The organism is Caballeronia sp. LZ034LL, from assembly GCF_031451215.1.
GTDB lineage: Bacteria > Pseudomonadota > Gammaproteobacteria > Burkholderiales > Burkholderiaceae > Caballeronia.
In genome coordinates, this window is record NZ_JARUXR010000001.1 from 456,963 (window position 1) to 514,633 (window position 57,671).

Annotated in this window: 45 protein-coding genes (1 of these 45 only partly in view); 28 read left to right on the forward strand and 17 right to left on the reverse strand. The window is 65.4% G+C overall.

All coding sequences use genetic code 11. The annotated features are described in order from the left end of the window. Positions 1-63: 63 nt before the first annotated feature. The 7 genes from QCE83_RS02165 (at position 64) to QCE83_RS02195 (ending at position 8,264) form a co-directional block, all read left to right on the forward strand. Positions 64-1,260: a phosphoglycerate kinase gene (locus tag QCE83_RS02165; protein ID WP_309807351.1), complete on the forward strand. Its 1,197-nt coding sequence runs from the start codon at positions 64-66 to the stop codon at positions 1,258-1,260. A gap of 355 nt (positions 1,261-1,615) precedes the next feature. Then, positions 1,616-3,052, forward strand: a complete 1,437-nt coding sequence (gene pyk / locus QCE83_RS02170) for a pyruvate kinase (protein WP_309811396.1) — start codon at positions 1,616-1,618, stop codon at positions 3,050-3,052. A gap of 138 nt (positions 3,053-3,190) precedes the next feature. Further along, positions 3,191-4,279: a class II fructose-bisphosphate aldolase gene (gene fba / locus QCE83_RS02175; RefSeq protein ID WP_309807353.1), complete on the forward strand. Its 1,089-nt coding sequence runs from the start codon at positions 3,191-3,193 to the stop codon at positions 4,277-4,279. A gap of 147 nt (positions 4,280-4,426) precedes the next feature. Beyond that, the gene (locus tag QCE83_RS02180; RefSeq protein ID WP_309807355.1) at positions 4,427-5,317 is read left to right on the forward strand and encodes a phosphoribosylaminoimidazolesuccinocarboxamide synthase; all 891 of its coding nucleotides are present in this window, start codon (positions 4,427-4,429) and stop codon (positions 5,315-5,317) included. 83 nt (positions 5,318-5,400) lie between these two features. Then, entirely contained in the window at positions 5,401-5,922 is a 522-nt protein-coding gene (gene purE / locus QCE83_RS02185; protein ID WP_309807356.1) for a 5-(carboxyamino)imidazole ribonucleotide mutase, read from the forward strand. A gap of 101 nt (positions 5,923-6,023) precedes the next feature. After that, entirely contained in the window at positions 6,024-7,211 is a 1,188-nt protein-coding gene (locus QCE83_RS02190; RefSeq protein ID WP_309807357.1) for a 5-(carboxyamino)imidazole ribonucleotide synthase, read from the forward strand. A gap of 21 nt (positions 7,212-7,232) precedes the next feature. Further along, positions 7,233-8,264, forward strand: coding sequence for an L-threonylcarbamoyladenylate synthase (locus tag QCE83_RS02195; RefSeq protein WP_309807358.1), 1,032 nt, complete (start codon positions 7,233-7,235; stop codon positions 8,262-8,264). An 81-nt stretch (positions 8,265-8,345) separates the two neighbouring features. On the opposite strand, the gene QCE83_RS02200 is transcribed toward QCE83_RS02195, so the two are convergent. Together QCE83_RS02200 and dacB are read right to left on the reverse strand one after the other, a co-directional pair. Then, positions 8,346-9,449, reverse strand: a complete 1,104-nt coding sequence (locus tag QCE83_RS02200; RefSeq protein ID WP_309807359.1) for an SGNH/GDSL hydrolase family protein — start codon at positions 9,447-9,449, stop codon at positions 8,346-8,348. A gap of 241 nt (positions 9,450-9,690) precedes the next feature. Further along, positions 9,691-11,304 (reverse strand): D-alanyl-D-alanine carboxypeptidase/D-alanyl-D-alanine-endopeptidase, encoded by a 1,614-nt coding sequence (gene dacB / locus QCE83_RS02205; protein WP_309807360.1) that lies wholly within the window; start codon positions 11,302-11,304, stop codon positions 9,691-9,693. 247 nt (positions 11,305-11,551) lie between these two features. Between dacB and QCE83_RS02210 the strand changes: the two genes are divergently transcribed. From QCE83_RS02210 to QCE83_RS02245, 8 genes are all read left to right on the forward strand, one after another. After that, the gene (locus QCE83_RS02210; RefSeq protein ID WP_309807361.1) at positions 11,552-12,214 is read left to right on the forward strand and encodes a response regulator; all 663 of its coding nucleotides are present in this window, start codon (positions 11,552-11,554) and stop codon (positions 12,212-12,214) included. Next, on the forward strand, positions 12,214-13,515 hold the full coding sequence (locus tag QCE83_RS02215) for an ATP-binding protein (RefSeq protein ID WP_309807362.1): 1,302 nt from the start codon (positions 12,214-12,216) through the stop codon (positions 13,513-13,515). Before QCE83_RS02210 ends, QCE83_RS02215 begins: the two co-directional genes overlap by 1 nt. Positions 13,516-13,972: 457 nt before the next feature. Further along, positions 13,973-19,207: a YadA-like family protein gene (locus QCE83_RS02220; RefSeq protein WP_309807363.1), complete on the forward strand. Its 5,235-nt coding sequence runs from the start codon at positions 13,973-13,975 to the stop codon at positions 19,205-19,207. A gap of 245 nt (positions 19,208-19,452) precedes the next feature. Then, positions 19,453-20,955 carry a DegQ family serine endoprotease gene (locus tag QCE83_RS02225; protein WP_309807364.1) on the forward strand — a complete coding sequence of 501 codons (1,503 nt, stop codon included), beginning with the start codon at positions 19,453-19,455 and terminating at the stop codon, positions 20,953-20,955. Between the two features lie 177 nt (positions 20,956-21,132). Beyond that, a complete protein-coding gene (locus QCE83_RS02230) occupies positions 21,133-21,627 on the forward strand; it encodes a carboxypeptidase regulatory-like domain-containing protein (RefSeq protein ID WP_309807366.1) in 495 nt (164 codons plus the stop codon). A gap of 167 nt (positions 21,628-21,794) precedes the next feature. After that, a complete protein-coding gene (locus tag QCE83_RS02235; protein ID WP_309807367.1) occupies positions 21,795-22,172 on the forward strand; it encodes a DUF427 domain-containing protein in 378 nt (125 codons plus the stop codon). Positions 22,173-22,247: 75 nt separating this feature from the next. After that, positions 22,248-23,048, forward strand: a complete 801-nt coding sequence (locus QCE83_RS02240) for an SRPBCC domain-containing protein (protein ID WP_309807368.1) — start codon at positions 22,248-22,250, stop codon at positions 23,046-23,048. Between the two features lie 81 nt (positions 23,049-23,129). Then, positions 23,130-23,747, forward strand: a complete 618-nt coding sequence (locus QCE83_RS02245; protein ID WP_309807369.1) for a cysteine hydrolase family protein — start codon at positions 23,130-23,132, stop codon at positions 23,745-23,747. Between the two features lie 22 nt (positions 23,748-23,769). On the opposite strand, the gene QCE83_RS02250 is transcribed toward QCE83_RS02245, so the two are convergent. Then, positions 23,770-24,414, reverse strand: a complete 645-nt coding sequence (locus QCE83_RS02250) for a TetR family transcriptional regulator (RefSeq protein ID WP_309807370.1) — start codon at positions 24,412-24,414, stop codon at positions 23,770-23,772. Positions 24,415-24,862: 448 nt separating this feature from the next. Here QCE83_RS02250 and QCE83_RS02255 point away from each other — a divergent pair, with 448 nt between their 5' ends. The 6 genes from QCE83_RS02255 (at position 24,863) to QCE83_RS02280 (ending at position 37,282) form a co-directional block, all read left to right on the forward strand. Further along, positions 24,863-26,152, forward strand: coding sequence for an efflux RND transporter periplasmic adaptor subunit (locus QCE83_RS02255; protein WP_309807371.1), 1,290 nt, complete (start codon positions 24,863-24,865; stop codon positions 26,150-26,152). A gap of 15 nt (positions 26,153-26,167) precedes the next feature. Continuing rightward, positions 26,168-29,359, forward strand: a complete 3,192-nt coding sequence (locus tag QCE83_RS02260; protein ID WP_309807372.1) for an efflux RND transporter permease subunit — start codon at positions 26,168-26,170, stop codon at positions 29,357-29,359. 1 nt (position 29,360) lies between these two features. Next, positions 29,361-30,884, forward strand: a complete 1,524-nt coding sequence (locus QCE83_RS02265; protein WP_309807373.1) for an efflux transporter outer membrane subunit — start codon at positions 29,361-29,363, stop codon at positions 30,882-30,884. Between the two features lie 550 nt (positions 30,885-31,434). Then, the gene (locus QCE83_RS02270) at positions 31,435-32,631 is read left to right on the forward strand and encodes an efflux RND transporter periplasmic adaptor subunit (protein ID WP_309807374.1); all 1,197 of its coding nucleotides are present in this window, start codon (positions 31,435-31,437) and stop codon (positions 32,629-32,631) included. Between the two features lie 18 nt (positions 32,632-32,649). After that, positions 32,650-35,829: an efflux RND transporter permease subunit gene (locus QCE83_RS02275; protein WP_309807375.1), complete on the forward strand. Its 3,180-nt coding sequence runs from the start codon at positions 32,650-32,652 to the stop codon at positions 35,827-35,829. A 1-nt stretch (position 35,830) separates the two neighbouring features. Next, positions 35,831-37,282 carry an efflux transporter outer membrane subunit gene (locus QCE83_RS02280; RefSeq protein WP_309807376.1) on the forward strand — a complete coding sequence of 484 codons (1,452 nt, stop codon included), beginning with the start codon at positions 35,831-35,833 and terminating at the stop codon, positions 37,280-37,282. 121 nt (positions 37,283-37,403) lie between these two features. Here QCE83_RS02280 and QCE83_RS02285 read toward each other — a convergent pair whose 3' ends face one another. After that, the gene (locus QCE83_RS02285; RefSeq protein ID WP_309807377.1) at positions 37,404-38,795 is read right to left on the reverse strand and encodes a nucleobase:cation symporter-2 family protein; all 1,392 of its coding nucleotides are present in this window, start codon (positions 38,793-38,795) and stop codon (positions 37,404-37,406) included. Between the two features lie 571 nt (positions 38,796-39,366). On the opposite strand from QCE83_RS02285, the gene QCE83_RS02290 reads away from it, so the two are divergent. Genes QCE83_RS02290 through fghA form a run of 3 tightly spaced genes read left to right on the forward strand, consistent with a single transcriptional unit; the run spans position 39,367 to position 42,585 of the window. After that, positions 39,367-40,581, forward strand: coding sequence for an AGE family epimerase/isomerase (locus QCE83_RS02290; RefSeq protein ID WP_309807378.1), 1,215 nt, complete (start codon positions 39,367-39,369; stop codon positions 40,579-40,581). A 34-nt stretch (positions 40,582-40,615) separates the two neighbouring features. Next, entirely contained in the window at positions 40,616-41,722 is a 1,107-nt protein-coding gene (locus tag QCE83_RS02295; RefSeq protein WP_309807379.1) for an S-(hydroxymethyl)glutathione dehydrogenase/class III alcohol dehydrogenase, read from the forward strand. 14 nt (positions 41,723-41,736) lie between these two features. Then, on the forward strand, positions 41,737-42,585 hold the full coding sequence (gene fghA / locus QCE83_RS02300) for an S-formylglutathione hydrolase (protein WP_309807381.1): 849 nt from the start codon (positions 41,737-41,739) through the stop codon (positions 42,583-42,585). Between the two features lie 28 nt (positions 42,586-42,613). Here fghA and QCE83_RS02305 read toward each other — a convergent pair whose 3' ends face one another. The 13 genes from QCE83_RS02305 to QCE83_RS02365 form a co-directional block, all read right to left on the reverse strand. Beyond that, complete coding sequence (locus tag QCE83_RS02305; RefSeq protein WP_309807383.1) at positions 42,614-43,402, reverse strand: metal ABC transporter permease; 789 nt, start codon at positions 43,400-43,402, stop codon at positions 42,614-42,616. Beyond that, positions 43,395-44,309, reverse strand: a complete 915-nt coding sequence (locus QCE83_RS02310) for an ABC transporter ATP-binding protein (RefSeq protein ID WP_309807386.1) — start codon at positions 44,307-44,309, stop codon at positions 43,395-43,397. The genes QCE83_RS02305 and QCE83_RS02310 overlap by 8 nt, the downstream gene beginning before the upstream one ends. Beyond that, positions 44,306-45,187, reverse strand: coding sequence for a metal ABC transporter solute-binding protein (locus QCE83_RS02315; protein ID WP_309807387.1), 882 nt, complete (start codon positions 45,185-45,187; stop codon positions 44,306-44,308). Before QCE83_RS02315 ends, QCE83_RS02310 begins: the two co-directional genes overlap by 4 nt. A gap of 58 nt (positions 45,188-45,245) precedes the next feature. Continuing rightward, positions 45,246-45,722 carry a Fur family transcriptional regulator gene (locus QCE83_RS02320; protein ID WP_309807388.1) on the reverse strand — a complete coding sequence of 159 codons (477 nt, stop codon included), beginning with the start codon at positions 45,720-45,722 and terminating at the stop codon, positions 45,246-45,248. A 148-nt stretch (positions 45,723-45,870) separates the two neighbouring features. Continuing rightward, complete coding sequence (locus tag QCE83_RS02325) at positions 45,871-46,269, reverse strand: hypothetical protein (protein ID WP_309807389.1); 399 nt, start codon at positions 46,267-46,269, stop codon at positions 45,871-45,873. Between the two features lie 21 nt (positions 46,270-46,290). Beyond that, a complete protein-coding gene (locus QCE83_RS02330) occupies positions 46,291-47,091 on the reverse strand; it encodes a hypothetical protein (RefSeq protein ID WP_309807390.1) in 801 nt (266 codons plus the stop codon). 57 nt (positions 47,092-47,148) lie between these two features. After that, on the reverse strand, positions 47,149-47,610 hold the full coding sequence (locus QCE83_RS02335) for a hypothetical protein (protein WP_309807391.1): 462 nt from the start codon (positions 47,608-47,610) through the stop codon (positions 47,149-47,151). Then, complete coding sequence (locus QCE83_RS02340) at positions 47,601-48,356, reverse strand: enoyl-CoA hydratase-related protein (protein WP_309807392.1); 756 nt, start codon at positions 48,354-48,356, stop codon at positions 47,601-47,603. Before QCE83_RS02340 ends, QCE83_RS02335 begins: the two co-directional genes overlap by 10 nt. Positions 48,357-48,462: 106 nt before the next feature. Further along, positions 48,463-49,329 (reverse strand): TauD/TfdA family dioxygenase, encoded by an 867-nt coding sequence (locus QCE83_RS02345; protein ID WP_309807393.1) that lies wholly within the window; start codon positions 49,327-49,329, stop codon positions 48,463-48,465. A 66-nt stretch (positions 49,330-49,395) separates the two neighbouring features. After that, complete coding sequence (argJ, locus tag QCE83_RS02350) at positions 49,396-50,604, reverse strand: bifunctional glutamate N-acetyltransferase/amino-acid acetyltransferase ArgJ (RefSeq protein ID WP_309807394.1); 1,209 nt, start codon at positions 50,602-50,604, stop codon at positions 49,396-49,398. Then, positions 50,601-51,377 (reverse strand): enoyl-CoA hydratase/isomerase family protein, encoded by a 777-nt coding sequence (locus QCE83_RS02355; protein ID WP_309807396.1) that lies wholly within the window; start codon positions 51,375-51,377, stop codon positions 50,601-50,603. The genes argJ and QCE83_RS02355 overlap by 4 nt, the downstream gene beginning before the upstream one ends. A gap of 69 nt (positions 51,378-51,446) precedes the next feature. Continuing rightward, positions 51,447-52,928 carry an asparagine synthetase B family protein gene (locus QCE83_RS02360; RefSeq protein WP_309807398.1) on the reverse strand — a complete coding sequence of 494 codons (1,482 nt, stop codon included), beginning with the start codon at positions 52,926-52,928 and terminating at the stop codon, positions 51,447-51,449. A gap of 271 nt (positions 52,929-53,199) precedes the next feature. Further along, entirely contained in the window at positions 53,200-53,703 is a 504-nt protein-coding gene (locus tag QCE83_RS02365) for a DUF1566 domain-containing protein (RefSeq protein ID WP_309807399.1), read from the reverse strand. A 443-nt stretch (positions 53,704-54,146) separates the two neighbouring features. Here QCE83_RS02365 and QCE83_RS02370 point away from each other — a divergent pair, with 443 nt between their 5' ends. The 4 genes from QCE83_RS02370 to QCE83_RS02385 form a co-directional block, all read left to right on the forward strand. Continuing rightward, positions 54,147-54,920 carry an L-iditol 2-dehydrogenase gene (locus tag QCE83_RS02370; protein WP_309807400.1) on the forward strand — a complete coding sequence of 258 codons (774 nt, stop codon included), beginning with the start codon at positions 54,147-54,149 and terminating at the stop codon, positions 54,918-54,920. 263 nt (positions 54,921-55,183) lie between these two features. Continuing rightward, positions 55,184-56,548 (forward strand): sugar ABC transporter substrate-binding protein, encoded by a 1,365-nt coding sequence (locus QCE83_RS02375; protein ID WP_309807401.1) that lies wholly within the window; start codon positions 55,184-55,186, stop codon positions 56,546-56,548. 101 nt (positions 56,549-56,649) lie between these two features. Further along, positions 56,650-57,588, forward strand: a complete 939-nt coding sequence (locus QCE83_RS02380; protein WP_309807402.1) for a sugar ABC transporter permease — start codon at positions 56,650-56,652, stop codon at positions 57,586-57,588. Continuing rightward, positions 57,585-57,671 carry the beginning of a carbohydrate ABC transporter permease gene (locus QCE83_RS02385; protein WP_404984110.1) on the forward strand. Its footprint extends 777 nt past the window's final position, so only the first 87 of its 864 coding nucleotides appear in the window; it begins with the start codon at positions 57,585-57,587; its stop codon lies off the right edge, out of view. Before QCE83_RS02380 ends, QCE83_RS02385 begins: the two co-directional genes overlap by 4 nt.

Genomic DNA, 57,671 nt, shown 5'->3' on the forward strand with positions numbered 1-57,671 from the left:
GAACCGGCCGGTTTCCCCACCGGTCTTCTCGCCCGAACCGCTTCTCTACCTACGTTGACTCCCATGACGAAAGTACTGCGTTTCACCGATCTGATCGCCGAAGGCAAAGTCTCCGGCAAGCGTGTCTTTATCCGCGCGGATCTCAACGTGCCGCAAGACGATGCCGGCAACATCACCGAAGATACGCGCGTGCGTGCGTCGGTCCCGGCGATCCGCGCGGCGCTCGACGCCGGCGCGGCCGTGATGGTCACCTCGCACCTCGGCCGTCCGACGGAAGGCCAGTTCAAGCCTGAAGATTCGCTGGCGCCGGTCGCGCAGCGCCTGTCGGAACTGCTGGGCGCGGACGTGCCGCTCGTCGCCGACTGGGTCGACGGCGTGCAGGTGCAACCCGGCCAGGTCGTGCTGCTGGAAAACTGCCGCTGCAACAAGGGCGAGAAAAAGAACGACGACGGCCTCGCGCAGAAGATGGCGAAGCTCTGCGACGTCTACGTCAACGACGCCTTCGGCACCGCGCACCGCGCCGAAGCCACCACGCACGGCATCGCGAAGTACGCGGCCGTGGCGTGCGCCGGTCCGCTGCTGGCCGCAGAACTCGACGCGCTCGGCCGCGCGCTCGGCAACCCGAAGCGCCCGCTCGTGGCGATCGTCGCCGGCTCGAAGGTCTCGACCAAGCTCACCATCCTGAAGTCGCTGGCGGAGAAGGTGGACCAGCTGATCGTCGGCGGCGGCATCGCCAACACGTTCATGGTCGCGTCCGGCCTCAACATCGGCAAGTCGCTCGCGGAGAAGGATCTCGTCGGCGAGGCGAAGGACATCATCGAGCAGGCGCGCACGCGCGGCGCCTCGGTGCCGATTCCGAGCGACGTCGTCACCGCGAAGGAATTCGCGCCCACCGCGAAGGCGGAAACCAAGCCGGTCGCCGCCGTCACCGACGATGACATGATCCTCGACATCGGTCCGGACACGGCCAAGGCGCTCGCGGCCCAGCTGGAAACGGCAGGCACGATCGTCTGGAACGGCCCGGTCGGCGTGTTCGAGTTCGACCAGTTCGGCAACGGCACGAAGACGCTCGCGCAGGCGATCGCCAGTTCGTCGGCGTTCTCGATCGCGGGCGGCGGCGACACGCTCGCGGCCATCGCGAAGTACGACATCGCCGACAAGGTGAGCTACATCTCGACGGGCGGCGGCGCCTTCCTTGAATTCCTGGAAGGCAAGACGCTGCCGGCGGTCGAAGTGCTCGAATCGCGCGCCGGAGCCTGAGGCGTTGGCGGCCCGCAATAGTCCGGCGAAGGCAGCAAAGAAGGGCGCGCAGGAAGCCGGCGGCGCGCAGGCAGAGGTACATGAAGCGGGCGGCGCCATCGACGCCGCCGCGGAGGCCGCCCAGGTCATCGCCGAAGCGGCCCGGCCGGAGCAGGCGGAAGCCGGCGGGGAGGGCGTCATTCCCGCGACACCGCCGGTCATCATCGGCGGCATGCCCGCCCATGCATTGAAGGACATCGACAAAGCGACGCCGGCACGAACCGGCGCGCGCGCGCAACCGGTGAGCAACACCTCATCGCAAGCGCAACGTGCTCGCAGCCTCAACACAGGCGTTCCTACAGAGACGAGGAAAGACATGCATCGCGCCACCAAGATTGTTGCCACCATCGGTCCGGCCTCGACGAGCCCGGACATCCTCCTGCAAATGCTGCAGGCCGGCCTCGACGTCGTTCGTTTCAACTTCTCCCACGGCACCGCCGACGACCATCGCCAGCGCGCCGAGATCGTGCGCGAAGCGGCGCGCCAGGTCGGCCGCGAAGTCGCGATCATGGCGGACCTGCAAGGCCCGAAGATCCGCGTCGGCAAGTTCGAGAACGGCAAGACCATGCTCGTCGCGGGCGAGCCGTTCATCCTCGACGCCAATTGCCCGCTCGGCAGCAATGAGCGCGTGGGCCTCGACTACAAGGACCTGCCGCGCGACCTGCGCGCCGGCGACACGCTGCTGCTCAACGACGGCCTGATCGTGCTCGACGTGACGCGCGTGATCGGCGAGGAAGTGCACACGGTCGTGAAAGTAGGCGGCGAGCTGTCCAACAACAAGGGCATCAACCGCCAGGGCGGCGGCCTCACGGCGCCCGCGTTGACCGAGAAGGACATGGAGGACATCAAGACGGCGATGTCGCTCGGCGCGGACTTCGTCGCGGTGTCGTTCCCGAAGAACGCGACCGACATGGAAATGGCCCGCCAGCTCGCGAACATCGCGGGCGCGCCCTACGGCATCAAGCCGAAGATGATCGCGAAGATCGAGCGCGCCGAGGCCATCCCGGCGCTGCAGGGCATTCTCGACGCGTCCGACGGCATCATGGTCGCGCGCGGCGATCTGGCGGTGGAAGTCGGCAACGCGGCCGTGCCGGCGCTGCAGAAGCGCATGATCCGCATGGCGCGCGAGTCGAACAAGCTCGTGATCACCGCCACGCAGATGATGGAGTCGATGATCCACGCGCCCGTGCCGACGCGCGCCGAAGTGTCCGACGTGGCGAACGCCGTGCTCGACGGCACCGACGCCGTGATGCTGTCCGCCGAAACCGCGGCGGGCAAGTATCCGGTGACGACCATCGAGACGATGGCGGCCGTGTGTATCGAGGCGGAGAAGTCGGAGGAGTCGCAGCTGGACCGCGATTTCCTGGACCGCACGTTCACGCGCATCGACCAGTCCATCGCGATGGGCGCGCTGTTCACCGCGTTCCACCTGGGCGCGAAGGCGGTCGTGGCGCTGACCGAATCCGGCTCCACAGCGCTGTGGATGTCGCGTCACTGGACCCATGTGCCGATCTTCGCGCTGACGCCGCGCGTGTCCAGCGAACGCACGATGGCGCTGTACCGCAACGTGACCTCGCTGCACATCGACACCAACATGGACCGCGACGCTGCGCTCAATCAGGCGCTGGAAGTGGTGGTGTCGAAGGGCTATGCGGCGCGCGGCGACATGGTCGTGCTGACGGTGGGCGAGCCGATGGGTGCGGCGGGCGGCACCAACACGCTGAAGATCGTGCGCGTGGGCGATCACATCTAGGCAACAAACGCAGGTATCAAGCGCAGGACGACGGAGGCGAAGGTTGCCTCCGTCAGTCGTTCAAAAAACCGAAAAACCGCCTGGAGAGCGGAATCGTGCGCGCTAAAGAATTCGTTTCACCTTTGGAGTCTCACCACAATGCCTCTCGTATCAATGCGTCAACTGCTGGATCACGCAGCCGAAAACGGCTACGGACTCCCGGCGTTCAACGTCAACAATCTGGAGCAGGTCCAGGCCATCATGGCGGCCGCCAGCGAAGTGAATGCGCCCGTCATCATGCAGGCGTCGGCCGGCGCGCGGAAGTATGCGGGCGAAGCCTTCCTGCGCCATCTGATCGAAGCGGCCGTCGAGTCGTATCCGCAGATTCCGGTCGTGATGCACCAGGATCACGGCCAGTCGCCGGCGGTGTGCATGGCCGCGATCCGCTCCGGCTTCACCAGCGTCATGATGGACGGCTCGCTCGAAGCCGACGGCAAGAGCGTCGCGTCCTATGAGTACAACGTCGCGGTGTCGAAGCAGGTCGTGGACTTCTCGCACGCGATCGGCGTCACCGTCGAAGCCGAGCTGGGCGTGCTGGGCTCGCTCGAAACCATGAAGGGCGACAAGGAAGACGGCCACGGCGCCGAAGGCACGATGACGCGCGAGCAGCTGCTCACCGACGTCGAGCAGGCCGCCGACTTCGTCAAGCAGACCCAGTGCGATGCGCTGGCGATCGCCATCGGCACGTCGCACGGCGCGTACAAGTTCTCCAAGAAGCCGACGGGCGACATTCTGGCCATCGACCGCATCAAGGAAATCCATCAGCGCATCCCGAACACGCACCTGGTGATGCACGGTTCGTCGTCGGTGCCGCAGGAACTGCTCGCGCAGATCCGCGAATTCGGCGGCGACATGAAGGAAACCTATGGCGTGCCGGTCGAGGAAATCCAGGAAGGCATCAAGCACGGCGTGCGCAAGGTGAACATCGACACCGACCTGCGTCTCGCGATCACCGGCGCGATCCGCCGCTTCCTGATCGAGAATCCGTCGAAATTCGACCCGCGCGACTATCTGAAGCCGGCCCGCGAGGCGACCAAGGAGATTGTCCGCCAGCGCTACATGCAGTTCGGCTGCGAAGGCATGGCGGGCAGGATCAAGCCGGTGCCGCTCGAGAAGATCGCCGAGAAGTACAAGTCCGGCGAGCTCGCGCAGATCGTCAACGCAGATCGTCAAATGAAGGCGAATTGAGCGCCCGCTGAGCGTCGCGGTCTTTGTAAAGTAAAATCAACGGGTTCCGGCGACGGGACCCGTTCGCTTTGCCCCGCCGTCCCGGCTTCCGGCCCGCCCTGGTCCGGGGCGGCAGCCCACCTTTCCAGCACTCTTCGGTACACGACGATGTCCACGCTATACGAATCCACGATCAAATCGCTGCCGCTGCTCGGCCGCGGCAAGGTCCGCGACAACTACGCCGTCGGTCAGGACAAGCTCCTGATCGTCACGACCGACCGCCTTTCCGCATTCGACGTCGTGATGGGCGAGCCGATCCCGAACAAGGGCCGCGTGCTGAACACGATGGCCGATTTCTGGTTCGACAAGCTCGGCCATATCGTGCCGAACCACAACACGGGCATCGACCCCGCGAGCGTCGTGACGGCGGACGAAGCCGCCCAGCTCGAAGGCCGCGCGGTCGTGGTGAAGCGCCTGGAGCCGATTCTCGTCGAGGCGGTGGTGCGCGGCTATCTCGCCGGCAGCGGCTGGAAGGACTATCAGGCGACGGGCGCGGTGTGCGGCGTCGAACTGCCGCCGGGCCTGCAGAACGCGCAGAAGCTGCCCGAGCCTATCTTCACGCCGGCGGCCAAGGCCGAGATGGGGCATCACGACGAAAACATCACCTACGACGAGATGGAACGGCGCATCGGCACGGAGCTGTCGGCAACTATCCGGCGCATCTCCATCCAGCTGTACCAGGAAGCGGCGGAATACGCGGCGACGCGCGGCATCATCATCGCGGACACCAAGTTCGAGTTCGGCCTCGACAACAAGGGCGAACTGTTCCTGATGGACGAAGTGCTGACCGCCGACTCGTCGCGCTTCTGGCCCGCCGACGGCTATCAGGTCGGCACCAATCCGCCGTCCTTCGACAAGCAATTCGTGCGCGACTGGCTCGAAACCCAGCCGTGGAAGAAGGAACCGCCCGCGCCGAAGCTGCCGGACGACGTGATCGCGAAGACCTCCGAGAAGTATCAGGAAGCGTTGCAGCGCCTGACCGGCCAGACGCTCTCCTGAGGTCGGCGGGAACAGGTCGAGTTTGACTGGCGCCGCTTGCCGGAATCCTCAGGCGGCGGCGCATGCATTTCAAGGGAAACGGAATGAGCGAAGTACAGACCGGCGCGCATGTGCATGACGCGCCGCTCGTCGGTGTGTTGATGGGTTCCAGTTCCGACTGGGACGTGATGAAGCACGCCGTGGCAATCCTGCAGGAATTCGGCGTGCCCTACGAGGCGAAGGTGGTGTCCGCGCATCGCATGCCGGACGAGATGTTCGTCTACGCGGAGCAGGCGCGCGAGCGCGGCCTGCGCGCGATCATCGCGGGTGCGGGCGGCGCGGCGCATCTGCCGGGCATGCTGGCCGCCAAGACCACGCTGCCGGTGCTGGGCGTGCCGGTGGCGAGCAAGTATCTGAAGGGCGTGGACTCGCTGCACTCGATCGTGCAGATGCCCAAGGGCGTGCCGGTCGCGACCTTCGCCATCGGCGAGGCGGGCGCGGCGAACGCAGCGCTGTTCGCGGTTTCGCTCCTGAGCGCCACGGACGCGAAATTCGCCGATGCGCTTGCGGCATTCCGCGTGAAGCAGAATCAGGCGGCGCGGGACATGGCGCTGCCGCCGCTGTAAGGACTGCGCGCGCGGCCCGCGTGTCGAAAACGGGCCGCGCTCCCACTTATCATCCCGACGACGCTTTCCTGAACCGCTCGCCAGCCCCCCCAGCCCCCACGATGAACCCACATAACTCCCCGATCTCCCCCATCCTGCCGGGCGCCTGGCTCGGCATGGTGGGCGGCGGCCAGCTCGGCCGCATGTTCTGCTTCGCCGCGCAGTCGATGGGCTATCGCGTTGCCGTCCTCGATCCGGACGCGACGAGCCCCGCCGGCGCCGTCGCGGACCGTCACATCCGCGCCGCCTACGACGACCCGACCGCGCTCACCGAGCTCGGCCGCCTGTGCGCGGCGGTCTCGACGGAATTCGAGAACGTGCCGTCCGCGAGCCTCGAATTTCTCGCGTCCCGCACCTTCGTCAGCCCGGCCGCGAGCTGCGTGGCGATCGCGCAGGATCGCGTGGCGGAAAAGCGCTTCATCGCGCAGGCGGGCGTGCCGGTGGCGCCGCACGTGGTGATCGAATCGACTGAAGCACTCGCCGCGCTGGCCGACGAGCAACTCGCCGCCGTGCTGCCCGGCATCCTCAAGACGGCGCGCTTGGGCTACGACGGCAAGGGGCAGGTGAACGTGCGCAACGTGCAGGAAGTGCGCGAGGCGCATGCGTCGCTGGCGGGCGTGCCGTGCGTGCTGGAAAAGCGCATGCCGCTCAAGTACGAGGTGTCCGTGCTGATCGCGCGCGGCGGCGACGGCAAGTCGGCCGTGTTCCCGCTCGCGCAGAACGTGCACGTCAACGGCATTCTCGCGAAGACGGTCGTGCCCGCGCCCGATGCGTCCGACGCGCTGGTCGCGCAGGCGCAGGATGCGGCGCTGACCATCGCGGCGAAGCTCGGCTATGTGGGCGTGCTGTGCGTCGAGTTCTTCGTGCTGGAAGACGGCTCGCTGATCGCCAATGAAATGGCGCCGCGTCCGCACAATTCCGGGCACTACACGGTCGATGCCTGCGCGACGAGCCAGTTCGAGCAGCAGGTCCGCGCGATGACCGGCATGCCGCTCGGCGACACGCGCCAGCATTCGCCGGCCGCGATGCTGAACCTGCTCGGCGACATCTGGTTCGACGGCGACAAGTCGCGTCCGCCGGCCTGGACCGAGGTCGCGGCGATGCCGGCGGCGCGGCTGCATCTGTACGGCAAGGAAGAGGCGCGACGCGGCCGCAAGATGGGGCACATCAACTTCACGGCGGCGACCCTCGAGGAAGCGCGCACGGCGGCGCGCGACTGCGCGCGCATGCTGCACATTCCGCTCGACTGAGCTTCACCGAAGCAGCAGGCCATGACCCTCCATTTCCCGAGCGCCGCGCAGATCGACGAGGCGGCCGCCTTGCTCGATGTCGGCGAGCTCGTCGCGTTCCCGACCGAAACGGTCTATGGCCTCGGCGGCGACGCCGAGAATCCGGACGCCATCGCGCGCATCTATGCGGCGAAGGGCCGTCCGGCGAATCATCCGGTGATCGTGCATCTGGCGCCCGAGGCCGATCCCGGCTACTGGGTGCGCGAGCTTCCCGCCGATGCCCGCAAGCTCATCGATGCATTCTGGCCCGGCCCGTTGACGCTGATCCTCAAGCGCGCAGCGCATATTCCGGCTGCGGTGAGCGGCGGACAGGATTCGGTGGGCGTGCGGTGTCCGTCGCATCCGGTGGCGCAGCAGCTGCTGTCGGCGTTTCATAGGCGGCGTCTCGGCACCGGGCGGCAGGGCGGCGTGGCGGGGCCGTCGGCGAACCGCTTCGGACACGTCAGCCCGACCACCGCGCAGCACGTGCGCGACGAGTTCGGCGGCGCGGTGCATGTGGTCGACGGCGGTGCGGCGGATGTCGGCATCGAATCGACGATTCTGGATCTGTCGCGCGGCTTTGCGGCGTTGTTGCGTCCGGGGCACGTCAGTCCGCAACAGATCGCGGACGTGCTGGGCGTGGCGCCGCGCCTGCCCGACGGTTCGGACGCCACGGCGCCGCGCGCATCCGGCACGCTGAAGGCGCATTACGCGCCGCGCACGCCGCTCGCGCTGTTGCCGTTCGCGGCGCTCGCGCCCTTGCTCGCCGCGCAGGACCGGTCGAGCGGCAGGAAGATCGCACTGGTGGCGCGGGCGTCGAGCGCGGGCGAGTGGGCCCATGCGCCGAACGTGCACTTCGTCGCCGCGCCCGAGGATCCGCAAAGCTATGCGCGCGATCTGTACGGCCTGCTGCGCGCGCTCGATCGGGCGAACGTGGAACGGATCCTGATCGAGAAGCTGCCTGAATCGATGGAATGGATCGCGGTCAACGACCGGCTGGGCCGGGCGGCGGCGGCCTTCGAAGCGGACGCCTGACCTGATTCGAAACTTCAAAACAAAACCGCCCGGTCGAGATCGACCGGGCGGTTTGTATTTGAGCGTGGCCTCGCGGCGGGCTTACTTCCCGAGTCCCGATGCCGCGATCGTCTGCTCGGCCTGTTGCGCATAGAGCGCGTGCAGGTGCGTGGTCGGATGCACGGTGTCGGCGTACATATAGGTCTGGTCCGCGCCGGCCTCGGTCTGCACCTGCGGCGAGCAGAACAGCGAAGTCGCGAAGTCCTGCGGGTCGGGCTCGCCGTATTTCGCGGCGGCCGCGGCCATGGCCTGCAGGTTGCACGCCGTGCCCGTGTTCGACACCTTGAAGCCGAGTTGCTGATAGTTCGCGGTGATTTGCGCGAGCTTCGGCGGCACGTCCAGATAGATGACCTTCGACTTGATCTGCAGCCCTTGCAGCGTCAGGTCGAGCGCGTTGTTGAAGCCCTGCGATGCCGCGGTGAGCGCGCCGCGCGTGACGGCGTCGCTCAGGGCGCCCTGCGGCGTCGTACCGATATCCGGCACGTTCGATACCAGCACGTGGGTCGCACCGTGACTCAGGATCGACGCGACGATACCGCCCAGCTGCTGCGCGGCCAGTCCGATCGCGGCGAAGGCGTCGGCCTGGCTGATCGCCCCGGCCTTGAGCGCCTGCAGATTGTAGAGGATGTCGTTGGCGCCGCCGTTGACGATGACGAGCTGGTTCGCATTGAAGCTGCCATGCGCGGCCAGGTAGTTCTGCACCTGTGCCGAGACCGGCACGGTCAGCGCGCCGGCGTAGCTGTTCGGGTCGGTGGCGTGGCCGATGCCCATCGCGTTCGTGACGCGCGAGCCGCCTTGCGCGTAGCCCAGGCCGGTCTGATTCACCGGCGCGACGCCGAAGCCGCCGGTCATGGCCGGGGTCAGCGTGCCGCCGTAGTACTGCGCGACGTTCTGGACCCAGACCTGGCCCGGATTCGTCGTGAAGCGTCCGCCGCCGAAATTGGCCGCCGCGACCGGCGCGTAGGTGCCGACGTCCGACAGGCTGTCGCCGAACGACACCACCTGCAGCTTGACGCCGCCCGCGGGCGTGGAGTTGTTGTCGTCACCGCCGCCGCCGCACGCGGCGAGTACGGCAATCGCGGCGCAGGCCGTCGCGGTCTGGGTCAGGCGCGTCAGGGCGGCGCGCATCGAGCGTTGCTTCTTCATGGACCTCGTCTCCGTCTTCTGGTGTTTATAGTTCGATCGCGGCGTTCGGGCTTTCTTTCCGGCCCTTTCGCCCCGCCTCGCTACCGCGAGTTTAAGTGATGCAGCGTATCCGGCCCAGGCTGCCGAACGCCGTGCCCGACAGCGTACACGCCGCACGCATTGTTCCGGACTCGACTTCGTAGAAGAAATCTTCGGTCGTCGGTACCTTGGCCGTGCCTGCGCGCCGCGTGCCCGGCAGCCTTCAGTCCACGACGCCCGCCTTGCGCGCGCCTTCGTAGACCCATTCGAGCAGCGCATCATGCGCGGCGCGTGCGGCCTCGGCGCGCGGATCGTTGATGAAGCTCACGACCACATAGCTCTCGCCGTTCTCCGCGCCGACATAGCCCGCGATGGCGCGCACGTCGCGCAGCGTGCCGGTCTTGATGTGGGCATTGCCGAGCGCGCCCGCGTTGGTGAGGCGGTTGCGCATCGTGCCGTCGACGCCTGCAATCGGCAGCGATTCGATATACACCTGCGCCACCGGGCTCGCATTCGCGGCCAGCAGCAGGTCGGCGAGCGAGGCCGCGCTGATGTGCTCGTCGCGCGACAGACCCGAGCCGTTGTCGAGCACGAGGCCGTTCATCGGCAGGGCGCTGCGGCGCAGGAACGCCTGGATGGCCTGGGAGGATTTAGCGGTGGTCGCGGGCGGCTTGAGCTGCGCCGCGCCGATCGTCAGGAACAGGTTGCGCGCCATCACGTTGTTGCTGAACTTGTTGATGTCGCGCACCACGTCCGACAGCACCGGACTGCGATGCGTGCCGACCAGCCGCGCGCTGGACGGCGTCGGACCTTCGCGCGTCGTGCCCTGGAAGGTGCCGCCCGCCTGCTTCCACAACGCGAGGAAGCCGCCCGCGAAGAAGGTCGAGTGATCGAGCGCCGCGACGTTGACGGTGCGCGGGCCGCAGCGCAGCGGATAGTCGCCGACGAACGACGCCTGCACGAAGCCGCCCTGCACCTGCGCCACCGAAGGCGACGCCGCCTGCAGCGAACCGACGCACGCGCCGCGCGTGACGCGCAGTTCGTTGTCGATCTGCAATTGCGCGAGCTGCGGCAGCACGTCGATGGCCACCTGTCCGTCCGTGCCCGGCGTGAGCGTGAAGGACAGCGACTTGAACGCGTACAGCAGCGGATCCGGGCCGACGTTGTAGGGCGCGGAATCCTCGTTGTCGAAGGCGGGCAGGTCGCGCGTGGAGACGTCGAAGTAACGCTTGTCGAGCACCAGCGCGCCGTCGATGCCGTTAATACCGCTCTTGCGGATCTGCTCGACGAGATCGATCAGTTCCTCCGGCACGAGCTTCGGGTCGCCCGTGCCCTGGATATACAGATTGCCGTGCAGCACGCCTTGCGCATCGAGTTCGCCGTCGGCGTAGGCGGTGGTCTTCCAGCGGTAGTCGGGGCCCAGGATCGACAGGCCCGAAAAGGTCGTGACGAGCTTCATCGTGGAGGCGGGCAGCATCGGCTCGTTCGCGTTGATCGCCACGAGCGGCACCGGCGCGCCGACCCGCTGCACGACGACGCTCATCGACGACAGCGGCACATGCGCCCGTGCGAGCGCGGTCATCACCGAGGCGGGCAGCGGGCCGGCGGGCACGCTGATCTTCGCTGTGCGTCCGGCCTTTGCCTGCTTCGACGATGCGGCGCTCTTCGCGCTCCTGCCACCCTTCGCCGCCCGTTCCGGCGCATGCGCCTGGGCTTCGGCTTTGGTGCCGCCGCGTGCATAGGCGTCGGGCATCGCGCCGAGGGCCACGGCGCCGGCCATGACAGCGAGAGTGAACGGGGCAAGACGGCGGTACACGGAGCGGAAAGCGAGCGGCATGGACGAACGGTCGATTCGAAGCGGGTTGGCGGGCAGCGGCTATTGTAGACAAGCTGGCTTGCGAAAATCATACGAATGGGCTTGAGAGGCGGCGCGTTGCGGCATGCGCGCGACATGGGGCAACGCCGGGCCGCAGCGCATGCATGACGCGCCGTTAAGACCCGCTTAAGCCTGCGCCGGAGCCGCGCGGCTACAATGAACCGCGGCCGAGAGGACCGCTCCACGTAACCACCGATAGACATGTGCCATGCGAATCCTGCTTGTCGAAGATGACCGGATGATCGCCGAAGGCGTGCGCAAGGCGCTGCGCGCGGACGGCTTCGCAGTCGACTGGGTGCAGGACGGCGAGGCCGCGCTCACGGCGGTCGCGGGCGAGCCCTACGACCTGATGCTGCTCGACCTCGGCCTGCCCCGGCGCGACGGCCTCGACGTGCTGAAGACCTTGCGCGCGCGCGGCAACGGCTTGCCGGTGCTGGTCGTGACGGCGCGCGACGCCATCGCGGACCGCGTCAAGGGGCTCGACGCCGGTGCGGACGACTACCTCGTCAAGCCGTTCGATCTCGACGAACTCGGCGCCCGCATGCGCGCGCTGATCCGGCGTCACGCAGGCCGCGGCGAGTCGCTCGTGCGGCACGGCGAGCTGGCGCTCGATCCCGTCGGCCACCAGGTGACGCTTGCGGGCAATCCGGTGGCGCTGTCGGCGCGCGAGTTCGCGCTGCTCGAAGCCTTGATGGCGCGTCCGGGCGCAGTGCTCTCCAAGAGCCAGCTCGAGGAAAAGATCTACGGCTGGGGCGAGGAGATCGGCAGCAATACGGTCGAGGTGTACATCCACTCGCTGCGCAAGAAGCTCGGCGCCGATCTGATCCGCAACGTGCGCGGCCTGGGCTACATGGTCGCGAAGGACGCCTGATGCGGTCGATCCGCCGCACGCTGCTCATCTGGCTGCTCGCGCTGGTGATTTTCGGCGTCGGTTTCGCGGGCTGGCTGATCTACCGGCAGGCGCTCGCCGAAGCCAACGAACTCTTCGATTACCAGCTGCAGCAGATCGCGGCGGCATTGCCGTCGGAGCCGTTTTCGTCGGTGCTCAGTTCACGCAGCGAAAGCGACGAAGGCGTCGTGATCCAGATCTGGAATCGCAATGGCGTGCTGATGTACTACTCGCATCCGCGCGTCCCGCTCGCCCCGCATGCCGAACTCGGCTTTTCCACCGAAACCACGCCGCGCGGCGAATGGCGCGTGTACAGCGCCATCGTCGGCGACAACGTGGTGCAGCTCGCGCAGCCGCTGTCGATCCGCAACCGCGTCGCGGCCGGCGTCGCCTGGCGCACGTTGTGGCCGCTGGTGCTGCTGTTGCCGCTGCTGGGCGTCGCGATCTGGGTCATCGTCGGACGCGGGCTCGCGCCGTTGCGACGCGTGACGCACGCGCTCGACACGCGTCATCCCGAAGCGCTCGATCCGCTCTCCGACCGGCGTCTGCCACAGGAAGTGCGGCCGGTCGTGCGTGCGCTCAATGCGCTGCTGTCGCGGTTGTCAGCGGCGCTGGACACCCAGAAGGCCTTCGTCGCCGACGCCGCGCACGAGTTGCGCACGCCGCTCGCGGCGGTGCAGATCCAGGCGCAGCTGGTCGGGCGCGCCCAGGACGATGACGCGCGGCGCGAGGCGCTCGCGGACCTGAACGAAGGCATTGCGCGCGCGACGCGGCTCGCCGAGCAACTGCTCGCGCTGGCGCGGTCGGAGCCGGACGGCCAGGGCGCGGGCGTGACGGTCGACCTGTGCGCGCTGCTGGAAGGCTGCGTGCGCGGTTATGTGCTGGTGGCGCAGGAGCGCGGCGTCGATCTGGGCATCGAGGCGAGCGAACCGGCGAGCGTCGAGGGCAACCCGGACGCGCTGCGCGTGATGTTCAACAATCTCATCGACAACGCGACCAAGTACACGCCGCGCGGCGGCCGCGTGGATGTCTGCCTGAAGGTGCGGGATGGGCGGCCGCTGGTCGAGATCTCGGATACCGGACCAGGCATCCCTCAAGAAGAACGAGAACGGGTGTTCGACCGCTTTTATCGCGTCGGCGAAGGCGCGGACCGGGCGCGCACCGATGTGGCGGGCAGCGGGCTGGGCCTGGCGATCGTTCGCAGGATCGCCGCGCAGCACGGCACGCGCGTGGAACTCGGGGAATCGCAGGCCGGCGGGTTGAAGGTATCGATCCGGTTCTGAGTTTCGGCTTGACCGGGTCTGCTGGACGGCGATTCTCATTGCTGACCAGCAGTGGGCGTGCTTTATCTTCTGACCGTCAGCGCTTGAATGGTTTCTTTTGGCAGCATTTGTGAATGCTGCTTCCATCAGAGAAAGACGAATTTCATATCTCACCGGCGATTTTGAGACTTTACTCATACGCCGCCGGCATCCCGATTCTTAGAATTTCATAAGCGGCAATCGACGGATTCCTAAAGATCTATCCGAGATCCACCGGAATTCCTGACACCACTCCCGTCTGTTCCAGAGAAGGTCGTCCGACGAGTGATCGGCGTGGGCGAGCGCGCGCTCGTCTGACTGCCCGGCTTCATTTCGAATCTTCCCTCTGTTTCGACATTGCGCGTGTCGCCGATTCATGCCGTCGAGGCGCCCCGGGAAAAACCGGGGTGTAAATACAAAAAAGAACCTGGGAAAAGAAATGAATTCGAAGTTTGGAGCGTGGTGGGACGGCATCTTCCGGGATGCCGTGCGGGCATGTGTGGATACGCGTGGCGAGGACAAACCGGGGCGCGTCAGGCGGGTCACGTGTGGAGCGGGGGCGGTGACGTTCCTGCTGTCTGGAAGCGCGTGGGCGGATATCTGTGCAAACAACGGACTGGCCAACTTCAACTACACGCCTGGAGGTGTTCTGTCGAACTGCTTGCTCTGGGGAAGTGGGGATATTCTCGGCGACCAGCCTGCCGTCGGCACGTGGACCGCGATCGGGAGCGGCGGCACGCAGATCGTCGTCTCGACGACGCAGAACAAGCTGGCGTTCTCGCCGACCTCGAGATATATGGCCACGATGAGCGAGAGCGCGAACGGCGGGGTCCTGCTGTCGGGTATCGGGGCGGGTGTGAGCGCGCGGGATGCCGTCAACGTCGGTCAGGTCAGTCCGGTAGTGGCCGTGCTCGGAGGCGGGGCTTCACTCAGTGCGACGACAGGCGCCATCACGCTGCCTTCCTATGCGCTCGTCAGCGCCAACCTGATTGCCGGCACAAGCGGCGCGGCGGGCGACATCGGCACGGGTTTCCTCAAGGTCGATGCGGCGCTGGGCGCCCTCAACACGTCCGTGGCGAACAACACGACTTCCGTCGCCAACATCACCAATCAGCTCAACGCCGGTGGCGTGGGACTGGTGCAGCTGGACGGGGCGCTGGGCACCGTGACGGTGGCCAAGGACTCTGCGGGCACGACGGTCGACATTTCGGGCATCCCGGGCACGCGGACGCTGACGGGCTTGACCAACGGGTTGGTGAGTGGCGCGAGCACGCAGGCCGTGAACGGGTCGCAGTTGTTCTCGCTGTCAGGTTCGGCGGCCGCGGCGCTTGGTGGCGGCGCGACGGTGGCCATCGATGGGACGATCGTGCCGCCTACGTTCACGGTGGGTGGTCTTTCGGTCAACAGCGTGGGCGCGGCTCTCTCGAACATCGACGCACGCACGACCCAGAACCTGGTGGACATCGACGACATCAGCGCGCAGATCAACATCGGTGCGACTGGGCTGGTGCGGCAGGATCCGCTGACGCGCAATATCACTGTTGCTAGCGCCTCTGATGGTGCGACGGTTGATTTCAGGGGTCTGGCGGGCGCGCGGACGTTGGTGGGTCTGGCCGATGGCGCGGTGAACGGTGGAAGCACGGAAGCAGTGAATGGTTCGCAGCTTTTTGCGGTTTCTGCCTCTGCCGCAGCGGCACTCGGCGGCGGTTCATCCGTGGACGCGAATGGATTGGTCACGATGCCGACCTACACGCTCAACGGTCAATCCGTGCAAGGCGTTGAGGCGGCATTCACGAACCTCGACGGACGCACGACGCAGAACACCACCGATATCAGCACGATCAACACGCAGATCAGCAGCGGCACAATCGGGCTGGTTCAGCAGGACGTCGTCTCGCGGGTCATCACGGTGGCGAAAGACACTGATGGTGCGGCGGTCGATTTCACCGGTACGGGAGGTGGACGCACGCTGACAGGTGTGGCGAACGGTGCGGTGAACGGCGCGAGCAATGACGCCGTGAATGGCTCTCAGCTTTTTGCAGTTTCTGCCTCGGCGGCGGCGGCGCTGGGTGGTGGATCGTCCGTGGATGCGAACGGTCTGGTGACGGTGCCCACCTATACGCTCAACGGACAATCCGTGCAGGGTGTTGAGGCGGGGTTCTCGAACATCGACGGCCGCACCACGCAAAACACCGGCGACATCACGAACAACACGGCTGCGATCAACGACATCACGAATCAGATCAACAACGGCACGGTGGGCCTGGTTCAACAAGACCCGGCGACACGCACGATCACGGTTGGCAAGGATGCGGACGGTTCAGCGGTCGATTTCACGGGTACCGGAGTTGCGCGCACGCTGACAGGTGTGGCGAACGGTGCGGTGAACGGCGTGAGCAATGAAGCCGTGAATGGGTCGCAACTCTTTGCGGTTTCGGCCTCGGCCGCAGCCGCATTGGGTGGCGGTTCGTCCGTAGACATGAACGGTCTGGTCACGATGCCCACCTACACGCTCAACGGTCAACCCGTGCAAGGCGTTGAGGCGGCATTCACGAACCTCGACGGACGCACGACGCAAAACTCCACGGATATCAGCACGATCAACACGCAGCTGAGCAGCGGCACGATCGGACTGGTGCAGCAGGACGCCATCTCGCGCGCCATTACGGTGGCGAAAGATACTGACGGTGCATCGGTCGATTTCACGGGTACGGGAGGTGCGCGCACGCTGACGGGTGTGGCGAACGGCTCGGTGAGCAGCGGAAGCGCGGAAGCCGTGAATGGTGCGCAACTTTTTGCCGTTTCAGCATCGGCGGCGGCAGCGCTGGGCGGCGGTTCATCCGTAGACGCAAACGGTCTAGTCACGGCGCCGACGTACACGCTCGACGGTCAATCCGTGCAGGGTGTGGAAGCAGCATTCACAAACCTCGACGGCCGCACTACGCAAAACACCGGCGACATCACGAACAACACGGCTGCGATCAACGACATCACAAATCAGATCAACAACGGCACGGTGGGCCTGGTTCAACAAGACCCGGCGACTCGCACGATTACGGTTGCCAAGGACACGGATGGTTCAGCGGTCGATTTCGCGGGTACTGGAGGTGCGCGCACGCTGACGGGGGTGGCGAACGGTGCAGTGAACAGCGTGAGCAGTGAAGCCGTGAACGGCTCGCAGCTCTTTGCCTCTGCAAATTCGGCTGCTTCCGCGTTGGGCGGCGGTTCATCCGTAGACGCGAACGGCCTGGTCACGATGCCCACCTACACGCTCAACGGTCAACCGGTGCAAGGCGTGGAGGCGGCATTCACGAACCTCGACGGGCGCACGACGCAAAACACCACGGACATCAGCACGATCAACGCGCAGCTCAGCAGCGGCACAATCGGACTGGTGCAGCAGGACGCCGTCTCGCGCGTCATCACGGTGGGGAAAGACACCGATGGTGCGGCGGTCGATTTCACTGGATCGGCAGGTGTGCGCACGCTGACGGGTGTGTCGAACGGTGCGGTGAACAGCGTGAGCAATGACGCCGTGAACGGGTCGCAGCTTTTTGCAACTGCGAATTCGGCTGCTTCCGCGTTGGGCGGCGGTTCGTCCGTGGATGGCAACGGGCTGGTGACGATGCCGGCTTATTCACTCGACGGTCAACCTGTGCAAGGGGTAGAGGCGGCATTCACGAACCTTGACGGGCGCACGACGCAAAACACGACGGACATCAGCACGATCAACACGCAGCTCAGTGACGGGACAATTGGACTGGTTCAGCAGGGCGTCGCTTCGCGCGCCATCACGGTGGCGAAGAACACCGATGGTGCGGTGGTTGATTTCACGGGTACGGCAGGTGTGCGCACGCTGACGGGTGTGGCGAACGGTGCGGTGAACAGCCTGAGCAATGAAGCTGTGAACGGCTCGCAGCTCTTTGCCTCTGCAAATTCGGCTGCTTCCGCATTGGGCGGCGGTTCATCCGTAGACGCAAACGGCCTGGTCACAATGCCCACCTACACCCTCAACGGTCAATCCGTGCAAGGTGTGGAAGCAGCATTCACGAACCTCGACGGGCGCACCACGCAAAACACCGGCGACATCACGAACAACACGGCCGCGATCAACAGCATCACGAACCAGATCAATAACGGCACGGTGGGGCTGGTTCAACAAGACCCAGCGACTCGCACGATCACGGTTGCCAAGGCCACGGACGGCTCGACGGTCGATTTCACGGGTACGGCAGGTGCGCGCACGCTGATGGGCGTGGCCAACGGCTCGGTGAACGGCGGAAGCACGGAAGCCGTGAACGGCTCGCAGCTGTTCGCAACAGCAAGTTCGGCTGCCGCAGCACTAGGCGGCGGCGCAGCGGTAGACGGAAACGGCCAGCTCATCGCTCCCACCTACACCCTCAACGGTCAATCCGTGCAAGGCGTGGAGGCGGCGTTCTCGAACCTCGACGGACGCACGACACAAAACACCGCGGACATCAGCACGATCAACACGCAGATCAGCAACGGCACGATCGGACTGGTGCAGCAGGACGCCGTCTCGCGCGTCATCACGGTGGCGAAAAGCACCGATGGCACGGTAGTCGATTTCACGGGTACGGCAGGCCCGCGCACGCTGATCGGCGTAGCCAACGGCGCGGTGAGCCCAACGAGCAACCAAGCCGTGAACGGTTCGCAACTCCACGGACTTGCTAATTCCACGGCCATGGCGTTGGGCGGCGGTTCATCCGTAGATGCGAACGGCCAGGTCACGTCGCCGACCTACACACTCAGCGGCCAATCCGTGCAAGGCGTAGAGGCCGCATTCACGAACCTCGACGGCCGCACCTCGCAAAACGCGTCGAACATTTCGAATCTGCAATTGAACGTCGCGAACAACACCGCCGCCATCGAGAAAAACACGACCGATATCGCCGACATCACCACTCAGATCAATAGCGGCACCGTCGGTCTGGTCCAGCAGGATCCGGTTTCGCGCAAGATCACGGTGGCGCAGAACGCCAACGGCACGGTCGTCGACGTGACAGGCAGCGAGGGCACGCGCACGGTCACGGGCGTGTCGGCGGCCACGCTCTCCGCGGACAGCACGGACGCCGTGAACGGCTCCCAGCTGTGGACGACGAACCAGCAAATCGCCGATATCACGTCGCGAGTGCAGAACTTCTCGGCCGGCGGCAGCACGGTGATCGCTGCGCAGACCAACGCAACGCCCGCCGTCGCCAGCGGCACGAATTCCACTGCAATCGGCAACGGCGCCAATGCTTCCGGCAACAACGCGGTCGCACTGGGCAGTGGTTCGGTTGCGGATCAGGACAACACCGTGTCGATCGGCGCGAAGGGTAGCGAACGCCGTCTGACCAACGTGGCGCCCGGCGTGAACGGGACCGATGCCGTCAACATGAACCAGTTGGGCGCGGTGCAGAACAGCGTCAACACCGTGGCGCGTCAGGCTTTCGCCGGCGTCGCCGCCGCGATGGCCATGCCGAACCTGACGCCGAGCGCGCCAGGCAAGACCGTCGTCGCAGTGGGCGTGGGCAACTACAAGGGCTACACGGCAGTCGGACTTGGCGGCACGTATCGTTCGGGAAACAATCGCTGGCTCGTGAACGGCGCCGCGTCGATCACACCGCACGGCGACACCGGCGTACGGGGGCAGGTGGGCTACGAGTTCTGAGCATCGTTGCATGAAACAGTCGGCTGTAATCAAGCAGTAAAGCAGTTCGAAGCAAACAGTCGGCGGTGCGAAGGACGGCAGCCTTGACGGGCTGCCGTCCGAACCTTTCCTGATGCAATCCCAAGCCGAAGCAAACCACGCCCAGCCCCTCATGAACTTTAAGAAAGCTTTAAGCGACACCCCGTAATCTTGCTCCATCGAAATAGCGCGCTCCAGAAGAGCGCATCCCTCGTCAGGAGCACACGATGAACGCAAAGATCCTCACCCGTAGCGCCGTTGCAGCGGCAGTTGCCGTCGCCTTGTCAGCGGGCTATGTGGCCGGCCATAACAACGTGCCTGCTCCGCAGGTGATTTCGCCGGCTTCCGCGGCCATGATGCCCGCCGAAGCCGCCGCCAAGACCGGCATTCCCGACTTCTCGGGTCTCGTGGAGACTTATGGCCCCGCCGTCGTGAACATCAGCGCCAAGCATGTCGTGAAGCAGACGTCCAACCGTCGCAACATGAACCAGGTGCCGATGGATCCCGACGATCCTTTCTATCAATTCTTCAAGCGCTTCGGCGGCGTGCCCGGCATGGGCGGCGGCGATGGCGGCCCCAGCGCCGATCGTCCGAGCGAAGGACTGGGCTCGGGCTTCATCGTGTCGAGCGACGGCTACATCCTGACGAACGCACACGTCGTCGACAACGCCAACATCGTCACCGTCAAGCTCACGGACAAGCGCGAGTACCGCGCGAAAGTCATCGGCGCGGACAAGCAATCCGATGTCGCCGTGCTGAAGATCGACGCGAAGAATCTTCCCACCGTCAAGATCGGCGATCCGAACGGCAGCAAGGTCGGCCAGTGGGTCGTGGCGATCGGCTCGCCGTACGGATTCGACAACACCGTGACCTCGGGCATCATCAGCGCCAAGTCGCGCGCATTGCCCAACGAGAACTACACGCCGTTCATCCAGACCGACGTGCCGGTGAACCCGGGCAACTCGGGCGGACCGCTCTTTAATCTGCAGGGCGAAGTCATCGGCATCAACTCGATGATCTACTCGCAGACCGGCGGCTTCCAGGGCCTTTCGTTCGCGATCCCGATCAACGAAGCCATCAAGGTGAAGGACGCGCTCATCAAGACGGGTCACGTCGATCGCGGCCGGCTCGGCGTAACGGTGCAGGGCATGAACCAGACCCTGGCCAACTCGTTCGGCATGAAGTCGCCGCAAGGCGCGCTGGTGAGCTCGGTGGAACCGGGCGGCCCGGCCGCGAAGGGCGGCCTGCAACCGGGCGACGTGATCACCGCGCTGAACGGCGTGGCCGTCTCGGATTCCACGTCGCTGCCGTCGCAGGTCGCGGGACTCGCGCCGGGCACGTCCGCGAAGGTCACGGTGTGGCGCGACAAGGGATCGAAGGACCTGAGCGTCACCATCGGCGCGTTGAAGGACGCCAAGACCGCCAGCGCGGACACCAAGGGCGACGACGACGCCGGCGCGCAGGATGCCCGTCTGGGCGTCGCGGTGCGGCCGCTCACGCCGGACGAAAAGCAAAGCGATTCGCTCGCGCGTGGCCTGCTCGTGCAGCAGTCGAACGGCGCGGCAGCCAATGCGGGCATTCAGGCCGGCGACGTGATCCTGGCCGTCAACGGCCAGCCGGTGACGTCGGTGCAGCAGTTGAAGACCATGGTGTCGCACGCCGGCGACAGCATTGCGCTCCTGATCCAGCGCGACAACGCGCAGATCTTCGTCCCGGTCGATCTTGGCTGAACCCGTGCTCCGGCATCGTGTCCGCGCCGCGGGCACGATGCATGCTCACCTGTTCCCCGGTGCCCTATCGCGTAAGTGCAAGGTTCTACCGGTGTGAAACCGGCGCATCGGGCGTGACGTCGCCATGACACCAAGGCAGTCTTTGGGCGTCGCGACATCGACAACAAGGAGCAAGACATGACGAGCAAAATCACGGGCAAACTGACCGCCGCGCTGCTCACGGCGGCCTTGGGCGCAGGCATGACCGGCGGCGTCTGGGCGCAAACCGCGGGCGCAACGACAGGCGGCACCACGGCCGATCAATCGAGCGCCGGCAATACCAACGGCGGCGGACTGCCGCAAGTCGAGCAACAGGGCGACGTGTCCTATACGTCGGGCGGCGTCGGGCTCGACGAATCGCACGCGTTGATCCGCGAGCAGGCGCACTGGCCGCTGTCGCTGCGCTTTACCGGACCGACCGCCGATTACCTTTCGGGCGTGCGCGTGCGCATCGTCGGCGGGAAGGGCGGCGAAGTGCTGAACACCGAATCGATGGGCCCTTACATGCTCGTGAAACTGCCGCCGGGCAGCTATACGGTGTACGCGAAGTACAAGGATCAGGAAAAGAAGCAGTCTGTCAGCGTGGCGGGCCCGGGCAAGGCCAAGGCGGCCTTCCACTGGAGCATTCAGTAAGCGATCAGGTCAGCTGCCCAGGGTAGCCGCAGGAGACAGCCGCGCCGTCGAAAAAGCGCGCCACCCGGCCCGGGCAGTTTGTCCCATAATGAAGTCACGAGCGTCGGTCAGCAGGCGGGCGCTCGTGGCTTTTTCGTTTTCGGACGCCACGCAGGAGGCGCATCACGATGGGCACGGAACTGAACGACGCACATGACGCGGCGCACCGCGTCGAGATCACGCCGAACAGCCGGCGCTGTCGCGTGATCCATCAGGGCGTCACGTACGCCGATACGCACGCTTCTTTCACCCTCCACGAAAGCGGCACCGACAAGGTGCATTATTTCCCGCGCGCCGACGTGAACATGGCGCGGCTGGAGCGCTCGATTCACACGACGCATTGCCCGTTCAAGGGCGAGGCCACGCACTATCATCTGCTGACAGAAGACGGTCCGGTCGAAAACGCCGCCTGGAGTTTCGAGGCGCCGCTCGACGCCGCCGCGAAGATCAAGGGGTATCTCGCGTTCTATCACGGACGTGTCGATCGTATCGACGAAACGTCCTAGGCGGGCATCCGTACAGACAGCTTTCCATCCACTCGGCGATAACGGACGCATGCGTTTCCCGGCCCGGAGGCTTGCATGGAAGTCACCGATGCGTTTCGCGTTCCGCTCGACCCGGATCACGTCCGGGAAGCGCTGGGCGATCTCGCGCTGGTCCGCGCCAGTCTCGACAATTGCGAATCCTTCACGCGCACCCCGGGCGGCGAGTACGCGCTGACGCTGATCGTGCCGCTCGGCGCGTTGCGCGCGCGTTACGAGATTCGCGCGCACCTGGCCGGCCGCACGCGTGAGGCGGCTCACGAGGAAGGCGCGCCCACCGGCGGCAACGAAGACGCGGGCGCCGGCTACGCGCGCACGCTGAGCTTCAAGGCGCGCGGGGAGGGCGTGGGCTCGCTGCGCGGACAGATCGCGGTGACGCTGAATCCGGAGGACGAGGGCAGGTCGACCTGGATCGAATACACGGTCTGGGCGACGATTTCGGGTCCGCTCGCGGGCCTGCCGCCGCGGCAGATCGAGAATGCGCTGCGCGAAGGCGCCGACGATTTTTTCGCCGAATTCTGCGAAGTGGTGCGGGCGAAGCACGGCTTTCCATCGCTGCGCGCGGCGGACGGCGACACGCCGCGACGCCACGTGTTCTTGCGCCCGGGCGCGATGTCGACGGTATTGTCGCGACGTCCCGGCGCGACCCGCGGCATCGGCGCCGATCCGCACGCAAGCGGCGTGTTGCGGCATCGTCTGCATGGGCAGGCGTTCGGGCAGCGCGAGCGCGACCATTCGCATGATCCGCATCCGCTCGGCCTTCCGGCCTGGGCCTGGGCGGCGATGCTCGTGTGCGTCGCGCTGTTTGCGTTCGTTGCGCAGTACGTCGGGCTGCAGTAAGGCAGGCGGCATGAGCGCCGATCGGGCGCATCTGCGACAATGCGCCGGTCCAACCCGCGCTTATCCGCCGAGGAGCCGAACATGCCACGCCGCGCCCTGATCGTCATCGACGTGCAGAACGAGTACGTCACCGGCAATCTGCCGATCGAATATCCCGATGTGAACGTGTCGCTCGCCAACATCGGCCGGGCGATGGATGCCGCCGAAAAGCACGGCGTGCCCGTCGTCGTCGTGCAGAATTTTGCGCCTGCGAGCGCGCCGATCTTCGCGCGCGGTTCCGCGCTGGCCGAGTTGCACGAGACGGTGGCGTCGCGGCCGCGCGCACATTACGTGGAGAAGTCGCTGCCGAGCGCATTCGCCGGCACCGATCTCGCCGACTGGCTGAGCGCCCACGAGATCGACACGCTCGTGATCGCGGGCTACATGACCCACAATTGCGACGATTCCACCGTCAAGCACGCCGTGCATGCCGGCCTGGCCGTGGAGTTTCTCGCCGACGCCACCGGCGCTGTGCCCTATGAAAATCGCGCGGGACGGGCGAGCGCGGAGGAGATCCATCGGGTCTTCACGGTGGTGATGCAGTCGCGCTTCGCCGCCGTGCTCGATACCGCCGAGTGGATCGCCGCGCTGGAATCCGGCGAGCCGCCCGCGCGCGACAACATTTACGCGTCGAACCAGCGGGCGCGCGGCCTGACGTGATGTGACGTGATGTGATGCGACCTCAGGCGCCAGCCGGCAGCAGCAGGGCCGCGCTGGAGCGCAGGGCGTCGAAGCTGGCGTCGATGAGCGCTTCGGCATCGCGCTCCGGATCGACGAGGTCGGGCAGCATCAGCGAGTCGTGCAGGATGCCCGTGAAGAGGCAGTGCAGCATGGTCGTGGCGCGGCGGGTGTCGAGCCGGGCGGGCAACTGCTGCTTGTCGACGGCATTGCGCAGCGCCCGCTCGATCCGCTCCATGCCGTCGCGCATGTTGTTCTGATGGCGCTCGCGCACCGGCCCCATCTCCTCGACGAATTCACACTTCATGAACAGGATGTCGAAGACGCGGCGGCGCTGTGCGTCCGTCGTGATGTTGTGCATGCACCAGACGAACAAGGCTCGCAGACGCGCGAGCGGATCTTCTTCCTTGCCGTCCAGCGTGGCTTCGATGAGTTCGTCGAGCGGCAGCAGACTGCGGTCGAACATGGCGTTGAAGAGGTCGCCCTTGTTGGCGAAGTGCCAGTAGATCGCGCCGCGCGTGACGCCCGCCGCCTGCGCGATGTCCGCGAGCGTCGTACGCGACACGCCTTTTTCGTAGAAGACCCGCTCGGCCGCGTCCAGAACGCGATTGCGCGTGGCCTGCGCTTCTTCCTTGGTTCGTCTGACCATATCGTCCGGTCCGTGGACCGTGTGCTCCTGATGCTGCCATGAAAGCCGCGCACGAAACGCGGCGATGTCGAAGGTTTGTCGTACGTAATCGATTCCCCGAGCGGATCTTTCTCACGGCTTATCGGGACAAACACGTACAGTTTTTTACATTCATTCGTGAATGTATATACAATACCACCCGTCGACCGATAGCCCAAGTAGCAGACCGCGAGTAGTATCCGAACCTAGCTTTCATTTCGATTGCCGTTCTGGCCGTCCATGGCCTCGAGGCGGCGCTCCACGAGCGTCGCGCACGGAATTGTGAAAGCCCGGCCGCTGGCCGGCGGTTGCGCTCACTGGTCTCACTGGTTGGTTATTGGTCAGCGTCTTGCGACGCTCGTGCGCGGCATTGCCCGGGGAAGGCCGCCGCGCACCCACTTCACTCTCAGTCTTAGACAGAGGTCGCTCCATGCGTGTCGAACGGGTACCACTCCGCTTAATCACCGCCGCGACGGCTGCCATGTTCCTGGCGGCGTGCGGGCAAAAACAGTCAGCCCCTCCTCCGCAGACGCCGGAAGTCGGCATCGTCACCGTCCAGCCGACGAGCGTGCCGGTCGTCGCCGATCTGCCGGGCCGCACCAGCGCTTTCCTGGTCGCGCAAGTACGCGCGCGGGTCGACGGCATCGTGCTGCGCCGTGAATTCACCGAAGGCTCGGACGTCAAGGCCGGCCAGCGTCTCTACAAGATCGATCCGGCGCCTTACATCGCCGCGCTGAACAACGCCAAGGCAACGCTTGCGAAGGCGCAGGCGAACGTCGCGACGCAGAACGCGCTGGTGCAGCGCTACAAGGTGCTGGTCGCGGCCAATGCGGTGTCGAAGCAGGATTACGACAACGCCGTGGCGACCCAAGGCCAGGCCGTCGCGGACGTCGCGGCGGGCAAGGCGGCCGTCGATACCGCGCAGATCAACCTGGGCTACACCGACGTGCTCTCGCCGATCTCCGGCCGCACCGGCCTGTCGCAGGTGACGCCGGGCGCGTACGTGCAGGCGAGCGCCGCGACGCTGCTCACGACCGTGCAGCAGCTCGATCCGATCTACGTCGATCTGACGCAGTCGAGCGTCGAGGGTCTCAAGCTGCGCAGGCAGATCCAGGAAGGGCGTCTGCAGACCGAAGGCATCCACGCCGCGAAGGTCACGCTGGTGCTCGAGGACGGCCGCAACTACACCGAGCAGGGCAAGCTGCAGTTCTCCGACGTGAGCGTCGACCAGAGCACCGGTTCGGTCACGATCCGCGCGATCTTCCAGAACAAGGACCGCGTGCTGCTGCCGGGCATGTTCGTGCGCGCACGCATTCAGGAAGGCATGAACGACCACGCGCTGGTCGTGCCGCAGATCGGCATCACGCATGACCAGAAGGGCACGCCGACTGCGCTCGTCGTCAACAAGGACGACAAGGTCGAACTGCGCCAGCTCGTCACCGGCGGCACCAGCGGCAACAACTGGGTGGTCGACAGCGGCCTGAACCCGGGCGACCGCGTGATCGTGAACGGCGTCGAGAAGGCCAAGCCCGGCATGCAGGTGAAGCCGGTCGCCGCCAAGTTCCCGTACCCGGCATCCGGTGCGCAGGCCGCGTCGGCGCCGGCGGCGTCGGATGCACAAGGCGCACAGGGCACGCAGGGCGCGTCGGCTCCGGCAAACGGCAGCGGCGCACAGCCGGCTCCGGCCTCGGCCGCCTCCGCTGCGTCAGGCGCGCAATAAAAGGGAGCCTGTTACATGGCAAAGTTTTTTATCGATCGACCTATCTTCGCGTGGGTGATCGCGATCATCCTGATGCTGGCGGGGATGGCCTCGATCTTCACGCTGCCGGTCGCACAGTACCCGACCATCGCGCCGCCCGCGATCCAGATCAGCGCGTCGTATCCGGGCGCATCGGCGAGCACGGTGGAAAACACCGTGACGCAGGTGATCGAGCAGCAGATGACCGGCCTCGACCACTTGCTGTATCTGTCGTCGACTTCCGATGACTCGGGCACCGCCACCGTCACGCTGACCTTCGCGGCGGGCACCAACCCCGACATCGCGCAGGTGCAGGTGCAGAACAAGCTGCAGCTCGCGACGCCGCTCCTGCCGCAGGTCGTGCAGCAGCTCGGCACGAAGGTCACGAAGTCGAGTTCTTCGTTCCTGCTGGTGCTCGCCTTCGTGTCCGAAGACGGCAGCATGAACAAGTACGACCTCGCGAACTACGTGGCGTCGAACATCGCGGATCCGCTCTCGCGTCTCGACGGCGTCGGCACCACCACGCTGTTCGGCTCGCAGTACGCGATGCGCGTCTGGCTCGATGCAACCAAGCTCACGAACTACGCGCTCACGCCGGTGGACGTGAAGAACGCGATCACCAACCAGAACGTGCAGGTGGCGGCGGGCGGGCTCGGCGGCACGCCGGCGGTGCCGGGGCAGATGCTGCAGGCGACCATCACGGAAGCCACGCTGCTGCGCACGCCCGAGCAGTTCGGCGACATCCTGCTGAAGGTGAACCAGGACGGCTCGCAGGTGCGCCTGAAGGATGTGTCGCACATCGAGCTCGGCGGCGAAAACTACAACTTCGACACCAAGTACAACGGTCAGCCGACAGCGGGCTTCGGTATCCAGCTCGCCACCGGCGCGAACGCGCTGGCCACGGCGAAGGCAGTCCGGACGAAGGTCGACGAGCTGTCGAAGTACTTCCCGCACGGTCTCGTCGTCAAGTACCCGTATGACACGACGCCGTTCGTGCGCCTGTCGATCGAAGAAGTGGTCAAGACGCTGATCGAAGGTATCGTGCTGGTGTTCCTCGTGATGTATCTGTTCCTGCAGAACCTGCGGGCCACGATCATCCCGACCATCGCGGTGCCGGTGGTGCTGCTCGGCACCTTCGCGATCATGTCGGCGGTGGGCTTCTCCATCAACGTGCTGTCGATGTTCGGCCTCGTGCTCGCCATCGGTCTGCTGGTGGACGATGCGATCGTGGTGGTGGAGAACGTCGAGCGGGTGATGTCCGAGGAGCACCTGTCTCCACGCGAGGCTACCCGCAAGGCGATGGACCAGATCACCGGCGCGCTGATCGGCGTGGCGCTGGTGCTGTCGGCGGTGTTCGTGCCGGTGGCGTTCTCGGGCGGCTCGGTGGGCGCGATCTACCGGCAGTTCTCGCTGACGATCGTGGCTGCGATGGTGCTGTCCGTGATGGTCGCGCTGGTGCTGACGCCGGCGCTGTGCGCGACGATCCTGAAGCCGCATCCGGAAGGGCACACGGGCGAGAAGAAGGGTTTCTTCGGCTGGTTCAACCGCAACTTCAACAAGAGCCAGGACAAGTATCACAAGGGCGTGCAGCACGTGATCCGGCGCTCGGGCCGCTGGCTGATCATCTATCTCGTGGTGATCGTCGCGGTGGGCATGCTGTTCCTGCGTCTGCCGAAGTCGTTCCTGCCCGATGAAGACCAGGGCACGATGTTCGTGCTCGTGCAGGCGCCGGCCGGCTCCACGCAGGAGTACACGGCGCACGTGCTGAAGGACGTGCAGGACTATCTGCTGAACGACGAGAAACCGATCGTCGAGTCGGTGTTCACGGTGAACGGCTTCTCGTTCGCGGGCCGCGGCCAGAACTCCGGCCTCGTGTTCGTGCGGATGAAGGACTACGCGGACCGTCAGCACAGCGACCAGAAGGTGCAGGCGCTGGTCGGGCGGATGTTCATGCACTTCGCGCCCTACAAGGACGCAATGATCTTCCCGGTCAATCCGCCTTCGATTCCGGAACTCGGCACGGCAGCGGGCTTCGACTTCGAGCTGCAGGATCGCGCGGGCCTGGGGCACGCGAAGCTGATGGAAGCGCGCAACATGCTGCTCGGCATGGCGGCGAAGGACCCGATGCTCGCGCAGGTGCGTCCGAACGGCCTGAACGACACGCCGCAGTTCAAGGTGAACGTCGATCGCGAGAAGGCCAACGCGCTGGGCGTGGCGGTGACGGATATCGATCAGACTTTCTCGATTGCCTGGGCGTCGCAGTACGTGAACAACTTCCTCGACGTCGACAACCGGATCAAGAAGGTCTACGTGCAGGGCGATGCCCAGTTCCGCATGACGCCGGACGACCTGAACAAGTGGTACGTGCGCAATGCCTCCGGAACCATGGTGCCGTTCGGCGCGTTCGGGACCGGCGAATGGATCTACGGTTCGCCGAAGCTCGAGCGTTACAACGGTATCTCGGCGATGGAAATCCAGGGCGCGGCTGCGGCGGGCAAATCGACCGGCCAGGCCATGACGGCGATGGAAGCGATCGCGGCGAAGCTGCCGGCGGGTATCGGCTACGAATGGACGGGCCTGTCGTATCAGGAACGCCAGTCGGGTTCGCAGGCGCCGATCCTGTACGGCATCTCGATCCTCGTCGTGTTCCTGTGTCTCGCGGCGCTGTATGAAAGCTGGTCGATCCCGTTCTCGGTCATCATGGTGGTGCCGCTGGGCGTGCTCGGCGCGCTGCTCGCCGCAACGCTGCGCGGGCTGGAGAACGACGTGTTCTTCCAGGTCGGCCTGTTGACGACGGTGGGTCTGTCGGCGAAGAACGCGATTCTGATCGTGGAATTCGCGCGGGAGCTGCGCATGCAGGGCATGTCGACCGTGGAAGCGGCGATGGAAGCGGCACGGCTGCGGCTGCGCCCGATCCTGATGACCTCGCTCGCGTTCATTCTCGGCGTGATGCCGCTCGCGATCAGCAACGGCGCGGGTTCGGCGAGCCAGCACGCGATCGGCACGGGCGTGATCGGCGGGATGCTGACCGCGACCTTCCTTGCCATCTTCATGATCCCGATGTTCTTCGTCGTGATCTCGAAGTTCAGCAAGAGCAAGGATGTGGCCTCGCCGGGCACGTCGGGTGGTTTCGATGGTCCGCATGGCGGCTCGCACGGCCCGGATGCATCGAATAAGGAAGGACATTGAGATGCTTAAACATTCCTTGATCGCGGCCGCCGTGGCGCTGTTCGCCGCCGGCTGCACCATGGCGCCGAAATACGAGCGCCCGGCCGCGCCGGTCACGCAGGAGTTCCCGCAGGGCGGCGTCTACGCGACCCAGCCCGACGCGAACTCCACGGCGAGCAACGGCCGCACGGCCAACGGCCAGAGCGCGCCGGAGATCGGCTGGCGCGACTTCTTCGCCGACGCGCGCCTGCAGCAGATCGTCGCGCTCGCGCTGAAGAACAACCGTGACCTGCGCGTGTCGGTGCTGAACGTGCAGGCTGCGCAGGCGCAATACCGCATCACGCGCGCGGGCCTGTTCCCGACGCTCGATGCAGTCGGCACGCAAAGCAAGCAGCGCACGCCGCGGGATCTGTCGTTCTTCAATCAGACGATCTCGAACACCTACAGCGTGGGCCTGAACGCGTCGTGGGAAATCGACTTCTTCGGCCGCGTGCAGAGCCTGAAGGACCAGGCGCTGGCGCAGTATCTGTCGACGGCGGAATCGCGCAAGGCGGCGGAGATCTCGCTGGTGTCGTCGGTGGCGGACCAGTATCTGACGATGCTCGCCTACGACGATCAGCTCGTCGTCACGCAGAACACGCTGAAGACGGCGCAGGAGTCGTATCGCATCACGAAGCTGCAGTTCGACAACGGCACGGGCTCGGAACTCGACCTGCGTCAGTCGGAAGGCGTCGTGCAGCAGGCGCAGGCGAATCTGCAGGCCCAGGCGCGTCTGCGCGCCCAGGCCGAGAACGCGCTCGTGCTGCTGGTCGGCGAACCGCTGCCGGAAGGCCTGCCGAAGGGCATGCCGCTCGACACGCAGAACCTGCTCTCGGACATCCCGGCGGGCTTGCCGTCGGATCTGCTGACGCGCCGTCCGGATATCGCGGCCGCCGAGCAGTCGCTGCTCGCGGCGAACGCGAACATCGGCGCCGCGCGCGCGGCGTTCTTCCCGAAGGTGTCGCTGACGGGCAGTTTCGGCACCCTGTCGCCGAGCCTCGGCGGGTTGTTCAAGCCGGGCTCCGCCGCATGGTCGTTCGCGCCGACGATCGATCTGCCGATCTTCGAAGGCGGTCAGAACGTGGCGAACCTGGATCTGGCGAACATCCAGAAGCGGGTGGAAATCGCGAACTACGAGAAGGCGATCCAGACCGCCTTCCGCGAAGTGGCGGACGGTCTGGCGGCGCGCGGCACCTACGACGAGCAGATCAAGTCGCTCGAACGTTTCGTGCAGTCGCAAAGCCGCCGGCTGGAGTTGTCCGACCTGCGTTACCGCAACGGCGTGGACAGCTACCTGACGGTGCTGACGGCGCAAACCGACCTGTACTCGGCGCAGCAGCTGCTGATTACGGCGCGCCTGAATCGCCTGACCAACCTCGTCGATCTGTATCAGTATCTCGGCGGCGGCTGGATCGAGCATTCCGGCGATGCCCCGCGTCCCGCGGACGCGCCCGTGGACTACGGTTCGCAGAGCGCGCCGCAGCCGGCCTCGGCGCCGGCGGGCTGACGCCTTCCGTTCCGCCCGATGCAATGAAGCCCGGCCTTGTGCCGGGTTTTTTTTCGCCCGTCGCAGCCCGGCGATGACGGGATTTTGTTGAAATTCAACAAGCAAAGACAAACGTTCACGGATCTGCCCGATGATCGGGCGGACTGAATTCGCGCGCTCACTATAATCAATTGCTTGCCGCAGCAACGACTGCGTCAGTCTCTGTGGCCTGTCCGTGGGGTCGTCCGGCGTGTGTTGAGCGCCAGTCGAAACAACGCGTCCGGCCGTATCGAAACGCTGAAATCCCGCGATGCGAGCAAGCAAAAAGATTAGTCATCCCGAAATAATCCGATTCGCTTTCCGACACGACGCGCGGCGCCTTGCACGGCGCCCTTCCAGCGCGCGGTCCAGTCCGAAGCGCCAGTGATTCCCACCATCGGGGCTGCCTGAGCGGCCCTCGCATCGCACCTTGCACAGCGTGCGCGCGGCCATCGTGTCCGGCGCGCGTGGCTGCGCACGCGCGGTTGCCCTGCGTCATTTCAATTTCAGTCATCAAAGAGGTTCGCGTTCCATGCGTCTCACACGGATTCCATACCGCTTCATCGGTGTCGCGACGGTCGCCATGCTGACCGCCGCCTGCGGGGAAAAGCGTCCCGCGATGACGCCGCACACGCCGGAAGTCGGCGTCGTCACGCTGGCGCCCGTCACGGTGCCCGTCTCGACCGAACTGACCGGGCGCACCAGCGCCTTCCTCGACGCCCAGGTGCGGGCGCGCGTCGACGGCATCGTGCTGCGCCGCGAGTTCACCGAAGGCAGCGTCGTCAAGGCGGGGCAGCGTCTGTACAAGATCGATCCGGCGCCGTACATCGTGCAGTTGAACAACGCCCGGGCATCCCTCGCGAAGGCGCGCGCCAATCTCGACTCGACCACTGCGCAGGCCACGCGCTACAAGGTGCTGGTTGCCTCGAACGCGGTCAGCCGGCAGGACTACGACAACGCCGTCGCTGCGCAGTCGCAGGCCGCGGCGGATGTCGCGTCGGCACGGGCCGCGATCGACGCCGCGCAGATCAACCTCGGCTATACCGATGTCGTCGCGCCCGTCACGGGCCAGGCCGGCATCTCGCAGGTCACGCCGGGCGCCTATGTGCAGGCCGCGCAGGCCACGCTGATGGTGACGGTCCAGCAACTCGATCCCATGTATGTGGACCTGACCCAGTCGAGCATCGACGGTCTCAGGCTGCGCCGGCAGATCCAGGAAGGGCGGCTCGCCACCCATGGTCCTAACGCGGCCAAGGTGAGCTTGATCCTGGAAGACGGCCGCGTGTATCCCGAGCCGGGCAAGCTGCAATTCAGCGACGTCACCGTGGACCCGTCCACCGGTTCCGTGACCGTGCGCGCGATGTTCGACAACAAAGACCGCGTGCTGCTGCCGGGCATGTTCGTGCGCGCGCGCATCGAGGAAGGCGTGAATCCGAACGCGCTGGTCGTGCCCGTGCAGGGCGTGTCGCATGACCAGAAGGGCGGGGCGCAGGCGATGGTTGTCGGCCGCGACGACAAGGTCGCGCTGCGTCCGCTCGTCACCGGCGGCACCTACGGACAGAACTGGATCGTCGACAGCGGGCTGCAGCCGGGCGAGCGCGTGATCGTCGAGGGCATCGACAAGGTGCGTCCCGGCATGACGGTGAAGACGCAGCCGGCGCATCTGCCGGGCGCGTCCGCCGCAGCACCGGTTGCCGCTTCCGGCGGTTCCGGCGCCGGTGGTGCGTAAGGACGGGAGACACGCGCCATGGCCAATTTCTTCATCGATCGCCCGATTTTTGCGTGGGTGATCTCCATCATCCTGATGCTGGCGGGCGCGGCGTCGGTCGCGACCTTGCCGGTCGCGCAGTATCCGACGATCGCACCGCCCGCCATCCAGATTTCTGCCACCTATCCGGGCGCCTCGGCCCAGACCGTCGAGAACACGGTGACGCAGGTGATCGAGCAGCAGATGAGCGGGCTCGACCATCTGCTGTACCTGTCCTCCACCTCCGACGACAGCGGCACCGCCACCGTCACGCTGACCTTCGCCGCCGGCACCAATGCCGACATCGCGCAGGTGCAGGTGCAGAACCGCCTGCAACTCGCCACGCCGAACCTGCCGCAGGTCGTGCAGCAGCTGGGCACCAGCGTGTCGAAGTCGAGCAGCAGCTTCCTGCTGGTGCTCGCGTTCGTGTCGAAGGACGGCAGCATGAGCCGCGAGGATCTCGCGAACTACGTGGCGTCGAACGTGCAGGATCCGGTGAGCCGTCTGAACGGCGTCGGCACGGTGACGCTGTTCGGCACGCAGTACGCGATGCGCATCTGGCTCGACCCGAACAAGCTGACGCAGTACAACCTCACGCCGGTCGATGTGCAGAACGCGCTGCAGACGCAGAACGTGCAGGTCGCGGCGGGGCAGCTGGGCGGCACGCCCGCCGTGCCCGGCCAGGCGATGCAGGCGACCATCACGGAAGCCACGCTGCTGCGCACGCCCGAGCAGTTCGGCAACGTGCTGCTGAAGGTGAACCAGGACGGCTCGCAGGTGCGCATCAAGGACGTCGCGCGCGTGGGCCTGGGCGGTGAGAACTACATCTTCGAGACGCGCTACAACGGCAAGCCGGCCGCCGGCTTCGGCATCCAGCTCGCGACCGGCGCGAACGCGCTGGCCACCGCCAACGCCGTGCGCGCGAAGATCGACGAACTCTCGAAGTTCTTCCCGCCGGGGCTCGTCGTCGAGTATCCGTACGACATGACGCCGTTCGTCAGGCAGTCCATCAGCGAAGTGGTGAAGACGCTGTTCGAGGCCATCGTGCTGGTGTTCCTCGTGATGTACCTGTTCCTGCAGAACCTGCGCGCCACGCTGATCCCCACGCTCGCCGTGCCGGTGGTGCTGCTCGGCACCTTCGCGATCATGTCGGCGGCGGGGTTCTCGATCAACACGCTGTCGATGTTCGGCATGGTGCTCGCCATCGGCCTGCTGGTGGATGACGCGATCGTCGTGGTGGAGAACGTCGAGCGGGTGATGACCGAGGAAGGGCTCGGACCGAAGGAGGCCACGCGCCGCGCGATGAGCCAGATTACCGGCGCGCTGGTCGGCGTGGCGCTGGTGCTGGCGGCGGTGTTCGTGCCGGTGGCGTTCTCGGGCGGCTCGGTGGGCGCCATCTACCGGCAGTTCTCGCTGACGATCGTGGCCTCCATGGGCCTCTCCGTGCTCACGGCGATGATCCTCACGCCGGCGCTGTGCGCCACGCTCCTGAAGCCGCTGCCGCCGGGACACGGACCGAAGACCACCGGTTTCTTCGGCTGGTTCAATCGGGTCTTTGCACGCAGCCAGGAGAAGTATCACGACGGCGTGTATCAGGTGATTCGCCGCTCGGGCCGCTTCATGATCGTCTATCTGGTGATCATCGCAGCGGTCGCGCTGCTGTTCGCGCGCCTGCCGAAAGCCTTCCTGCCCGACGAGGACCAGGGAATGATATTCGTGCTCGTCGCAACGCCGGCCGGCTCCACGCAGGAACTGACGCAGCGCGCGCTCGACGACGTCTCGGGCTATCTGCTCAAGCAGGAAGGCGCGATCGTCGAATCGGCCTTCACCGTGAACGGCTACAGCTTCGCGGGCCGCGGCCAGAATGCGGGCCTCGTGTTCGTGCGCCTGAAGGACTTCGCCAAGCGCACCGGCGCGAAGGAGAAGGTGCAGGCGCTGGTCGGCCGGACCTTCGGGCACTTCGCGGGCTACAAGAATGCGTTGGTGTTCCCGGTGAATCCGCCGTCCATTCCTGAACTCGGCACGGCGTCGGGCTTCGACTTCGAGTTGCAGGATCGCGCGGGTCTCGGTCACGAAAAGCTGATGCAGGCGCGCGCGATGTTGCTCGGCATGGCGGCGAAGGATCCGTCGCTGGCGCAGGTGCGTCCGAACGGCCTCAACGACACCGCGCAGTTCCGCGTCAACATCGACCGCCAGAAGGCGCTTTCGCAGGGCGTGGATCCGTCGGCGATCGACCAGACCTTCTCGATTGCGTGGGCGTCGAAGTACGTCAATAACTTCCTCGATACCGACAGCCGCATCAAGAAGGTCTACCTGCAAGGCGATGCGCCGTTCCGCATGGCGCCGGAAAACATCGACAGCTGGTACGTGCGCAATGCGTCGGGCGCGATGGTGCCGTTCTCGTCGTTTGCAACCGGCAGCTGGAGCTACGGCTCGCCGAAGCTCGAGCGCTACAACGGCCGCTCGTCGATCGAAATCCAGGGCGTTGCCGCGCCGGGCAAATCCACCGGGCAGGCCATGACCGCCATGGAAGCGCTCGCGGCCAAGCTGCCGGCGGGCATCGGCTTCGAATGGACCGGGCTGTCCTATCAGCAGATCCAGTCGGGCTCGCAGGCGCCGGTCCTGTACGGCATCTCGATCCTCGTCGTGTTCCTGTGTCTCGCGGCGCTGTACGAGAGCTGGTCGGTGCCGTTCGCCGTGATCATGGTCGTGCCGCTCGGCGTGATCGGCGCGTTGTTCGCCGTGTCGCTGCGCGGTCTGGAAAACGACGTGTTCTTCCAGGTCGGCCTGTTGACCACGGTGGGGCTGTCGGCGAAGAACGCCATTTTGATCGTGGAATTCGCGCGCGACCTGCAGCTCACCCAGAAGATGGGTCCGGTCGAAGCGGCGATGGAAGCAGCGCGGCTGCGTCTGCGGCCCATCCTGATGACCTCGCTGGCGTTCATTCTGGGCACGCTGCCGCTCGCCATCAGCAACGGCGCGGGCTCGGGCAGCCAGCACGCGATCGGCACGGGCGTGATCGGCGGCATGCTCACCGCGACCTTCCTCGCCATTTTCATGGTGCCGATGTTCTTCGTCGTCGTGCGTTCGCGCTTCGGCGGCGACAAGGAGGACCCGCAAGCCGCGCTCGCGCACTACGACCAGAAGCGCCGCGCGGAAGCCGGCAAGGAGGCACACTGACATGCTGAGACTGACCTTGATTGCCGCGGCCATCGCGTGGCTTGCCGGTGGCTGCACGCTCGCGCCCAAGTACGCGCAGCCGGCGTCGCCGGTGCCCGCGGGCTATCCCGCCGATGGCGTCTATGCGGCGCAAGCGGCACAAAACGCGTCCGCTACGCCCGCAGCCGATGTCGGCTGGCGCGATTTCTTCGTCGATGCCCGCTTGCAGCAACTCATCGACATCGCCTTGCGCAACAACCGCGACTTGCGCGTCGCGGTGCTGAACGTGCAGGCGGCGCAGGCGCAATACCGCATCGCGCGCGCCGGGCTGCTGCCGTCGGTGAGCGCGCAGGGCGGACAGACGAAACAGCGCACGCCGCGGGATCTCGCGTTCGCCAACCAGACGATCCAGAACAGCTACTCCGTGGGTCTGAACGCGTCGTGGGAAATCGACCTGTTCGGCCGTGTGCAGAGCCTGAAGGACCAGGCGCTCGCCACCTACTTCGCGACCGCCTATGCACGCAAGGCGGCCGAGATTTCGCTGGTCGGGCAGGTCGCCACGCAATACCTGCAAGTGCTACAAGCCGACGATCTCCTCGCCGTCACGCGCCAGACACTGAAAAGCGCGGGCGATTCGTTCGGCATCGTCAAGCTGCAGTTCGACAACGGCACGGCGTCGGAGCTGGACCTGAGCCAGTCGCAAACCGTGATGGAAACCGCAGCGGCCAATCTGCAGGCGCAGGAACGCGCGCGGGCCCAGGCGGTGAACGCGCTCGCGCTGCTGCTCGGCGAACCCGTGCCGGACGATCTTCCGGAAGGCCAGCCGCTCGCCCGCCAGCCGATGCTCACCGACTTGCCGGCGGGACTGCCGTCGGACTTGCTGCTGCGCCGTCCGGACATCATGGAGGCGGAGCAGAACCTGATCGCCGCCAATGCGAACATCGGCGCGGCACGCGCGGCGTTCTTTCCGAGCATTTCGCTGACCGGCAGCTTCGGTACGCTGAGCCCGTCGCTCGGCGGGCTGTTCAAGCCGGGCTCGGCGGCGTGGAGCTTCGCGCCGACCATCACCCTGCCGATCTTCTCGGGCGGCCAGAACGTCGCGAACCTTGACCTGGCGAACGTCAGCAAGCGGATCGAGGTGGCGCGCTACGAGAAAACCATCCAGTCGGCGTTTCGCGACGTCGCCGATGGTCTGGCCGCGCGCGGCACCTTCGATCAGCAGATCGCGGCGCTCGAGCGCGATACGGCTGCGCAGCAGCGTCGTCTGGATCTTTCGACGCTGCGCTACCGGCAAGGTGTCGATGGCTATCTGAACGTGCTGACGGCACAGCAGGATCTCTATGCCGCACAGCAGACGCTCGTTTCCGCGCGCACGCAGCGGCTGGCGAATCTGGTGAGCCTGTATCAGGCGCTCGGCGGCGGGTGGATCGAGAAGACTGGGGACGCGCCGCGTCCGGCGGACGCGAGTTCGTGATGTGCGCAGGCGCCGTAAGGGCGCTTGCCACTTAAACGCTGCGGCTCACGCGAGCACAAAAAAAACGCCGCAACTTTCGTCGCGGCGCTCAACGCAAGCACTTCCGGGAACTACTCCATCATCAATGCGCGTCGCCCGCGTGGGCCGCGCCATCGAAATCGTGCGCGGCTTCGCGGATCTCGCGACGCGCCTCGCGTTCCTTGCGCACGCCGTTGAACACGATGTTCAAAATCACCGCCGTCACCGAGGCCAGCAGAATGCCGCTGTGGAGGATCGGTTCGAGCGCGTGCGGCAGCTGGGTGAAGAACTTCGGCGCGACCACCGGCACCATGCCCATGCCCACGCTGACCGCGACGATGAACAAGTTGTGATGATTGGTCGAGAAGTCCACGCGCGACAGCGTCTTGATGCCGTTTGCCGCGACCATGCCGAACATCACGATGCCCGCGCCGCCCAGCACGAACGGCGGCACTGACGCCACGACCTGCGCCATCTTCGGGAACAGGCCGAGCACGACGAGAATGACGCCGCCGGTCGCGCAGACGAAACGGCTCTTCACGCCGGTCACGCCGATCAAGCCGACGTTCTGCGAAAACGACGTATGCGGGAACGAGTTGAAGATGCCGCCGATCAGCGTGCCGAGGCCATCGACGCGCAGTCCGCGCACCAGCGACTTCTGATCGACGGGACGCTCGACCAGATCGCCGACCGCGAGGAACATGCCGGTCGATTCGATGAACGTGACGAACATGACGATGACCATCGTCGCGACGGAGAGCGGATCGAAATGCGGCAGGCCGAAGTGAAACGGCAGCACGATGCCGACCCACGGCGCATGCGCCACGCCGTCCATGTTGACGCGGCCGAGCAGCGCGGCGATGACGAAGCCCGCGACGATCCCGAGCAGCACCGAGATATTGGCGATGAAGCCGCGCGCGAACTTGTTGATGAGCAGGATCAGCGAGAGCACGACGAGCGAGAGCAGCAGGAACACCGGGTTGCCGTAGTCGGGATTGCCGACGCCGCCCGCCGCCCAGTTGATGCCGACGCCCATCAGCGAGAGCCCGATCACCGCGATGACCGTGCCCACCACGACCGGCGGGAAGAAGCGCAGCAGCTTGCCGATCATCGGCGCGAGCAGGATGCCGATCACGCCGGCCGCGATGGTCGAGCCGAAGACATCGAGAATGCCGAGCGAGGGATTCGTGCCGATGGCGACCATCGGGCCGACCGCGGCGAAGGTGCAGCCCATGATGACCGGCAGGCGGATGCCGAAGATCCACAGGCCGAGCGTCTGGATCAGCGTCGCGACGCCGCAGGAGAACAGGTCAGCGCTGATGAGGAACGCGACCTGATCCTTCGGCAAGCCCATTGCGGCGCCGAGGATCAGCGGCACCGCGACCGCGCCGGCGTACATGACGAGCACGTGCTGGATGCCGAGGGTCAGCAACTGACCGGCAGGTAGCCGCTCGTCGCACGGATGCACGGACGGGTTCACCGAACTTGATGCCATGTCTCTCTCCTTTATTGCCTTCTAACAAGAATGGCCTCCACGTTAAGTGCATCAAAATGCATGAACAAGACCACGCGGCGCTATACGTCGCGTTCGCCCGCCGATATGGATCGGGCGCGGCGGCGCGGGCGCAAACGTGCGCAGGTCCCGGCTACAAGGGGTTTGACGTATTGCAAGGGAAATTCGTCGGGTCGTGCAAGGCGGACTTCCTGCGGTGCTCGTTATGATGTGCATTAGCCCGTGCGTATAGTCGATTTTTGGCGCGGGTCGCGCGGCGCAGGGGTAAACCCCCGTTTTGCGCGTTTTCCCTAAGGCCTTTTTTCGCTCCGCCATCCCATGGTTTTTCCTGGAATCGATGCCCTTTACCTCGCCGGTTTGTCGCTCGACGAATGCTTCCTGCGCGTCCTCGATCCGGCCACGCGGTCCGACGGCGGGTTCACGGTTCGCCGCGAGAGCGCTTAAACTTGCGTACCCTCGAAGCCGATGCAACGCGCGCCGCGCATCATGAAGCGCCGCTTCATATGAGCGGCGCATGATGCCCGCCATCGTCCAGCTCACTCCGGAATCCGCCATGCCCGCACCTTCGCCGTCCCATCCCGACTTCCGTTCGCGCGCCTTCCTGCTGGACCACGTGCTGCGCACGATGACCTTCTATCACCCGCACTGCATGGACCCGGCGGGCGGCTTCTTCCACTACTACAAGAACGACGGCACGATCTACGACCGCACCTCGCGGCATCTGGTGTCGAGCACGCGCTTCGTCTTCAACTACGCGATGGCGTACAAGCACTGGGGCATGGACGAATATCGCGGCGGCGTGGTGCATGGCATCGACTATCTGCGCGAGTTTCACCGCAATCCGCAGACGGGCGGCTATGCGTGGACGCTCAACGGCCGCGAGGTGACGGACGCGACCAACCATTGCTACGGACTGGCGTTCGTCATGCTCGCGTATGCGAAGGCGGTCGAGGCCGGCGTCGACGAGGCGCGCGCCTATCTCGACGAAACCTGGGATCTGATGGAAGCCCGCTTCTGGGACGCGCCGCACGGTCTCTACAAGGACGAGGCGAGCGCGGACTGGCAGGTGTCGGACTATCGCGGCCAGAACGCCAACATGCACACCTGCGAGGCGCTGCTCGCGGCGTTCGAGGCCACCGGCGCCGAGCGCTATCTCGACCGCGCCGCGCTGCTCGCCGACAACATGGTGAACCGTCAGGCGGCGCTCGCGGGCGGGCTCGTGTGGGAGCACTACAAGCCGGACTGGTCCGTCGACTGGGACTACAACAAGGGCGACCGCAGCAACATCTTCCGGCCGTGGGGTTTCCAGCCGGGACACCAGACCGAATGGGCGAAGCTGCTGCTGATCCTCGACCGGCATCGTCCGGAAGCATGGCATGCCACGCGCGCGCGTGAACTGTTCGACCGGGCGCTGGAACGCTCGTGGGATCACGAGCACGGCGGCATGGTCTATGGCTTCGACCCCGAAGGCCAGTTCTACGACGAGGACAAGTATTTCTGGGTGCAGGCGGAATCGCTCGCGGCGGCGGCGCTGCTCGCGGAGCACGCGCGCAACGCGGGCGACACGACGCTCGCCGCGCGCTACTGGAACGATTACGACCGCCTGTGGGCCTATTCCTGGGAGCATTTCGTCGATCACAAGTGGGGCGCGTGGTATCGCATCCTGACGCGCGACAACCGCCAGTACAGCGACGAAAAGAGTCCCGCCGGCAAGACCGACTATCACACGATGGGCGCATGCTACGAAGTCTTGAACGTCGTGCGCTGAACCGAATCCGCCATCAAAACCGAGGAGCTGAACGATGAAGACGAAAGCCGCAATCGCATGGGAAGCAGGCAAGCCGCTGACGATCGAAGAGGTCGATCTCGAAGGTCCGCGCGCCGGTGAGGTGCTGATCGAAGTCAAGGCGACCGGCATCTGCCACACCGACTACTACACGCTGTCGGGCGCCGACCCGGAGGGCATTTTCCCGGCGATCCTCGGGCACGAGGGCGCGGGCGTCGTGGTCGATACCGGTCCCGGCGTCGGCACGTTGAGAAAGGGCGATCACGTCATTCCCCTCTACACGCCGGAATGCCGCGAGTGCAAGTTCTGCCTGTCGCGCAAGACCAATCTCTGCCAGAAGATCCGCGCCACGCAGGGCAAGGGCCTGATGCCCGATGCCACTTCGCGTTTCTCGCTCGACGGCAAGCCGCTGTTCCACTACATGGGTACGTCGACGTTCTCGAACTACATCGTCGTGCCGGAGATCGCGGTCGCGAAGGTGCGTGAAGACGCGCCGTTCGACAAGATCTGCTACATCGGCTGTGGCGTGACCACGGGCGTCGGCGCGGTGGTGTATTCGGCGAAGGTCGAGGCGGGCGCGAACGTCGTCGTGTTCGGGCTGGGCGGCATCGGACTGAACGTGATCCAGGGCGCGAAGATGGTCGGCGCGGACAAGATCATCGGCGTCGATATCAATCCGGGCCGCATCGAGCTGGCGAAGAAGTTCGGCATGACCCACTTCATCAACCCGAAGGAAGTGGAGAACGTCGTCGATCACATCGTGCAGCTGACCGACGGCGGCGCGGACTATTCGTTCGAATGCGTCGGCAACACGACGCTGATGCGCCAGGCGCTCGAATGCACGCACAAGGGCTGGGGCCAGTCGTTCATCATCGGCGTGGCGGCGGCCGGCCAGGAAATCAGCACGCGGCCGTTCCAGCTGGTCACGGGCCGCGAGTGGAAAGGCTCGGCGTTCGGCGGCGCACGCGGGCGCACCGACGTGCCGAAGATCGTCGACTGGTACATGGAAGGCAAGATCAATATCGACGACCTGATCACGCACCATCTCAAGCTCGACCAGATCAACGACGGTTTCGACCTGATGAAGAAGGGCGAGTCGATCCGCTCGGTCGTGGTCTACTGAACCCGGAGGCCTTCATGCTGGAACTCGTGGAAGAGCACCGCTGTTTCGATGGCGTGCAGCGTATCTACAAGCACGACGCCCAAAGCATCGGCCTGCCGATGCGCTTCTCGGTCTTTCTGCCGAAAGAGGCAGCGTCGGGCAAGGTGCCGGCGTTGTTCTACCTCGCCGGCCTGACCTGCACCGAAGAAACCTTTCCGATCAAGGCGGGCGCGCAGCGTTACGCGGCGGAGCACGGCATTGCGCTGATCGCGCCGGATACGTCGCCGCGCGGCGCCGACATTCCCGGCGAGAAGGACGCGTGGGATTTCGGCGCGGGCGCGGGCTTCTATGTCGATGCGACGCGCGAGCCGTGGTCGAAGCACTATCGGATGGACTCGTATGTGACGCAGGAACTGCGCGAGACGGTGATCGCGGAACTGCCGGTGCGCGAGGACCGCATCGGCATCTTCGGCCATTCGATGGGCGGGCACGGCGCGCTCGTGCTGGCGTTGCGCAATCCGGACATCTATCGCAGCGTGTCGGCGTTCGCGCCCATCGCGGCGCCTTCGCAGTGTCCGTGGGGCGTGAAGGCGTTTTCCGGCTACCTCGGCGACGATCGCGAGGCGTGGAAGCAGTACGACGCGAGCGAGCTCATCAAGGGCGATGCGGCGGCACGCTTCGAGGGCGGCATCCTGATCGATCAGGGGCTCGCGGATCAGTTCCTTGCCGAACAGCTGCATCCCGACGTGTTCGAGCGCAATGCGCGTGAAGCCGGACACACGGTGAACGTCCGGCGGCACGAAGGCTACGATCACGGCTACTTCTTCATCTCGACCTTGGTGGGCGAGCATGTCGCGCATCATGCGCGGGTGTTGTGCAAGTGAGTTTGCAGGACGGCGCCGGCGCGAGAACTCAGTCGCCGCGCCGTCCGATCAGACTCGCGCCATAGACGACGGCGGCGAGCATGGTGATCCAGAAGCTCGTCGGCCAGTCGGTGTAGTAGGCGAGCGTCAGCCCGATCCACGCCTGCCCGAGCGCGAACGCGGCGGCCAGCAACAGCCCTGACGACAGCCGCGTCGTGACGTTCTGCGCGGCGGCGGCCGGCCCGACCATCAGCGCGAACACCAGCAGCACACCCACGATCTGCGTACACGCCGCCACGGCCAGCGCAGTGATGGCGAGAAACAGCACCGACACGAGCCGCAGCGACACGCCCTTGGCCTCGGCCAGTTCCGGCTGCAGCGACGCGAACATCAGCGGCCGCATGATGAACGCCAGCGCCGCGAGACTCACCAGCGCGAGACCGAGCAGCACGATCAGCGTGTCGTGACTGACGCCGAGCACGTTGCCGAACAAAAGCGCGGTGGCCTGGGTGGCATAGGCGGTGAAGAAGTGCAGGAACAGCAGGCCGAAGCCCAGCGACAGCGACAGAATCACGCCGATCGCCACGTCGCGGCCCGAGAGCTTTTCGCCGAGCGCGCCCATGCCGATGCCCGCCGCGAGCGTGAAGCCGACCATGCCCCAGAGCGGCGGCATGCCGATCAGCACCGCGCCGGTCGCGCCGGTGAAGCCGACGTGCGAAAGCGCGTGGCCCGCGAAGGTCTGCCCGCGCATCACCAGAAAATAGCCGACGATGCCCGCCAGCACCGCGACGATTCCCGACGCCGCGAATGCATTCACCATGAAGTCGTATTCAAACATTGTGCGTGTGGCTTCCCTTCTTGCCCTGAGCGCCGGCGTGCTCATGATGATGCGCGTGGCCATGCCCGTGCCCGTGGTCATGATCGTGCGCGTGTTCGCCGTCTTCCTCGTGGGCGTGATCGAGCTTGTCGATCTCGACATCGCCCGACATCACGAAGATGCGCCCGTTCACGCGCATCACGTCGATCGGCGAGCCGTACAGCCGTGACAGCACCGGCTTCGAGATGACCTCGTCGACGGTGCCGAGCGCCGCGCGGCCGCTGCCGAGATAGAGCACGCGGTCGAGCGAGTTCAGCAGCGGATTGAGTTCGTGCGCCGAAAACAGCACCGTGATGTTCAGTTCGCGCTGCACGCGCCGCACCAGTTCCACCACGCCGGTCTGATGTCGCGGATCCAGGCTGATGAGCGGCTCGTCGAGCAGCAGGAGACGCGGATTGCCGAGCAGGCATTGCGCGAGCAGCAGGCGTTGCCGCTCGCCGCCCGACAGTTCCGACAGCGGCCGCGACGCGAGCTGCCGCGCGCCGACGAGCTCGAGCACGCGCTCGACTTCGGCACGCACGCGCGCATCGCGATGCGGCAGGCCCCAGCGATGCCCGTCCGCGGCCATCGCGACGAAATCGCGGCCCAGCACGCGGCGGTTGGCGAGACCGCTGCGGATCTGCGGCATATAGCCGATCGACGCATTGCCTCGCGCCACGGCCTCGCCGTTGACGCGGATCGCACCGCTCTTCAAAGGCACGAGGCCGAGCAGTGCGCGCATCAACGTGGTCTTGCCCGCGCCATTCGGTCCGAGCACGCCGATGAACTCGCCGTTGTGGACCGTGAAGCTCGCGTCGTTCAGGATCTCGCGACCGCCGAGTTCCAGCGTGACGCGTTCGACTTCGAGCGCGGGTCGTGCTGCATTCATCGTTGCCATCCTTGCAGCGCGCCCGCGAGTGCGTCGAGCTGCGACTGCATCCATTGCTGGTAGGTCCTCTTCGCCGGCCGCGGTTCCGTCACGCTGATGCTCGGCACGTGCGCGTCCTTCGCGACGCCCAGCAGGCGCTTCGTCAGCGCGCCGGTGGCCTGGCTGTTGTAGATCAGCACGTGCACGCGGCGCTCGCGCAAGTCCTTCTCGAAGGCGGCGATATCGGCGGGGCTCGGTTCGGTCTCGTTCATCGACGCCATCTGGAAGCGCAGGTTGCGCATTTCGAAGCCGATGGCATCCGCCATGTAGCCGAACACCGGTTCCGTCGCCGTCACGGGCACGCCCTTGTAGTGCGCCTTCAGTTGCGCGACGCTGGCGTCAATCGGCTTCAGCGAGTCGAGGAAGGTTGCGAGACGGGCGTCGTAGTCGCTCTTGTGCGACGGATCGGCGCTCACGAGATAGGCGCTCACCGCGCGCGCGACGACCGGCATGGTCGCCGGGTCATACCAGAGGTGCGGATTGTCGCCGGCCTTCTTGCCGACCAGCTTCGCCGCGACGATCACCGTGCGCTTGTCGTTGCTCTTCGATGCCGCAAGCAGCTTATCCATCCACGGATCGTAGTCCGCGCCGTTGTACACGACGAGCGACGCGTGCTGCAACGCGCGCGCGGTTTTCGGGCTGGCCTCGAACAGATGCGGGTCTTCGTCCGGATTGCTGAGGATGCTCGTCACCTGCACGTAGTCGCCGCCGAGCTGGCGGATCACGTCGCCGTAGAAGTTCTCGGCCGCGACGACCGGCACGCGCGCCGCCTGCGCGGAAGCGGTACTGCAAAAGCCGAGCGCGAGCGCGAAGCAGGTCAGGACGTGCGCGAATTTCATCGATTTCCTTGTGTGGTGGCGGTCAGAGCTGGGATGGGTGTCGTTGCTGGCGGGCGCTTCAGGCGCCGTGCGGGCGATGCTGCGCCCGATGTTTCTTCTGGCAGTCGGCGCACAGGCCGCTCAGCTCGACGACCTGGTGATGCACCTTGAAGCCATGCGCGGGCGGACTCGCGGACAGCGACGACGCGAGTTCGCGGCCCTGGATTTCGAGCGTCGCGCCGCATTCGTCGCAGATCAGAAACTGGCTTTCGTGCGGCTTGCCCGCATCGCAGCAGGCGACAAACGCGTTCTTCGATTCGATGCGATGCACGAAACCGTTCTCGACCAGGAATTCGAGCGCCCGATACACGGTCGTGGGCGGCACGCGCGAGCCGCGCTGGGGCTGCATGGCGTCGATGAGATCGTAGGCGCCGATCGGCTTGTGCGCCTGAAGGACGAGTTCGTACACATGGCGGCGCAGCGGCGTCAGCGCGACGCCGCGCTCGGTGGCCAGCACCTCGGCACGCGCGAGCTTGGTTTCGACGGAATCGGTCATGACATTCGGGCCACGCGGAGCGTGAACCAGGCAAGGGGTGAATGCGGGGGCGGACCAGCCGCTCGCAATGCAATCCGGCGATGATATAACGTATCAACGGAAGATGCACGCGGGGTCATGGGCGACCGTGCTCCGCGGCCCTTCGCCGTCAACGTTTCGACAGATATCCGGCGAGTGCGTCGTGCATGATGGCGTAGATGAGCGGGTCGTTCGTCACGCGGATACGGCCCACATGCACGACTTTTCCCGCGACGGTCGTCACGCCGCGAACGAACTGGCAATCGTCATAGCAGGTCAGGGTTCCGCCGCTCGCGCCGTCCTGATAGCGGACCGACGGCGTCCTGCCGGTCCGGTTGCCCAGATACCAGACGAGCACGCGCCGTTCGGCCGCGCCTTCGCCGGCGGACATGCGGGCGTATTCGAACGCGTCGCCCTGGCGTCCGATGTAGTAGTGAGCTTGCGCGGCGTCGTCCGCGCTTCGGGCATCCGCGCCCAGCAGGGCGAGCGCGGCGGCCAGCCAGTGATACATCGATCCGGGTGCGCGCATGGCGTTCTTCTGAGACATGCGTCAGACGCGCGAACCCGCGCGCTGCGCCGTGCCGGACTTCCCGGACAGTGCGGCGGCGTCGAGGTCGATTTCCTGAGCGGCCGCGAACTCGGCCATCGAGCGCCATTCGGGCATGCCCTTCGGCGAGCCGAACGTCAGATCGTCGTCCTGCGGTACGTGGTCGGGGTCGGGCGGTGCGGTGAAACTGCGCTTGCGCCGGGCGACCGCCACCAGGGTCTTCGCTCCGGACGGCGACACACGGAAGACCCGGATCCACGCGGGACGCTCGCCGAGCGCGGTCAGATCGCTGGCTTCCTCGTCGGCGGGCGCGGCAACACGCGCCCAGCCGATGACGACGATCTGCGTCGTGCGGCCAGTCGGGTCAAGCCGTTCCTGACGCTGCACGCGCCCGCCCAGCAACTGGAAGCGCGCGACCGGAATGTGCGAACGGGCAGGGAAGTATTCGGCAATGACCCAGTTGCCGCCGGAAGAGACGATCGGGACATCCCTGCGGCGCTCGTAGCGATAGATGTCCGTCAGACGATGCAGCACGGTTTGCGGAACGTGCGCGCGCGGAAACGAATAGCGGGCGGGCTTGAAGTCGTCGGTTTCGGATCGGACTGAGTTGTGCGCGTTCATGTCGAGCTTCAGGCGCATGGGCTGAAGCTGGATCGACAGCAGCGTGCCGTCCGCGACACGCGCCACGTAGGGTGGATTGGAGGACTCGACCCACCGGCCGGGCGCCGTTGCATGCAGCGGCGATGAAAGGCTCAGGAAGACACCGACGACGATGGCACCGAAACTCGATAACAGCGATTTCATGTTCTGGTCAGGCAAGTGGGGCGAGCGGGCGTCGCTCGGCGCGGTAGTGGAAAAACGTCATTGAGATTCGGGGCAGCGGTTTCGCATCGCGTGCTTGATTTCCTCGATACCGCCGTCGCCCGCCCGGCAGAACCACGCCTGGGCGGCGCAGTAGTTGGTGGGCGTGCCGATGCCCTGGGCATGCATGAAGCCGACGAGCAACGCTGCCTCAGGATCGCCGTTCCGCGCAAGCTGCGAGAGTGAGCGAAAAGCGTCCTGCACTTCGCCATGGCCGGATTCGTTCAGCAGCGCCCGGGTGCTTTCCATGAATGGCGAGGGCGTCGGCGACGCCTGCGACGCGTTCGATCCATACGGAAGGCGTGCGTCGATGGCGCTTCGAACATCCGGCCAGGTCGCGACGGCACGCAGGAACTTGCCTTCCGATGCGCAGGGAGCCGCTGCCTGCGAAAGCGCCGCGTTCGCGGTCCCTGTCGCGAGGAGACACAGGCCGCACAGGATCGCGTACGGTGTCATGCGCATGGACGCACCAGCAGTTGCCGATGGGTCGCGCGGGCGGCGGGCAGGCACGCGGTCAGCGCCTGCATCAGGTTTTGCGCGATGATGCCCTTGGTGTGCGCGAACGCGGCCGGCGCGTGATCCGCCAGCCGGCGGGCCCAATGCAGGGCCATGGGCATCAGTTCGTGTTCGCGCACCGCGAAGTTGATCAGACTGTGTTCGAGCGCGGTGATGGCGCCGAACTCCTTGCAGCCATAGACCATTTCCGACACCACACCATGCGGCACGAAGTGCCGCAACATCGCCGCGCCGACGGCACAGCTCACGCCCTGCGCGAGTTCGGGCTCGGAAAAACGCGCGCCGTAGGCCGCGATGCGGATATCGCACAGCAGCGCGAGTTGCAGGCCTTGTCCTTTCACCTGACCGTCGATGGCGGCGATCACCGGCTTCGGAAACCTCAGGATGGCGTGATACAGCGCCATGATGCTGTCGAGCCAGACATCGACGTCCGACTCGCTGTTCAGGTTCGACACTTCTTGCGCATCGCCGCCGCCGCAAAACGCGCCGCCCGTGGGACCGGAGAGGATCAACGCGGCCACTTCCGGATCGGCCGCAGCCGCTTCCAGCGTGACGATGATGCGCTGCCGCGCCGCCGTATCGAGAACGTTGGCCGGTGTCGTGCCGTGCAGTGTCAACTGCACGATGCCCGAACGCGAGTCATCCAGCGGAACCAGGCGCTGCGTCATGTCGATTGTGCCGAGTGTTTCCATGCGTCCTCTGAACAGGTGAGCCAGAAAGCGCCACGCGCCGGCCGATCATCGATTGGCCGGGGCATGGCGCGAAGTGCGGCAAAAGTCGTGTGAAGAGGCGTGCCAATCAGCCCAGACCGATATCGCGCACCGGCCCGGATGCACCTGTCTCCGCCGTCTGTCCGCGCCAGAGCACGCGTTCGATGGCGGGATCGTTGAACTCCTCGCGCTCGTGAATGCTGCGGCGATTGTCGGTAATGAGCAGGTCGCCGCGGCGCCAGTGATGCGTATAGGTGTAGCGCGGGTTCTTGAAGAACTGCGAAAGCTCGGTGTAGAACTTCTTCGTCTCGTGAGGCGTGAAGCCGACGATGCGCGGTTCCCAGCTGGCGGGCTGTCCCTCGTCGAACGGGAAGTAGAGCAGCATCTTCCTGACCCAGCCGAGATCCGTGAAGACCGGCACCTTGAACCAGCCTTCGGGCGAGACGTCGACGTAATAGCCGCGCTCCGTCACCCGTACTTCAAAGGTTTCTTCCTCCAGCACGTTGCGCAGATGGAGCGGCAGTTCCTCGCACGCGAGAACGTGGTCGGTGACCAGCGTGGCGCCGCGGAACCGCATGTTCTCGATGCGCGCGCCGTACAGGAACACGAGGTCGACCTGACTCAGCAGCAGGCCGCCGTCCGCATGAAACGGCAGTTGACCGCGGCCCGTGACGATCTTGCGCTGATCGCCGTCGAGTTCCAGCGTGTCCCGATAACCGTAGCCGACCTTTTCCCGCTCGTTCACATACGCGACGATGTTGCCGTAGCGTGCATACAGGTTCAGGAAGTCCTGTCGTTCGAAGTCGAGATCGCGGACGAGCACGAAGCCCTTCTCCATCAGGATCGACTTGATGTCTTCCGGGTCGGCCGCAAGGAACGCCTCGCGGTTGAGGATTGCTCCGAAACCGGACGCCAGCACCGATTCCCTTTCGTAAAGCCGTACGCGTGTATCCATTCAATGCTCCATGCTGATGACAAACAACGGGAAGTTTTTTAAGCCGGTGCGGCGAGGAATCCGGCACTAGGTGGTGTAGTGGCTGTTCAGTTCGACATAGGCCGGCGACAGGTCGCAGCCCCATGCCTCGGCACGGCCGTGTCCGGCTGCCAGATCGACGCGGATATCGATGCGCTCCGCCGCCGCCATCGTTCCGCGCAACGCCGAGAGCGTGGCTTCGTCGATGACGGCGGGATACACGCACGTACCGCAGATCGATATGCGGGTGCGCTGCGGATCAATCTGGTACTTGCGGTCGCACTTGCCGATGGCCATCGCGACGCGGCCCCAGTTCGGATCCGCGCCGTGGATGGCCGTCTTGACGAGCGGCGAATTGGCGATGGATTTCGCGACGGCGCGCGCGACGGCATCCGACTCGGCATGCTCGACGGTCGTCGTGAACACCTTGGTCACGCCTTCGCCGTCGCGCAGCACCAGCATGGCCAGGTGCGAGGCGACGTCCAGCAGCGCGTCGGCGAAGGCATTCGTCTCGACAGGCCCGGCAAGCCCGCTCGAAAAGGCGACGCAACTGTCGCTCGTGGAAGTGTCGGAGTCGATCGTGATGCAGTTGAACGTGCGGTCCGCCACCTGGGTCAGCATCGACTGGAGGGCGGGCTGGGGGATGCGCGCGTCGGTGAAGAAGTAGACGAGCAGCGTGGCCATGTCCGGCTCGATCATGCCGACGCCCTTCGCGATGCCCACCAGCACGCTCTTGCCCACACGCATCGCGACGGCCTTGCGCGTGGTGTCGGTGGTCATGATCGCTTCGGCGAAGGACAGGAAGTCGGGTGGCCGGGACAGACGTTCGCGCGTCTGCGCGAGACAGGCGCCGATCCGCTCGACGGGCAGCCGCTTGCCGATCACGCCGGTCGCCGCCGTCTGGATGTCATCGCGCGGGATGGAAAGCTGCTGTGACAGCGTCTCCAGCAAGAGATCGAGATCCGCCTCGCCCTGGACGCCGGTCGCGACGTTCGCGTTCTTGGAGATGACCAGCAACGCGCGGGCGCTGCCCTTCGCCAGTTGCGTGCGGGACGCCCGCACGGCCGCGCCGGCAAAGTGACTGCGCGTATAGACGCCGGCCACGGCGCACGGCGCGTCGGCATGCACGACGGCGATGTCGCGCGTGTGATTCCGTATGCCGGCGCTCGCGACGAAGGTCGCGAAGCCCTGCGGAACCGGTGAGCGGGCATCCAGCGGACGCGAGAGAAAGGCGCCGGGTTTCATCGCGTGGCTCATCGCGTGGCGGCTCCGGCGTGTTCGTCGCCCAGCACGCGGGCAAAGTGCGCATGAGGACTGCGCGCGGCGAAGGCGGCGCGATGCACGCGCCGGGACGCTTCCGCCGATTGCTCCAGCACCTCCCGCATGCCGGCGACGATGGTGGCCTTGGTCGCGCGATACGGCACTTGCGGATAGCTCGCGAGCGTCTCCGCGCGGACGATGGCGTCATGCAGCAGCGCGTCGGGCCGCGAGAGGCGGTTGACGATCCGGTAGTCCGCGGCCTGTTCGGCGGGAATCGGCTCGCAGGCGAAGACGATGTCCTGCATCGCCGCATGGCCGATGGCATGCCGCAGAATGGCGACGCCCATCGAGCAGCCGATGCCATGACGCAGTTCGGGCATGCGGAACTCCGCCGTGGTCGCGGCCTGACGCCAGTCGAACATCAGCGCGAACTGGAAGCCCATGCCGATGGCGTAGCCGTCGATGGCCGCCACCGTGGGTTTCTCGACGCTCAGCACGCTCAGGTACAGGTCCGTGACGCGATCGATCCAGTCGTCGACATCCGAGCCGCCCTTGAGCAGGCGCACTTCGTTGAAGTCGCCGCCGGCGCTGAACGAGCGGTCCTCGCCGCCGGTCACGACCACCGCGCCGACCTTCGGATCGCGGTCGGCGCGGGCGAGCGCGGCCTTGACGCCGTCTTCGAGTTCCGCGCTGAACGGGTTGTTGCGATTGGCGTGCCGCAACGTGATGACGCGGATGCTGCCTTCGTCTGCTTCGGAAACTGCTGCCATGCCTGTCCTCCTTCGCTTCCTTGCGGTTCCTTGAGCTTCGTTGAAGTAACTCGCGTCACGGCGCATGCCTCAAAGCGCGTCTTCTCCGCTGAGCAAGGCGCGATAACGGCGATAGGTGTAGCGGGTCTTGCCGACGTAGTCGCCGGTATCGACGCCGATATGCGACGCGTAGATCTGATTGACCGACGAGCCCTCGTGAATGCCGATCTTCTTGCGCCACACGATCTCGTCCGGCAGCAGCGCGTGCTCCGCGGCGCACTCGCGCAACATCACCTTGACTTCGTCGGCCGCGACCTTCATGTCGGGCGCGAGGTTCAGTGCGAACGCGACAAGCCGCGGCGTCCAGAACGGGTGATGCACGTCCAGCCCGAAGCGATTCGCTCCGAACGGCGAGAACTCGCCGGTCCAGCGCGTGCGATAGATCTGCCGCCAGAGTTCGGGGTTCGCGTCGGCGGCTGCGCTGCCCGGTTTCAGGACGCCGCCGAACAGCAGGTCGGAGCCATAGCCGGTGATGACGCGTCCGCCGATGCCCTCGAGCGTTCGATAGAGGCACAGCAGGCTGGCCTGGATCTCGGCGGACAGGCCGTCGAAGATCTCGTTGTAGTAGATGGCCTCGTGCGCGCCGCGCAGGATCTCCTGGTCCGTGAAGGTCTGTTCGCTGTGCGTGGTCCGGACGTGGCGCGAGACGATGCGGGCGAACGGAAATTCGTTGCTGGTCCCGGTGCCGATCGCGAGGGTCCTGACGTCGTCGCGGTGGCGCGCCGCGATGGCGGTGACCATGCTCGAATCGAGCCCGCCCGATAGCGGAATGGACAGCGGCCCGGAACAGCGCGACAGCGACCGGATGGAGTCCGACAGCAGGGAATAGGTCAGTTCGCGGGCGTGCTCGCGGCGCAAGCGCTGCGGCGCGGCCAGCCGATGGCCCAGATAGCTGACGGAGTGCATGACAGGATGCTCGCGGCCGTCAGACCCGAACGAATACGCCGAACCCGGCCGCAGGCGTGCGCCGTTGCGCAGCGGCAGGAACGTGTCTGCGCGGTTGTCATGAGCGAGCACGTCATCCTCGGGGAGGAAGTCCAGTTCATCGCGCCGGCAACGCGCGACGTTCTTCAGTTCCGAGGTCAGCCAGAACGCGCCGCGTCCGCTCACCGCATGCACCGGCTGCAGGCCGTGGGCGTCGGTCTTCACCGCCAGCGTTCCGCGCGAGCCGAAGGTCAGGAAGGTGTACGGCCCTTCGACCATGGCGAAGAGGGCGTCTCCGTACGTCTTGTGCAGGGTGTGCAGGACCGCGGCGTCGTTCGCGGTGAGCGCCTCGGCGGTAATCGTGGCGGCGAGCACGCGCAGTTCGTCGATGTTCGTGACGGTTCCGATCAGCACATGCGTCTGGTGGCGTTCCACGTGCGAGAGCGCCGCGAACGACTCGGCACGCCATGTCTTCAGCCAGAGTTGCCAGCCTGCAATCTCGAAGCATTCGCCTTCGCCTTGCAGATTCGCGAGAGAAGGTGAAGGCTTGCGCCCTGAATGAGGTACCGCGATGAATGAGAAGGTCATGAACGGCCGCTAAAAAAAGGCGTGATGTCCGCCGCGATTGATTGATGATCGATGGAAAACGGCTGCGCCGAAAAGCACGGGTGGCGAGCACCTTGTCCGTAAAAATTAAATCACGAGCCAATCCCGATTTCTCGTTATGTGTTCGTAAAGTTTTGTTTTTAGACAAGCGAATTCACTGCTGAAAATCGCGATTAATTTGCCTTAACTAAATCTTGTCAGGATTTAACTGCTGTTAATGCATTCGGCCGCGATAACGACTGCAAGCTGTCAGCTATAAATTCTTGACGAGGAAAACCGATAACGAGAAACCAGTGCTGTGAAAGTCGTAGGCGCCATCGGTGAAATTGACGTAATAGAGCGTGCCCGGAATCTCCGCGGCGGTGGCGCTCCAGAAATTCGCGCCCTCGCCGAAATCCGAGGCGGCGACGGCGGGGAAGACCTTGGCGTCGATCTTCGGGCCGCTGCAGGTCCTTCGTCTCAAACCGCCCAGCTCTTCGGCCGTCGGCAGGCGCCAGCCCGGTCCGGTTCGTTTCGCGGCTTTCTTCGCTTCGTCATGGCTCAAGCCCAACGGATCTCCGGTACAGCGTCCGTTGCGCTGATTCCATTCCATACCCACGGCACAACGCTTCCAGACCAGCCGTTTTGCGGAATCCGTTGCTTCACTTGCATTGATCGTCCATGAACTGTCGGTTGTCTGAACGCAGGTTGCGGAAGTTAAAATCGAATGGAGCGCCAGCGGAAGTGTCGTGAACACTAATCCGATATTTCGTTTCATGCTTCTGGATAATGTCATTGTCTTATGATTGAAGTTGCTGCCGTTGATTAAGTGATCGAGAAGATTGTTTGCCGTATCCTGGCAAAAGACTGCTAATGGGAAGCCAAGTCGGCGCCTTGAGTTAAGACTTAATCCAGGCAAACCAGCCTAAGCGACATCGACGTGATTTTGAAAGCCTCCAAGCGTCACAAATCAACAACGCTTGGCCGCATGCGCGAAGCAAAAACAGTCCGTACAGGAACGTGTGTTGCTCCTCTCGCGCCATGCCAGATGGGGTTTCCCCGAGGAAGACGACTGATTGCGCGTCGCAGCATCGAAACCTGTGCCGATGCCTTGACACGATCCCGCGCAGCGCCGATCATTCGATCAAACTAAGAGCAATTGCTCACTCGTGGAGCGTTCGCTCACCCGCGTGAGTGCGGCGGAAGAAATCGGAGACATCTGTGAGACTGAGAGACAAGGTCGCGATCATCACAGGCGCCGGCGGTGGCATCGGCGAGGCGGTCGCGCGGCGCTATCTGGAAGAAGGCGCGCAGGTCGTCGTCGTCGACGTGCGGGACGAGAACGAACTCGCCCGGCGCTTCACGGAAGACGCCACGCGCGTGCTCGCGCTCAAGGCCGACGTCACGCGCCGCGAGGACATCGCGCAGATCGTCGGGCGCACGGTGGAGCGCTTCGGCGGCATCGACATTCTCTTCAACAACGCGGCGCTGTTCGACATGCGCCCGCTGCTCGACGAATCCTGGGACATCTACGACCGCCTCTTCGCGGTCAACGTCAAGGGCATGTTCTTCCTGATGCAGGCCGTCGCCCAGCGCATGGTCGAACAGGGCCGGGGCGGCAAGATCATCAACATGTCATCGCAGGCCGGACGGCGCGGCGAGGCGCTCGTGTCGCATTACTGCGCGACCAAGGCGGCGGTGATCAGCTACACGCAATCGGCGGCGCTCGCGCTCGCAAAAGAGCGCATCAACGTGAACGGCATCGCGCCGGGCGTCGTCGATACCCCGATGTGGAAGGACGTCGACGCGCTGTTTGCGCGCTACGAAAACCGGCCGATCGGCGAGAAGAAGCGGCTCGTCGGCGAGGAAGTGCCGCTCGGGCGCATGGGCCTGCCCGCCGACCTGACGGGCGCGGCGCTGTTCCTGGCCTCGGCGGATGCGGACTACATCACGGCGCAGACGCTCAACGTCGATGGCGGCAACTGGATGAGTTGACGCGGCGCGGCGCGTTGCATGCGGCTTGAAGCACAGGAAGCACCGTCTATAGTGAAACGGCGTCACAGCAGACACGAAGCGCGGCACACGCAACAGCACACCCGATAGCACCCGCAACGGTAAACGCAACGAAAAAAACGCAACGACAAACGCGCGATTCCGGTCGCACACCTTCAAAAGCAGTCAGCGGCAACCACGGCGCCCGCGGTCATTGCAGCGCGACCCTCCACGGCGTCCGTGCCAACAAAAAGGAGACGAACCTCATGAAACGCACCCAACGCATCGTTCGAGTCCAACCGCGCGCGCGCCGCGCACCGTTCGCGAGCGGGGCGCTGTCGGCGGCGCTGGCTGCCGCCGCGCTCGTGCCGCTGTCGGCGCATGCCGCGACCATCACGATCGCGACGCTCAACAATCCGGACATCATCGAGTTGAAGAAGCTCTCGCCGGCGTTCGAGAAAGCCAATCCCGACATCAAGCTGAACTGGGTGATCCTCGAGGAAAACGTGCTGCGCCAGCGCGCCACGACCGACATCACGACCAACAGCGGCCAGTTCGACGTGGTGACCATCGGCACCTACGAGGCACCGCAATGGGGCAAGCGCGGCTGGCTCTCGCCGATGACGAACCTGCCCGCCAACTACGATCTCGACGATGTCGTGAAGACGGCCCGCGACGGCCTCTCCTACAACGGCACGCTGTTCGCGCTGCCGTTCTACGTCGAAAGCTCGATGACGTATTACCGCAAGGACCTGTTCCAGGCCGCCGGCCTCAAGATGCCGGACCAGCCGACCTACGACCAGATCAAGCAGTTCGCCGACAAGCTCACCGACAAGTCGAAGGGCCAGTACGGCATCTGCCTGCGCGGCAAGGCGGGCTGGGGCGAGAACATGGCCTTCGTGTCTACGGTGGTGAACACTTACGGCGGCGAGTGGTTCAACGAGAAGTGGCAGGCGCAGCTCGATACCCCGGAATGGAAAAAGGCGGTCGGGTTCTACGCGGACCTGCTGAAGAGCGACGGTCCTCCGGGAGCCAGCTCGAACGGCTTCAACGAGAACCTCACGCTGATGTCGTCGGGCAAGTGCGCGATGTGGATCGACGCCACGGTCGCCGCCGGCATGCTCTACAACAAGGCGCAGTCGCAGGTGTCGGACAAGATCGGCTTCGCGGCGGCGCCGATTGCCGTCACGCCGAAGGGTTCGCACTGGCTGTGGTCGTGGTCGCTCGCCATTCCGAAGACCTCGAAGCAGCAGGACGCCGCGAAGAAGTTCGCCGCGTGGGCGACGTCGAAGGAATACATCGAGATGGTCGGCAAGGATGAAGGCTGGGCCTCGGTGCCGCCGGGCACGCGCAAGTCCACCTACGCACGGCCCGAGTACAAGCAGGCCGCGCCGTTCGGCGACTTCGTGCTGAAGGCGATCGAAACCGCCGATCCGAACGACGCGACGCTGCACAAGGTGCCTTACACCGGCATCCAGTTCGTCGGCATTCCGGAGTTCCAGTCGTTCGGCACGGTGGTCGGCCAGTCGATTGCAGGCGTGGTCGCGGGCCAGACGAGCGTCGATGCCGCGCTGAAGGCCGGCAACGCCGCCGCCGATCGCGCGGTGAAGCAGGCCGGGTATCAGAAGTAAGAGAAGCACGCTGCATGCGGTAACGCGCTTCATCCATCGCGGTACACGGGCCGTCCCGTCACGGGGCGGTCCGCCGGCGTCAATCATCGAGAGGTGACACGATGAGTCAACTGAATCCCCCCATCACCGATCATCATCTGGAGGAGTCCGCCGCCGAGCGCGACAAGCGGCGCGCGAAGTCGGTGCGCTGGCTGATCTCGCCGTCCACCGGATTGCTGTTCCTCTGGATGGCCATCCCGCTCGCGATGACGATCTGGTTTTCGTTCTCGCGCTACAACCTGCTGAATCCCGACGTCAAGGGCTTCGCCGGCCTCGACAACTTCGAGTTCCTGGTCACCGATCCGGCGTTCGGCCCGTCCATCGCCCACACGCTCACGCTGATCATCTCGACGCTCGTCATCACCGTGGTGGGCGGCGTGCTGCTCGCGGTGCTGTTCGACCGCAAGTTCTGGGGGCAGGGCATTGCCCGGCTGCTGGTGATCGCGCCGTTCTTCGTGATGCCGACCGTTTCGGCGCTGATCTGGAAGAACATGATCCTGCATCCGGTGTACGGCCTGATCGCGGGACTGATGCGCTCGCTGGGCATGCAGCCGATCGACTGGTTTGCCGAATATCCGCTCTTCGCGGTGATCGTGATCGTCTCGTGGCAATGGCTGCCGTTCGCTTTCCTGATCCTCTTCACGGCGATCCAGTCGCTCGACCAGGAACAGAAGGAAGCGGCGCGCATCGACGGCGCGGGTCCGTTCGCGATGTTCTTCTTCATCACGCTGCCGCACCTGAAACGGGCGATTGCCGTCGTCGTGATGATGGAAACCATTTTCCTGCTGTCGATCTTCGCGGAAATCTACACGACCACGGGCGGCGGCCCCGGCACCGCGACGACCAACCTGTCCTACCTGATCTACGCACTCGGCCTGCAGCAGTTCGACGTCGGCCTGGCATCGGCGGGCGGCATCCTCGCGGTCATTCTCGCCAACATCGTTGCGTTCTTCCTCGTGAGAATGCTCGCGAAGAACCTCAAGGGGGAGTACGAGTCATGAGCACACCCGTCCGCACTCAAGCCATGAGCGGCGCGCCGCGCACGTCCGCGCTGGAGCATGTGAAGAACGTCGTGCCCGGCATC

What these genes read in the sequence shown, in the direction of transcription:
- QCE83_RS02165 (WP_309807351.1), top strand. Translation starts at nt 64, where the DNA reads ATGACGAAAGTACTGCGTTTCACCGATCTGATCGCCGAAGGCAAAGTC.
- pyk (WP_309811396.1), top strand. Translation starts at nt 1,616, where the DNA reads ATGCATCGCGCCACCAAGATTGTTGCCACCATCGGTCCGGCCTCGACG.
- fba (WP_309807353.1), top strand. Translation starts at nt 3,191, where the DNA reads ATGCCTCTCGTATCAATGCGTCAACTGCTGGATCACGCAGCCGAAAAC.
- QCE83_RS02180 (WP_309807355.1), top strand. Translation starts at nt 4,427, where the DNA reads ATGTCCACGCTATACGAATCCACGATCAAATCGCTGCCGCTGCTCGGC.
- purE (WP_309807356.1), top strand. Translation starts at nt 5,401, where the DNA reads ATGAGCGAAGTACAGACCGGCGCGCATGTGCATGACGCGCCGCTCGTC.
- QCE83_RS02190 (WP_309807357.1), top strand. Translation starts at nt 6,024, where the DNA reads ATGAACCCACATAACTCCCCGATCTCCCCCATCCTGCCGGGCGCCTGG.
- QCE83_RS02195 (WP_309807358.1), top strand. Translation starts at nt 7,233, where the DNA reads ATGACCCTCCATTTCCCGAGCGCCGCGCAGATCGACGAGGCGGCCGCC.
- QCE83_RS02200 (WP_309807359.1), bottom strand. Translation starts at nt 9,449, where the DNA reads ATGAAGAAGCAACGCTCGATGCGCGCCGCCCTGACGCGCCTGACCCAG.
- dacB (WP_309807360.1), bottom strand. Translation starts at nt 11,304, where the DNA reads ATGCCGCTCGCTTTCCGCTCCGTGTACCGCCGTCTTGCCCCGTTCACT.
- QCE83_RS02210 (WP_309807361.1), top strand. Translation starts at nt 11,552, where the DNA reads ATGCGAATCCTGCTTGTCGAAGATGACCGGATGATCGCCGAAGGCGTG.
- QCE83_RS02215 (WP_309807362.1), top strand. Translation starts at nt 12,214, where the DNA reads ATGCGGTCGATCCGCCGCACGCTGCTCATCTGGCTGCTCGCGCTGGTG.
- QCE83_RS02220 (WP_309807363.1), top strand. Translation starts at nt 13,973, where the DNA reads ATGAATTCGAAGTTTGGAGCGTGGTGGGACGGCATCTTCCGGGATGCC.
- QCE83_RS02225 (WP_309807364.1), top strand. Translation starts at nt 19,453, where the DNA reads ATGAACGCAAAGATCCTCACCCGTAGCGCCGTTGCAGCGGCAGTTGCC.
- QCE83_RS02230 (WP_309807366.1), top strand. Translation starts at nt 21,133, where the DNA reads ATGACGAGCAAAATCACGGGCAAACTGACCGCCGCGCTGCTCACGGCG.
- QCE83_RS02235 (WP_309807367.1), top strand. Translation starts at nt 21,795, where the DNA reads ATGGGCACGGAACTGAACGACGCACATGACGCGGCGCACCGCGTCGAG.
- QCE83_RS02240 (WP_309807368.1), top strand. Translation starts at nt 22,248, where the DNA reads ATGGAAGTCACCGATGCGTTTCGCGTTCCGCTCGACCCGGATCACGTC.
- QCE83_RS02245 (WP_309807369.1), top strand. Translation starts at nt 23,130, where the DNA reads ATGCCACGCCGCGCCCTGATCGTCATCGACGTGCAGAACGAGTACGTC.
- QCE83_RS02250 (WP_309807370.1), bottom strand. Translation starts at nt 24,414, where the DNA reads ATGGTCAGACGAACCAAGGAAGAAGCGCAGGCCACGCGCAATCGCGTT.
- QCE83_RS02255 (WP_309807371.1), top strand. Translation starts at nt 24,863, where the DNA reads ATGCGTGTCGAACGGGTACCACTCCGCTTAATCACCGCCGCGACGGCT.
- QCE83_RS02260 (WP_309807372.1), top strand. Translation starts at nt 26,168, where the DNA reads ATGGCAAAGTTTTTTATCGATCGACCTATCTTCGCGTGGGTGATCGCG.
- QCE83_RS02265 (WP_309807373.1), top strand. Translation starts at nt 29,361, where the DNA reads ATGCTTAAACATTCCTTGATCGCGGCCGCCGTGGCGCTGTTCGCCGCC.
- QCE83_RS02270 (WP_309807374.1), top strand. Translation starts at nt 31,435, where the DNA reads ATGCGTCTCACACGGATTCCATACCGCTTCATCGGTGTCGCGACGGTC.
- QCE83_RS02275 (WP_309807375.1), top strand. Translation starts at nt 32,650, where the DNA reads ATGGCCAATTTCTTCATCGATCGCCCGATTTTTGCGTGGGTGATCTCC.
- QCE83_RS02280 (WP_309807376.1), top strand. Translation starts at nt 35,831, where the DNA reads ATGCTGAGACTGACCTTGATTGCCGCGGCCATCGCGTGGCTTGCCGGT.
- QCE83_RS02285 (WP_309807377.1), bottom strand. Translation starts at nt 38,795, where the DNA reads ATGGCATCAAGTTCGGTGAACCCGTCCGTGCATCCGTGCGACGAGCGG.
- QCE83_RS02290 (WP_309807378.1), top strand. Translation starts at nt 39,367, where the DNA reads ATGCCCGCACCTTCGCCGTCCCATCCCGACTTCCGTTCGCGCGCCTTC.
- QCE83_RS02295 (WP_309807379.1), top strand. Translation starts at nt 40,616, where the DNA reads ATGAAGACGAAAGCCGCAATCGCATGGGAAGCAGGCAAGCCGCTGACG.
- fghA (WP_309807381.1), top strand. Translation starts at nt 41,737, where the DNA reads ATGCTGGAACTCGTGGAAGAGCACCGCTGTTTCGATGGCGTGCAGCGT.
- QCE83_RS02305 (WP_309807383.1), bottom strand. Translation starts at nt 43,402, where the DNA reads ATGTTTGAATACGACTTCATGGTGAATGCATTCGCGGCGTCGGGAATC.
- QCE83_RS02310 (WP_309807386.1), bottom strand. Translation starts at nt 44,309, where the DNA reads ATGAATGCAGCACGACCCGCGCTCGAAGTCGAACGCGTCACGCTGGAA.
- QCE83_RS02315 (WP_309807387.1), bottom strand. Translation starts at nt 45,187, where the DNA reads ATGAAATTCGCGCACGTCCTGACCTGCTTCGCGCTCGCGCTCGGCTTT.
- QCE83_RS02320 (WP_309807388.1), bottom strand. Translation starts at nt 45,722, where the DNA reads ATGACCGATTCCGTCGAAACCAAGCTCGCGCGTGCCGAGGTGCTGGCC.
- QCE83_RS02325 (WP_309807389.1), bottom strand. Translation starts at nt 46,269, where the DNA reads ATGCGCGCACCCGGATCGATGTATCACTGGCTGGCCGCCGCGCTCGCC.
- QCE83_RS02330 (WP_309807390.1), bottom strand. Translation starts at nt 47,091, where the DNA reads ATGAAATCGCTGTTATCGAGTTTCGGTGCCATCGTCGTCGGTGTCTTC.
- QCE83_RS02335 (WP_309807391.1), bottom strand. Translation starts at nt 47,610, where the DNA reads ATGCGCATGACACCGTACGCGATCCTGTGCGGCCTGTGTCTCCTCGCG.
- QCE83_RS02340 (WP_309807392.1), bottom strand. Translation starts at nt 48,356, where the DNA reads ATGGAAACACTCGGCACAATCGACATGACGCAGCGCCTGGTTCCGCTG.
- QCE83_RS02345 (WP_309807393.1), bottom strand. Translation starts at nt 49,329, where the DNA reads ATGGATACACGCGTACGGCTTTACGAAAGGGAATCGGTGCTGGCGTCC.
- argJ (WP_309807394.1), bottom strand. Translation starts at nt 50,604, where the DNA reads ATGAGCCACGCGATGAAACCCGGCGCCTTTCTCTCGCGTCCGCTGGAT.
- QCE83_RS02355 (WP_309807396.1), bottom strand. Translation starts at nt 51,377, where the DNA reads ATGGCAGCAGTTTCCGAAGCAGACGAAGGCAGCATCCGCGTCATCACG.
- QCE83_RS02360 (WP_309807398.1), bottom strand. Translation starts at nt 52,928, where the DNA reads ATGACCTTCTCATTCATCGCGGTACCTCATTCAGGGCGCAAGCCTTCA.
- QCE83_RS02365 (WP_309807399.1), bottom strand. Translation starts at nt 53,703, where the DNA reads ATGAAACGAAATATCGGATTAGTGTTCACGACACTTCCGCTGGCGCTC.
- QCE83_RS02375 (WP_309807401.1), top strand. Translation starts at nt 55,184, where the DNA reads ATGAAACGCACCCAACGCATCGTTCGAGTCCAACCGCGCGCGCGCCGC.
- QCE83_RS02380 (WP_309807402.1), top strand. Translation starts at nt 56,650, where the DNA reads ATGAGTCAACTGAATCCCCCCATCACCGATCATCATCTGGAGGAGTCC.